This is a genomic window from Nocardioides cavernae, assembly GCF_016907475.1.
Lineage (GTDB): Bacteria > Actinomycetota > Actinomycetes > Propionibacteriales > Nocardioidaceae > Nocardioides > Nocardioides cavernae.
The window spans coordinates 55,886-110,357 of sequence record NZ_JAFBCA010000001.1 but is presented as its reverse complement, the minus strand read 5'-3'; the positions used below and the strand labels follow the sequence as shown (position 1 = coordinate 110,357).

The following is a 54,472-nucleotide window of genomic DNA, read 5'->3' as shown; positions in this document are numbered from 1 at the left end:
GCTCGGCGGCAACAGCGCCAGCCCCACCCAGCAGAACCAGGCGCTCTTCACCCTCAACAGCATCTTCGCCGCGGGCGTGAACCAGGCGATCATCCACGGCTTCCCCTACGCCGACGCGCCCGGCGTGACGTGGCCCGGCTTCGCCGCGTTCTCGCCCTACTACAACGGCGCGATCGGCTTCGGCGAGGCGTGGGGGCCGCGCACCCCGCAGTGGCAGCACATGCCCGACATCGCGGCGTACCTCTCCCGCACCCAGCTCGTCCTGCAGACCGGCACGCCGAAGTACGACGTCGTCTTCCTGCGGCAGAAGGGCTGGACGTCCACGGGCATCGGCGCCTTCTGGGCGACGAACGACGGCATCCCGCTCGGGTGGACCCACTCCTTCGCGACCCCGGCCCTGCTCGAGCTGCCGCTGGCCATGGTCCGCGGTGGCCGACTGGCTCCCGACGGTCCCGCCTACAAGGCGATGATCATCGGCACCGACCAGTTCCGCGGCCAGGTCGCCACGATGGCCGTCGCAACCGCGCGACGAGTGCTCGAGCTCGGCCGCGCCGGGCTGCCGATCGTCTTCGTCCGCGACTGGTCGGACCCGCGCCCCGTGGGCCTGCCCGAGGGAGCGCCCGACGCCGAGGTCGCCGAGCTCCGCGACCTCATCGCGCAGGTCAAGGCGCTGCCCACGACCCGCGTGGCGGCAGCCGACGCCGACATCCCGGGTGTGCTCGCCGCCCTCGGCATCACGCCCGACGTCGAGCACGAGCGCTCGACCGTGATGACCCTGCGGCGGGTCGTCGGCGACGTCGACCTCTACTACGTCGCCAACGCGCGGCACGCCGAGAACCGCAGGCTCAACCGCGTCACCCAGGACGTCTGGCTGACCACCACCTCGCCGCGTGCGGTGCCGGTGGTGCTCGACGCCTGGACGGGCGAGACCCGCCCGGTCGGCCTCTGGGAGCGCCAGGCCGACCGGGTGCGGGTCCGCGTCGACCTCGCCCCCGGCCAGTCCGCCGTGATCGCCTTCGCGACCCCCCAGTCGGCCGACCCCGCCCAGCTGCACGCGATCGCCACCACGGCCCTCGACGTGATGCGCGAGCCGGGCAAGCTCGTGGCCAGGGCCGGCACCGCCGGCAGCCACACCGTCACCCTCGGCGACGGCCGCACGGTCGCCGCGAAGGTGGACCGCGTCCGCGACCCCGTCGTCCCGTCGTCCTGGCGGCTGGAGGTCGAGGACTGGCAGCCCGGCGCGACGGCCACCGAGACGATCAAGCCGCTGCGGACGGCCGAGCTCACCACGCTGGTGCCGTGGAGCCAGATCCCCGGGCTCGAGGACGTCTCGGGTGTCGGCCGCTACACGACCCAGGTCGACCTCGGCTCCGACTGGAACGACCTCGACGGCGCGTGGCTCGAGCTCGGAGAGGTCACCGACACCTTCCGGGTCCGCGTCAACGGCGTGGCCGTCGGCGGGTGCGACCCGCTGCACCCGCGCGTCGACCTCGCCGGTCTGCTGCGTCGCGGCACCAACGTCATCGAGGTCGAGGTCGCCTCCACCCTCCTCAACCGGCTGCGCACCGTGACGCCGGCGGTCTACGGCGTGGCCCAGCGCCAGGCGTACGGCCTCCTCGGACCGGTCCGGCTGGTGCCGTACGTCGACCAGCCGGTCCGCCGCTGAGGATGGACGGGAGTCCGGTGCCCCTCGGTGACGACGAGCTCGTCGTGCTGCGGCTCATGGCCGAGGGGCAGACGGTCGAGGCGGTCGCGCGTCGCCTCGACGTCTCCGAGCGCACCGTGCGGCGCAAGGCCCGCGCGGCGTGCGAGGCCGCCGGCGTCGACACGACCGTCGAAGCGATCGTGTGGGCCGTGCGGCGCCGACTCATCTGATGCCCTACCCGCCCCAGCAACCCGCAGTCCAGCACCGTGGAAGGATGCCAACCGTGAGGGTCGCCCTCCAGGTCACCTGCGTCAACGACGCCATGTTCCCCGACACCGGGAAGGCCGTCGTGCGTCTGCTGCGCCGTCTCGGGGTCGACGTCGACTTCCCGCAGGCGCAGACCTGCTGCGGGCAGCCGATGGTCAACACCGGCTACCTCGACGAGGCGGTGCCGGTCGTGCGGACCTTCGTCGACGCGTTCGCGGGGTACGACGCCATCGTCACGCCGTCGGGCTCGTGCGCCGGGTCGGCACGGCACCAGCACTCGATCGTCGCCGACCGCTCCGGCGACCCCGCCCTGGTGGCGGCCGTCGCGCAGACTGGACCGCGGACGTACGAGCTGAGCGAGTTCCTCGTCGACGTGCTCGACGTGACCGACGTCGGCGCCTACTTCCCGCACCGGGTGACCTACCACCCGACCTGCCACAGCCTGCGGATGCTCGGCGTCGGCGACCGCCCGCAACGGCTGCTCGAGGCCGTCCACGGCATCCAGCTGGTCGACCTGCCCAACGCCACCGAGTGCTGCGGCTTCGGCGGCACCTTCGCCCTCAAGAACGCCGACACCTCGGTCGCGATGGGCGCCGACAAGGCGCGGCACGTGCGCGACACCGGTGCGGAGGTGCTGGTCGCCGGCGACAACTCCTGTCTGATGCACGTCGGCGGGATGCTCTCGCGCCAGCGTGCCGGCGTACGCGTGATGCACCTCGCCGAGATCCTGGCAGCGACCGAGGAGACAGCATGAGTGGCACCTTCGTCGGCATGCCGGCGTTCCCGACGGCGGCCCGCGAGGCGCTGGCCGACACCCAGCTGCGCCGCAACCTCGCCCACGCCACCCGCACGATCCGCGACAAGCGCGCCGCGGTTGTCGCCGAGGTCGAGGGCTGGGAGGAGCTGCGCGTCGCGGGCGCCGCGGTGAAGGAGGCCGCGCTGCGCGACCTCGCCACCCACCTCGAGACCCTCGAAGCGTCACTGGTCCGCGCCGGTGCGACCGTCCACTGGGCCCGCGACGCCGAGGAGGCGTGCGCGATCGTCGCGGGGGTCGCCCGCGACCACGGCGCCGACGAGGTGGTGAAGGTCAAGTCGATGGCCACCGCGGAGATCGGCCTCAACGAGGCCCTCGAGGCCGAGGGCATCGCAGCCTGGGAGACCGACCTCGCCGAGCTGATCGTCCAGCTGGGCGACGACCTGCCCTCCCACATCCTGGTGCCGGCGATCCACCGCAACCGCGCCGAGGTGCGCGAGATCTTCCGACGCCGGATGGGCGATGTCGGACGGCCCGCGCCCGACGACCTGACCGACGAGCCGTCCATGCTGGCCGGGGCTGCGCGCGAGCACCTGCGCGACAAGTTCCTGCGCGCGAAGGTCGCCGTCAGCGGCGCCAACTTCGCCGTCGCTGACACGGGCACGCTGGTCGTCGTGGAGTCCGAGGGCAACGGCCGGATGTGCCTGACCCTGCCCGACGTCCTGGTCAGCGTCGTCGGCATCGAGAAGGTCGTCGCCACCTGGTCCGACCTCGACCCGATGCTGCGGCTGCTGCCGCGATCGTCGACGGGGGAGCGGATGAACCCCTATACCTCGACGTGGTCGGGCGTGACGCCCGGCGACGGCCCGCAGGAGGTGCACGTCGTCCTGCTCGACAACGGCCGCACCCGCGCGCTCGCCGACGATGTCGGCCGGCAGGCGCTGCGTTGCATCCGCTGCTCGGCGTGCCTCAACGTCTGCCCGGTCTACGAGCGGGTCGGCGGCCACGCCTACGGCTCGGTCTACCCCGGTCCGATCGGCGCGATCCTCAACCCGCTCCTCAACGGCGTCTCCGACGAGCAGACCGCGTCCCTGCCGTACGCCTCGTCGCTCTGCGGTGCGTGCTTCGAGGTCTGCCCGGTCCGCATCGACATCCCGTCGGTGCTGGTCGACCAGCGCGCCGCCGTCGTCGACTCGCACCGCGGTGACCGGGTGCCGAAGCCGGAGGCGGTCGTGATGAAGGCCGCCGCATGGACGTTCTCCGACGCCCGCCGGCTGCGCTGGGCCGAGCGCGCCTCCGGTGTCGCCGGCCGTGTCCTCGGCCGCTTCTCCCGTACGACGCTGCCCGGCGGCCGCACCGCCGCGGGCCGCCTGCCCGGGCCCGCCGCCGGCTGGACCGGAGCCCGCGACCTGCCCGCGCCGCCGCCGGAGTCCTTCCGCGAGTGGTGGGACCGCACCGACGGTGGACACCGTCCCGATGACGATCAGGAGGGCCGCTCGTGAACACCCCACGACGTTCTTCGCCTCCCCCGCTCCGCTCCTCCGTCGAACAACGCCGCGGGGACCCCGAAACCAGCGCGCGCGACGAGATCCTCGGACGTGTCCGCTCGGCCCTGTCCGGCGTGTCGCCCGCGGTGGACCTTCCTCCGGCCCCTCGCGCCCCCGACCGCGGCGACCTGATCGCGTTGTTCGTCGAGCGCGTCGAGGACTACCGGGCGTTGGTCACTCGGTGCGCTCCCGACGAAGTCGGATCGGTGGTCGCCGAGGTGCTCGGATCGGCGTCCAGCGTCGTACCTCCCGGACTCGGTCTCGAGGTTCCCGGCTCCGTCGTCGATGACGGATGGACCGCCGCCGAGCTCGACGCGATCGACGCCGTCGTCACGCGCGCCAGGGTGGGGATCGCCGAGACCGGCACGATCGTGCTCGACCACGCGCCCGACCAGGGCCGTCGGGCGATCAGCCTCGTGCCGGACCTCCACGTCTGCATCGTCGATGCGACGCAGGTCGTGGCCGACGTACCCGACGCGATCGCCCTGCTCGACCCCGCCCGCCCCACGACGTGGATCAGCGGGCCCTCGGCCACGAGCGACATCGAGCTCGACCGGGTCGAGGGCGTGCACGGCCCTCGCACGCTGCACGTGGTGCTCTTGGGGTGACGGGGCCGGCGTCACTGCCGCCCGGCCGAGCCGCTCAGCCCGTGCCCGGGAGTCCCATGCTCACCACGACCTTGCCTGCCGTGGGGCGCCGCTGCTCGACGTACGCCATCGCCTCCGGCGTCTGGTCGAAGGCGAAGGTGCGGTCGAGGACCGGGCGCAGGGCGCCGGAGTCGTAGAGCGCAGCCAGCTCGCGAAGCTGGGCGCCGCTGGCGCGCATGAAGAAGAATTCGTAGGTCACGCCGAGCCGCTCGGCCCGGCGGCGCACCCGACGGCTGAGGAGGTGCATCACCAGGGCGAGCGGGCGGGGGGCGCCGACCTGGTGGGCGAACGCGGCGTCGGGTGGGCCGGCGACACCGATCGCCAGGCCGCCCTTGCGCAGCACGGTGAGGGACCTCTGCAGGTTGTCGCCGCCGACGGAGTCGATGACCAGGTCGTAGTCGGAGATCACCTCGGCGAAGTTCTCGGCGCGGTGGTCGATGACGATGTCGGAGCCCAGTGTGCGTACGAGGTCGGCCGTGCCCGCGTTGCAGGTCGTGGCGACGGTGGCGCCCAAGTGCTTCGCGAGCTGGATGAGTGTCGATCCCAGTCCACCGGCCCCTGCGTGGACCAGGACCTTCTGACCGGGCTGCACCTGCGCTCGTTCGACCAGGATCTGCCACGCGGCCAGGGAGACGAGCGGGACCGCGGACGCCTCTTCGAAGGTCAGCGACCGGGGCTTGAGGGCCACGTCCTCCCGGTCCACCGCAAGGTACTCGGCGAACGTGCCGATGTTCGAGTCGCGCGGACGCGAGTAGACCTCGTCGCCGACGGCGATGTCGCGCACCTCGGCGCCGACCTCGGTGACCACGCCGGCCAGGTCGTGGCCCAGGACGAACGGTGGCCTGCGCTTGATGAGGCGCTTGAACTCGCCGGCGCGCGTCATCGTGTCGAGCGGGTTGATGCTGGCGGCGTGGACACGGACAAGGACGTCCGCCCCGCCGATCGTCGGATCCGCGATCACGGTCGGCACGACCCGGTCCGTGCCGTACCTGTCGACGACGAATGCCCTCATGAAGACTCTTCCCTGCTCTGGTCGTGAGGTGTGCGCCCACTGAGGAGCTGTTCAGCCCGGCGCAGGACGTCGTGCCTTCCCCGGGTCAGCAGCTCGTCGGCGAGGTCGTCCGGCAGGGCGCGGGCCAGCTGGAGGATGCCGACCATCGAGGCGAAGAGGCTCATCGCAGCGAGGCGGCGCCCTCCAGGATCTTTCGCGTCGAGGAGAGCCGCCATGGCGTCGACCATCACGACGACCTCCTCACCGTAGGCGCGGCGGGTCGACGCCGAACCTCGCGACACGTCGAGGAGCAAGGCCGCCGAGGGGCATCCGCTGCTGATGCTGTCCCGGTGATCGCGCGACAGGTAGTCGTCGATGAAGGCGAGAAGGCCGTCGGGGGCGCTCAGGTCGATTCCTGCTCGCTCGCTCTGGTGGCGCACCTGATCCGTGACGACGTGGGTGACGAGCTCGTCCTTGGAGTCGAAGTGCGCGTAGAAGGCACCGTTGGTCAGACCGGCGTCCGCCATCACTGCCGCGATGCCCGACGCGTCGACGCCGTCGCGCTTGAACCGCCGACCGGCAGCGTCGAGGATGCGCCGTCTCGTCGCGTCCTTGTGGCCATCGGCGTACCTGGTCATCCGGCATCCTCCGGGGTCTGGTCCTCGGGACCTCTGAGTCGTAGTCTGACGATCGTAATACTACGATAGGCAGACAGGCGAGTTCACGATGAGCAACCACGCGTCAGACCACACCGTCACGGCCTACAAGGACGCGCCCACGCGTGAGATCACGGCAGGTGGCGTCACCTTCGCCTATCGGGAGCTCGGCCCGACGGGTGGTGTCCCGGTCGTCTTCTTCGTGCACCTGGCCGCAACCCTGGACAACTGGGATCCTCGGATCGTGGACGCCATCGCCGCCCACCGGCACGTGATCACCTTCGACAACCGGGGCGTCGGGGCCTCGTCCGGCACGGTGCCCGACACGATCGAGGCGATGGCCGACGATGCCCTCACCTTCGTCCGGGCGCTGGGCCACCACACGATCGACGTCTTCTCCTTCTCGATGGGCGGCATGGTCGCCCAGGCGCTCATCGTCAAGGACCCCGGCCTCGTGCGCAGGCTCGTCCTGACCGGCACCGGTCCCAAGGGCGGCAAGGACATGGACAAGGTCGCGCGCACGACCTACTACGACATCCTTCGAGCCGCCCTGACGCGCTCGGACCCGAAGGAATTCCTCTTCTTCAACCGTGACGCGTCGGGCAAGGCGGCGGCCAAGGCGTTCGTGAAGCGCCTCGAGGAACGCGCCGCCGACCGGGACTCGCCGATGAAGCCGCGGGGGTTCCAGACGCAGCTCGCGGCGATCAAGAGGTGGGGGCGGGGTTCACCCGACGACCTCTCGGTGATCACCCAGCCGACCCTGATCGCCAACGGCGACAACGATCGGATGGTGCCGTCGATCCTGTCCGAGGACCTGCACCGCCGGATCAAGGGCTCGCAGCTGATCATCTACCCGAACTCCGGGCATGGAGGGATCCTCCAGCACCACGACGAGTTCGCGCCCATCGCAGCAGCGTTCCTCGCCCCGGGGGCAACCACGGCAGACGGCACAGGATCATCTTGAGCACCGGGTGTCCGCCCAACTGCTGGTGCCCGCCGGCCTCACGTCGTCAGGACGGTCCTACGGGATCGCGTTGATCTGCTCCCAGTCCCGGATCCGCCCGTTCCACCGCTCCAGGACCCACGGCCACTGCTCGCGGAGCTCCGGGGGTCGCTGCTGGTTGCGGCTGGTGGCCCACTCGCGTGCGGCCTTCTCGGCCTCACGGCCGGTCACGGCTGTGAAGTCTCGGAGCGTGCGGTCGCGCTCGGGCGGATCCTCCGGCCCGGGCGCATAGGCGACGCGGTACATCACGTACATGAGCCCTCCTGAGTCTTTACCTCCACTCAGACAGGAGGGCGCAAGGATGACTTTGATACGTCGGGCAGGAGGTGCTCGAGCACGCCGACCTCCTCGACGTTGTGCCTCACCCATGCCTCGGCCATGGCGGGCGGGAAGACGCGTGAGGTGAGGTGGCGGTTGACCGGCGCGGCCGCCCGGAGGCGCGACCCGAGGTCCATCACGCTGACGTAGTGCGTCCCGTCGGGTCCCCACGACCAGGTGTGCTCGAGCTGGAAGATCCGCACCCCGGCGATCCGTCGTACGAGCCGGATGCCGGTCTCGTCGAGCTTCTCGACCCGTTCGACGGAGTCCACGCGGAAGCGCTCGTCGCGCCCGAACGCCTCGACGATCCGATAGCTCGCGCCCTCGTCCGCGCCGCCGCTCGGTGCCGGGCGGGCCAGCTCCCAGGTGATGTGGTCGAGCGGGTGCCACGCGAGGTAGCCCGACATCCGCTCGCCGGCGTAGTCGATCTCGTCGCCGATGTGGCGGAACCACCACAGCAGCATCGGCGGCGTGACGCCGGCCAGCGGCTGGTGGTCGATGGTGACCCGCATCCGGTGGTGGGACAGCCGGCGGATCGTGCTGCGCGCCGAGTCCGTGGTGCGCAGCGGGTGGAGGACGGGCCGCGGCGCGGGGAGGGGCAGCGGTCGGGCCACGGTCGTCACCTCCGGTCGGCGGGGCTCCCACGGTAGGGGCGAAGGTGCGCTGCGGGCCAGAGGTCACCCCGCTGTGGGAGGCCGCGGCTTGCCGGGACTGTGAGACTCGCTCCCATGGAGCACCGCACCCTCGGAAGGACCGGCCGCGAGGTCTCGGTCGTCGGTCTCGGCACGTGGCAGCTCGGCGCTGACTGGGGCGACGTCAGCGAGGCCGACGCGATGGCCGTGCTGGAGGCGTCGGCCGAGGCCGGCGTGACGTTCTTCGACACCGCCGACGTGTACGGCGACGGCCGCAGCGAACAGCTGGTGGGCCGCTTCGTCGCGGCGCACCCGGATGCCGGCTTCACCGTCGCGACCAAGATGGGCCGCCGCGCCGAGCAGGTGCCGGCGAGCTACGTCGAGCCGAGCTTCCGCCAGTGGCTGGACCGCTCACGCAGCAACCTCGGGGTGGACACGGTCGACCTGGTGCAGCTGCACTGCCCGCCGAGCGAGGTCATCGACGACGACCAGACGTACGACGTCCTCGACCAGCTCGTCGACGATGGCGTGATCGCGGCGTACGGCGTCAGCGTCGAGACCGCCGCCCAGGCGCTCAGCGCGATCGCCCGGCCCCACGTCGCCAGCGTGCAGATCATCCTCAACGCCTTCCGGATGAAGCCGCTCGACGAGGTCCTCCCCGCGGCGGCCTCCGCAGGTGTGGGCATCATCGCCCGGGTGCCGCTGGCCTCGGGGCTGCTGTCCGGGAAGTACGACCTCGACACCACGTTCGCCGCGGACGACCACCGCACCTACAACCGGGACGGCAGCGCCTTCGACGTCGGCGAGACCTTCTCCGGCGTCGACTACGCGACCGGCGTCGAGGCGGCGCGGGAGTTCTCCGCGCTCGTCTCCGACTCGGGCATCGACGTCACCCCGGCGCAGGCCGCCGTCGCCTGGATCTGGCAGCAGCCCGGGGTCTCGACCGTCATCCCGGGCGCGCGCAACGTCGACCAGGCCCGGGCGAACGCCGCCGCCGGGCTCGTCGGCGAGCTGCCGGTCGCCTTCCTCGAGGGCGTGGCCGACCTCTACGACCGGCACATCCGGGGGCAGGTGCACGCTCGCTGGTAGGTCGGCTCCCTGCCACAATCCGTGCATGACGGGACGGGCACATCCGGGAGTCGACGCCTACATCGCGAAGCTGCCCGAGTGGCAGCAGTCGATCTGCGAGCAGCTGCGCGAGATCGTCTGGGCCACCGATCCCGAGATCGAGGAGACGATCAAGCGGACGGTCCAGCCCTACTTCGTCCTCGAGGGCAACGTGTGCGCCATCCTGGCGACGAAGGACCACGTCAACCTCTTCCTCTACGACCCGACCGTCAGCGATCCCGCCGGCGTCATCAACCAAGGGCACGACAACCTGACCGCCCGGTCGATCCAGATCTACGCGGACGACGCGATCGACCGCGACGCGATCACCGGCATCCTGGCCGAGATCGTCGAGCACAACCGCCAGGGCGGGTGGCGTCGGCTGAGCCGCCCCTGACTGCGCGACCTCGTTCGGAGACAGTCAGGCCTGTGCAGGCTCAATGTGCCTGCGCCGGACGACCAGCAGGACGCCCACCACCAGGTAGGCCAGGATCGCGGCCACCGATCCGAGGTAGGCGCCCTGGTCGACGAGGATCGCGCTGCCGGTGAGGATCGAGAAGTCGAAGAGTCCGTGGATGACCGAGTTGACGGCGTTGCCACCGCTGGCCCGGCGGATCAGGTAGAAGAAGTAGCCGGCGAAGCTGACCGCGACGGCCTGGGGGAGCGCGCTCCTCAGCTCACCGGTCAGCGCGTTGCTGATGTGGACAGCACCGAACACCACGCTCGACCAGAGCGCGACCTTGCCCTCGGTCAGGCCGTGCGAGCGGAGCGTCACCACGCCGATGCCGCGGAACATGCCCTCCTCGCCCCAGCCGACGAGCTGGGTGGCGACGAGCAGGGCGAGGACGAAGCCGAGCGTCTTGTCGGCCAGGTCGGCGTAGTCGATCGCCATCGCGATGCACACCACGAAGATGACGGGGACGGCCCACACCCACCGCTGCACGGGCTTGTCGTCGTGCAGGACCGGCCGCAGCCACCCGAGCCAGGCGGCGATCGCGTAGGTGTAGACCAGCGCGGCGCCCAGCGGCAGCCACATGCCGAGGATGACGTCCTCGGTCGTGTACAGGCCGTCGTCGAGGTCCCACGCCGACCCCGCGACGAAGCCGACGCCCTTGATCACGGCGAGGTAGCCGATCACCACCAGCGCGAAACCGACGTACGACAGCCGCCGTCCCGGCGCGTTCACACCCGTGTCCGTCACCCACCGCAGCCTAGGGCTTGCGCGCCGGGGCATCACGGAACGCAGTCCGGCCGCGCGAGGCGGACGTCGAGGCCGCGGGTGAGGTCGTTGTTGCCACGAATCACCACAAGCGCCGCGCCGCCATCCGTGTTTCAGCTCGGATCAGGGTGAGCCGATGTCGCGGTCACCTCGTCCGCAGGGGGTGATCCGGGGCCGTGCTGGCGCACCTAGCGTCGCCGGTGGAGGGAGAGTGATCACGTGATCCGGGTTCTCAATGACATGCCTGTCGGTGTCGTCGGGCTCGAGGCGATCGATGACGTCGAGGAGGAGGACTACCGCGACGTCCTGGTTCCCGCCGTTGAGTCTGCGATCGCCGAGCACGGCCGGGTGCGCCTCGTCTACGTCCTCGGCCCGGACTTCGACGAGTACGAACGAGAGGCGGTGTGGGAGGACCTCAAGCTCGGTGCACGCCACGCGTCATCTTTCGAACGCATTGCGGTCGTCACCGACGCACCGTGGGTAGGACCGGCCATGCGGGTCTTCAGCATCCTGCTTCCAGGGCAGGCGCGGGCCTTCCCGCTCGCAGAGCGGGTGGCTGCGACGCAATGGGCGGCGACCGGCGACCTGCCGGGACCGGGCGACGTCGGTCAGTCCAGGCGATAGGGACTGGGCCCGGGCACCCAGGTGACTGACTGCGCGGTCGCGTAGGCGTCGACCGCGGTGCGGATGGTCGGGTAGAAGCGGTCGTCGCTCAGGGTCGGAACTCCGTATCTTTCGACCTTGGTCTGCACGGCATCCTTCAGCTCCGCGAAGACCAGCCGCGTCCCGGCCCCGTCGAGGTCGGCGTCGAGGTCGGCGAGCATGTCTGCCGCGGTGGTGTCGACGTCGGTGATCGGTTCCGCCGCGACGATGATCCACGCGGGCCGCGGCTCGATGGCAGCGAGACGGCGTACCTGGTTGCGGAACGTGCGCGCGTTCGCGAACAGCAGCGGTGCGTCGAACCGGTAGATCGCGAGACCGGGCAGGTGCTCGGTGGTCTGGCGGTAGGCGGTGTCGTGGTAGCCGCGGACGTCACCTGCGCGGCCGAGGATCGCCTGGTGGGGCCACCAGACGCGGCGGAACACGTTGAGGATGGACATGCCGACGGCCGCAGCGATGCCGTACAGCACCCCCAGGAGGGCGACGCTGAGGAAGGCGATGAGGGCGAGGACGAAGTCGGAGCGGCGTTGGCGCCGGAGCCGACGCAGTCCGGCGAGGTCCGCGAGGGACAGCGATGCGGCGATGACGACTGCTGCGAGCGCTGGCTGCGGAAGGTTGCGGAGCAGCCCGGGCGCGACGACGAGCAACGCCACGATCGCTGCCGCTCCGACCAGGCCGGTGACCTGGGTTCGCGCGCCGCTCTGGAACGCGACGGCGGTCCGCGACCCACTGGTGCTGACCGGGAACCCCTGGAAGCATCCCGCGGCGATGCTGGCCGCGCCGACGCCGATCATCTCGCGGTCCCCGTCGATCTCGTCCCCGGTCTTGTCGGCGAACACGGACGCGGTCGAGATGGTGTCGGTGAGCGAGACCAGTGAGATGCCGAGGGCGCCGGCGAGCAGGAGTCCCAGGTCGCCGATCGGCACCGTCGGAAACGTGAGCGGTGGGAAACCCGAGGGGAGCTCTCCGACCAGGTCGACGCCTCGGTCCGCGAGGTCGAACGCGGCGACGGCGGCGATCGCGAGGACGACGGCGGCGAGCACGGCCGGGAAGATCGGCCACAGGCGCTGAAGTCCCACGATCAGGACCAGGCATGCTGCCCCGACCGCCAACGAGGCGCCAACGGTCTCCCCGTCACCGACCGCCTCGACGAACGCGACCGCCTCACCGATCAGGCCGTCCGCGTCGACGGAGAACCCGAACAGCTTGGGCAGCTGGCTGACGAGGATCGTGAGCGCGAGGCCGTTCATGTAGCCGATCTGGGTCGGCTTCGACAGGAGGTCGGCGATGAAGCCGAGGTTGAACACCCCGGCGAGCACGGTGATCGCACCCACCAGGAGGGCAAGCACGGAGGCGTACGCGACGGCCGTCGCCGGGTCTCCGTCGGCTGCGACGAACGGAACGACGATCGCGGCGATCATCGGGCCGAGCGATGAGTCCGGACCGAGGACGAGCACCCGGGACGGACCGAACAGTGCGTAGCCGAGCAACGCGAGGATGGTCGTGTACAGACCGGTGATGGCCGGCAGGCCCGCCAGCTCGGCGTACGCCATCCCCTGCGGGACCAGCAGCGTGGTGAGCACGAGTCCGGCAACCAGGTCCTTGCCGAACAGGGCCGGTCGGTAGGACCGCAGCATCACCAGCCCCGGGATCGTGCGTGAGAGGGCACCGAGGCGAGAGGTCGCTGCCACTGCCGCTCCTCTCGGTCGGCCTTCCCGTCCGGCGCGGGCCTGTCCAGTACGCCCGAGGACATCACCTCGGATGGTGGGTCCGCACCGCCCGGACTGGGTGACCTCCTCGCCACGGTCCCCGCAGCGCCCGCGCTACCGTGGGGCGCCAGCCGAGATCCTGCCGCAGGGGAGCCAGCGTGAGTGAGGAAGACCCGACCCAGGGTGAGTACCCGGACGCTGACCGGGCGGCGGTCGAGGACGAACCGGCCCCGTCGGCGCGGGTCCCTCTGAGCAGGGACCGGATCGTGTCGGCAGCCCTCGACTTCATCGACGACAACGGTCTTCCCGGCCTCACCATGCGACGGCTGGGCGAACAGCTGGGCGTGGAGGCGATGGCGCTGTACCGCTACGTGCCCAGCAAGGAGGAGCTCCTCGACGCGGTCGTGGAGTCGCTGGTCTCCGACGTGCAGTCGGACGAGGTCGTCCTCGATGCGCCGGAGGACGGGTGGCAGGACTTCCTGCAACGGCTTGCCCATGGTGTCCGTCGGATGGCGCTCGCTCATCCCAAGGCGTTCCCGCTGGTGGCATCGCGCCCGGCGGAGGCGCCGTGGTTGCGGCCCCCGCTTCGCAGCCTGGAGTGGGTCGAGACCTTCCTCTCGGGGCTCGTCGCGGAAGGATTCAGCGACGAGGCCGCCGTCGAGGGTTACCGCGCCTACACGAGCTTTCTGCTCGGTCACTTGTTGCTCGAGGTCGCGGTGCACGGTGCGGACGTCGGCCCGTTGGACGTCCTCGATGACCAGACCGGTGAACCCGGAACGTCCCAGTACCTCACAGTCGCACGACTCCGGGACCGGCTGTCGGAGGACAGGTCGGCGGTCGAGTTCGAGGAGGCCCTCGAGGCGCTGCTCGATCGGATGACCATCACCCGCAACGAGCACGTGAGCGACTCCACCTGACAGTCATCTCACGGGTGGACGACGTCCCGGACAGCGCAGCCAGGCGTGACGGGCGTCCCTCTGTAGGGGTGAAGTCGCCCGTCGGAGTCGCATGAGCCTTCACGCGGTGGGTACGACTTACGTTGTAAACCACTAAGAGCGGTGGCTCGCGCTGACGTCCCTCATCCCCGTGATGGGACGACGGTGGCACCCGCCGCGGACGGAGGACACATGAGAGACGCACTACGTGACGGCTTGAGCACGATCGCCGAGTTCGTGCCCAAGCTGGCACTGTTCCTGGTCATCCTGGTCGTCGGCATCATCATCGCCAAGGTCATCGCCAAGGCCCTGAACGCGCTGCTCGAGCGGGCCGGCTTCGACCGGGCCGTCGAGCGCGGCGGGATCAAGCGGGCTCTGTCGAACTCGAAGATGGATGCGAGCGACATCGTCGCCAAGCTCATCTACTACACACTGCTGCTGTTCGTGCTCCAGCTCTCCTTCGGCGTCTTCGGTGCGAACCCGATCAGCCGTCTGATCGAGGACGTCATCCGGTTCCTGCCGAGCCTCGTCGTCGCGATCATCATCCTCGTCGTCGCGGCGTCCATCGCGGCCGCGGTCAAGGGACTGTTGGAGAACATGATCGGCGGCCTGTCCTACGGCCGCGTGCTGGCCAATGTCGCTTCGGCGTTCATCATCTTCCTCGGCGTCGTCGCGGCGCTCAACCAGGTGGGTGTCGCCACCACCGTCACCATGCCGGTGCTGGTCGCCATCCTGGCCACCGTTGCGGGCGTCATCATCGTCGGAGTCGGCGGCGGACTCATCCGCCCGATGCAGCAGCGGTGGGAGGGCTACCTGACCACCGCGGAGCGTGAGGCTCCGCGGATGAAGGCGCACGCCGAGAACGCCCCGTCCGTGCGCGACCAGGCGAAGTCCGCTGCCCAGGACCTCGCTCCCTCCGGCACCGCCGGGAGCCACGCCACCAGCGCCACCAACGGAAGCACCGCGGTCTACGACCAGAGTGCCGACCAGGACATCGACGGCACGGGCTACGGCTCCACGCCGCGCCAGTACTGAGCACGAGACCGGCACCGCCATCCTCGGCGGTCTCACCGGATGCGTTTCCACCGCAAGGTTGATCGCACCGGACTGGTCGTCTGATCCGTCCACCCACGGGCCGCCCGTCGCTCCTCCTGAGGAGGGACGGGCGGTCCTTCTCGTGCGCCGGAAGCGGCGTACGCCTCGGCCCGAGGGCGCAGGGTCGGAGGAAGGTCCACGGCGCACCCGCAGGATGACCGAAGATTGACCCCGTGACCCACGACCCGACCCACGACCGCGTGTTCGGCCAGGTGCCCGACGGACGTGACGTCCGCCTGCTGACGATCGGTGCCGATCCCGGGCCGGTGGTCGAGGTGCTGACGCTGGGCGCGACGGTCCACCGGCTGGTGGTGACGTGCGGTGACGGGGAGCGGCGCAACGTCGTGCTCGGGCACCCGGACGCCGAGGAGCGGCTCACGAGCGGCGACTACATCGGCGGGACCATCGGGCGGTACGCCAACCGCATCGCCGGCGGCCACTTCACCCTCGACGGCCGGGACGTCGAGGTCCGCACCCACGACCGGGGCAACAGCCTGCACGGCGGCCCCGAGGGGTTCGACGTACGCCTGTGGGACGTCGCGTCGCACGACGCCGACGAGCTGGTGCTGTCGTTGGTGAGCCCGGACGGGGACCAGGGGTTCCCGGGGACCGTCTCTGCGCGGGTCCGCTACCGGGTGGAGAAGGACACCGTCCGCGTCACGATGGAGGCGACGACTGACGCCCCCACGGTGGTCAACCTGACTAACCACGCCTACTTCGACCTCGACGGTGAGGGCGCAGGCACGATCGACGGCCACGAGCTGCTCGTCGAGGCCGACGAGCTCACCCCGGTCGACGCGACCGGCATCCCGCTCGGCGGCCATGTCCCCGTCGACGGCACGCCCTTCGACTTCCGCAGCCCGAAGCCCATCGGATCGGCGTTGCGCACGGAGCACCCGCAGGTCGTCGAGGCCCGCGGCATCGACCACAACTACGTCGTGCGCGGAACCGGCCTGCGTCGCGCCGCAAAGCTCGCCTCGCCGAGGACGCGCACCACCGTCGAGCTGTGGAGCGACCAGCCGGGCCTGCAGGTCTACACCGGCAACTTCCTCGACGGCACCCGCCGCTCGACCAGCGGCGGCCGCTACCGCCAGGGCGACGGCGTCGCGCTCGAGCCGCAGCTGTTCCCCGACTCGCCGAACCGGCCCGAGTGGCCGTCGGCGACGCTGCGGCCGGGGGAGACGTACGCCGCCCACCTCGAGTGGCGCTTCGGGACGACTGCCTGACCGGGGCGGCATAGTCGGCGGGGTGCGTGCGTTGAGGCACACCACACGTCCCCGACGAAGGAGAAGCGCGATGCGTGCCGTGGTCTACACCGAGACAGGCGACAGCTCGGTCCTCGAGGTGGTCGAGCGCGAGGCGACCGAGCCGGGACCGGGCGAGGTCCGGGTGCGGATCGTCCGCGCCGGCGTCAACCCGACCGACTGGAAGTTCCGCGCCGGCGGCATGGGCGAGCTCGCCTTCCCCGAGGTCGTGCCCGGCCAGGACGGCTCCGGTGTCGTCGACGCGGTCGGCCCCGACGTCGACGGCCTCGCGGTGGGCGACCGGGTCTGGACGATGCTCGCGCAGCACCGGCGCCCCGGCGGCACCGCGCAGGAGCTGGTCGTGCTCCCCGTCGGCCACCTGACCACGCTGCCCGAGGGGGCGTCGTACGACGTGGGCGCCTCGCTCGGCGTCCCGGCGATCACCGCCCACCGCGCCCTGACCACCTCCGAGGACGGGCCCGACCGGCTCGCCCCGGGCGCCCTGTCCGGGCGGACCGTGCTCGTCGCCGGCGGCGCAGGCGCGGTCGGCAACGCAGCGATCCAGCTCGCGCGGTGGGCCGGAGCGACCGTCATCGCCACGGTCAGCAGCGACGACAAGGCGCGGCTCGCGACCGCCGCCGGTGCGCACCACACGGTGAACTACCGCGGGGGCGACACCGCCGACGCCGTCCGCGCCCTGGCGCCCGACGGCGTGGACATCGTCGTCGAGGTGGCACCCGCGCAGAACCTCAAGCTCGACCTGCGTGTCATCAAGCCGCGCGGCACCATCGCGATCTACGCCAACAACGGCGGCGACGAGGTGAGCATCAGCGTCCGCGAGACGTTCTCGACCAACGCCCGCTTCCAGTGGGTGCTGCTCTACACGGTCGGGGAGGCGGCGCTGCGCGCGGCGGCCGACGACATCACGGCCGCGGTCGCCGACGGCGCCTACGGGGCCGGCGAGGACCACGGGCTGCCGCTGCACCACTACCCGCTCGAGCAGACCGCCGAGGCCCACGCGGCCGTCGAGGACGGTGCGGTCGGCAAGGTGCTGATCGACCTCAGCGACGCCTGACCGACGACGCTCCTGCGAGACAGAGGAGGGCGGCGGTCAGGCAGGCGGTGACGGCGCCGGCGACGTCGAGCCACAGGTCGAAGCCGACCGCTCCGACCGCCTGGCCGACCGCCAGCGCGACGAAGAGCACCGACGTCCCGCGACCGGCCGCCTCGGGCCACGCGTCCCGCGCCCACAGGATCAACACGCCCGACAGGCACATGTAGCCGGCGCCGAAGCACGCCATGGCGACGTACGCCGGCCACGCGAGGCCGAGGCCGACCGCGCCGGCCAGGGCGACGGAGGCGACGGCCACCGCGCCGACGGACCAGGCCCAGGCCCGCGCCAGCCCGCGGCGCTCGACGAGCCGACCGGTCAGCGGACCAAGGAGCCCGCCCAGCCCGAGCGCGATCCACAGGAACCCGACGCTGCCGTCGTCGACCGGCCCCGGCCCGGTCGCGATGAGCGGGCCGTAGGACCACAGGAGCGCCGAGCCCGCCCCGACGACCACCGCCGCGGCCGCCGGCGTCGCGAGGGGGTGCCAGTCGTACGACGTCTCGCTGGCCGCCGCGGCCGGTTCGCCGAGACCGGCGCGGCCGCGCACGAGCAGGAGCACGCCGGCGGCGGCGAGGGCGTTGAGCGCAGCCATGGTCCACCAGGCGCCGGCGGTGGACGGGACCGCGAAGGCAAGGGCGCCGGCGACGACGACACCGACCGCCGTCCCGGTGTTGACCAGGGACTGGGCGGTCGCGGCCGCGTGGGGCGGGGTGACGGCGTCGACGAGGCGCACCAGGGCAGGCGACGCGAGGCCCGCGCCGGTCCCGCCCAGGAAGACGAGGGCGACGAACCAGCCCGGTGACGCGGTCGTCGCGACGCCGATGCAGCCCAGCGCGGCGGTGGTCCCTGCGACCAGCACGGCGGCGCCGGGCCGGCGGTCCGAGACCCGGGCCGCGACCGACGCAGCGACCGAGTACGACACGAACTGGGCCGCGGCCGCCCAGCCGACGACCGGTGCCAGTGCCGGACGCTCGGCGACGAGACGCGGTGCGAAGAGCCCGACGCCGAACCGCGCCATGCCGTACGTCGAGGCGATCAGCAGGGTGCCCGCCAGCGCGACAGCGACGCTCCTCGCGGCGGAGCGCTGCTCGACGTGCGCCTCGGTGACCATAACGACCGTTCTACCATAACGAGCGTTATGCTGCAGGTGTGGCCAGGACCGACACCCGCGAGCGCATCCTCGACACCGCCGAGCGGCTCTTCTTCGTCGACGGCATCGGGGTGACCGGCGTCGACCGCGTCGCGTCCGAGGCGGGCGTCGCCATCGCCACGCTCTACCAGCACGTCGGCAGCAAGGACCGGCTCCTGTCAGCGGTGCTGGAGCGCCGGCTCGCGGCCTGGACCTCCCAGTGGGAAGCCTCGATCGCGGCGGCCGGCTCGCCGCGGGACCGTGTGCTCGCCCTCTTCGACGCGCTGGTCGAGTTCCGCCGCACGTCGGGCACGACCCAGTGGTGCTGCTTCCTCGCGACCGCGTCCGAGCGCCCGCGAGACGGAACGGACGACCCCGTCCTGCGCCTCGTCGAGGCCGACACCACCGCCCTGGTGGAGCGGTTGCGCGAGCTCGTCGACGACGCGGGCCTCGCCGATCCGGAGGCGACGGTCGCCCGGCTCGTCGTGGTCTACAACGGCGCCCTGGCCAGCCTGCTGCGCGGCGCGCCGGCCGATCCGCTGACCGAGGCGCGAGCCATCGCCGAACTGGTCCTGCCGGCAGCGTCCTGATTGCCGCACGTGCGGCGGATGTCACCCCCGCGTGCCGGGATCGAGGGCAACAACTGCCGCACGTGCGCGACAGCCTGCATAACGTAGGCAGTTCGGGCGTACGTCTGGTGCGCCGAGCGCGAGGTGAGCGGGCTGCCGGTTGAACTGCCTACGTTGGTCGCGTCCAGGTCTCGTGACGGGCGCGGGGCGCCCTCCTCGACCAGCGACCGAAGCGGCGTGCGCCTCAGAACACCTGGGGCACGAAGGTCTGCTCGTGCAGCGGCGGCCGGACGTAGGGGATGTCGCGGACCTCGGGCAGCTCGACGCGCGGCGGCGCCACGTCCTCGTAGGCGAACTGCGAGAGCAGGTGGCTGATGCAGTTGAGCCTCGCCGCGCGCTTGTCGTCGGACGGGACGACGTACCAGGGCGCCTGCTTGATGTCGGTGTACTGGAAGGTGGTGTCCTTCGCCATCGAGTAGCGGACGTAGAGCTCGCGCTCGGCGAGGTCCATGTCGGACAGCTTCCACCGCTTGAGCGGCTCGTCGTTGCGGGCCTCGAAGCGGCGTCGCTGCTCCTCGGCACTCACGGAGAACCAGTACTTCAGGACCACGATCCCCGAGCGCACCAGCATCCGCTCGAACTCCGGGCAGCTGCGCAGGAACTCCTGGTGCTCCTCCTCGGTGCAGAAGCCCATCACCCACTCGACGTTCGAGCGGTTGTACCAGCTGCGGTCGAGCAGGACCATCTCCCCGCCGGCCGGAAGGTGCTCGACGTAGCGCTGGAAGTACCACTGGGTGCGCTCGCGGTCGGTCGGCCTCGGCAGCGCCGCGATCCGCACCGTGCGCGGGCTGGTGCGCTCGGTGATCCGCTTGATCACGCCGCCCTTGCCGGCCGAGCCACGGCCCTCGAAGACCACCAGGACCTTGAGCCCCTGGGACTGGATCCAGTACTGCAGCAGCACCAGCTGCTCCTGCAGCCGCTCCATCTCGGTGTCGTACGCCGACCTCCGCAGGCGTCCCGCGGAGTTGTAGCGCTCGTCGTCCCCGGCCATCGCCCCTCCGCTCGTCGTACGGCGTGGTGGCACCGAGACTACGGCGCGCGGAGGTCAGGCGGCGAGACGGTTGAGGACGGTCGTCATGTCGTCCTCGGTGTCGCTGCCGATCTTCTCGAAGACGATCTTCATGACCGGGTCGGCGACCTTGGCCGCCCCCTTGAGCTCGATGACCGCCTCGTAGGTGATGCGGCTGCCCGGACCGTCGGGGCTCGGCACGACCGTGATCGTGTCCACGGAGCGCGCGGTGTCGTTGTGCCCGACCAGCGTGATCGTGTCGTCGGTCAGCTCCTGGAGCGTGTAGGTCAGCTCGGTCGTCACGCCGGCGATCTTCGAGACGTTGTGCCACGACGAGCCCACCTGGACGGGGCCGGAGTCGTGCCGCGTGCACGACTCGGTGCCGGGGTCCCACTGCTCGGCGTTGCCGAAGTCCTTGAGGTAGTCGATGACGACAGCGGGCTGAGGGTGGACGTCGAAGGTGCGGCTGACGGTGGTCATGGCTTCGACACTAGGCAGACGCCTCGGCAGCACAGACCGCCCGAAGGGGTGCGCTCTGCACCCTTGTCCGCGCAGGCTCGGATCGGGTCAGATGGAGCCCATGTCACCCGACCTGCCGGACCTGCCCGGAGCGGCCGACCACCTCGAGCTGTGCCTGCGCCTCGCCGAGGAGGCGCTCGGGGACGGGGACGGCGCCTTCGGCTCGGTGCTGGTGGACGCCTCGGGTGCCGTCCTGCGCAGCGGGCGCAACCGCGAGGTCTCCGGCTCTGACCCGACGGCCCACCCCGAGCTCGAGCTCGCGCAGTGGGCCGCCGCCCACGTGCCCGAGGAGGAGCGCGCGGGCTGCGTCGTCTACACCTCGGGCGAGCACTGCCCGATGTGCGCCGCCGGCCACGCGTGGGTCGGGCTCGGGTCGATCGTGTACGCCGCCTCGTCCGCGCAGCTCTCGCAGTGGCGGGCCGGGTGGGGGCTGCCCGCCTCGCCGGTCGCCGCGCTGCCGATCACCGACGTCGCCCCGGGCGTGAGCGTCCACGGACCCGTGTCGCCGTACGACGACCGCGTCCGTGAGCTGCACCGGCGCGGGCTCGACGGCAGCTGAGGCCCGCCCTCAGGGCAGGATCGCGTCGACGTACCCGCCGTCCACCCGCAGCGCACCGCCCGTGGTCGCGGAGGCGAGCGGGGAGCTGAGGTAGGTCACCATCGCGGCGATCTCGTGGGGCTCGATGAGTCGCTGGAGCAGCGACTGCGGACGGTGCTTCGTCATGAACTCGCGCTGCGCCTCGTCCCACGGGAGGTCGTCACCGACCAGGCTGCGCACGAAGTCCTCGACGCCGCCGGTGTGGGTCGGCCCGGCGATGACGGAGTTCACGGTCACGCCCGTCCCGGCGGCCTCCTTCGCGAAGCCGCGCGAGACCGCCAGCAGTGCCGTCTTGGACATGCCGTAGTGGATCATCTCGACCGGTGTCACGACGGCCGAGTCGCTGGCGATGTAGAGGATCCGGCCCCAGCCGCGCCGCGCCATCTCCGGCAGGTGGTGTCGGGTCAGCCGGACGCTCGCGAGGACGTTGACCTCGAAGACCCGCCGCCACTCCTCGTCGGTGATCTCCAGCGCCGGCCGGCTCTCGAAGATGCCGAGGTTGTTGACCAGCGCGTCGACCTCCGGCATCGCCTCGACCGCCGCGGCGAAGCCGTCGTCGGTGGCGACGTCGGCCACGACGGGTACGACGTCCGCGCCGTGGACCGCGGCCCGGAGCTCGTCGACCGCCCGGCCGACCGACTCCTCGGACCGCCCGTTGACGCCCACCCGGGCGCCCGCGGAGGCGAGGCCTTGGGCGATCGCCAGGCCGATGCCCTGGGTGGATCCGGTGACGAGGGCGCTCTTGCCGGTGAGGTCGATCTGCATGCGATCGACCGTAGCGCGGGCCGGCGGCCTGCCACGATGGGCGCCATGCCGGACACCGTCTTCACCGACGCACGCGTCTTCAACGGCTTCCGCCACCTCGGGGACGTCGGCGACGTGCTCGTGCGCGACGGCCGCGTCGCATCCGTCGGGGGCTCGCTGCGCACTCCCAGCGCCGAGGTCGTCGACTGCGGCGGGGCGCTGCTCCTGCCGGGCTTCACCGACGCACACGTCCACCCGGTGCAGGGCGGGCTCGAACGGCTGACCTGCGACCTCAGCGGCCTGCCGATCGACCGCGCCGCCTACCTCGCCCACGTGGCGTCGTACTCCGACTCCCGTCGTGACCTCGACTGGGTGCAGGGCGGCGGCTGGGCGATGGCGGCCTTCCCGGACGGGCTCCCGACCGCGGCCGAGCTCGACTCCGTCGTCGCCGACCGCCCCGCCGCGCTGGTCAACCGCGACCACCACGGCATATGGGTCAACAGCCGCGCGCTCGAGGTCGCCGGCATCACCCGCGACACCCCCGACCCGGCCGACGGCCGCGTCGAGCGGGACGCCTCGGGCGAACCGACCGGCGTGCTGCACGAGGGTGCGATGGGCCTCGTGCTAGCGGTGCTCCCGACGGCGACGGCCGACGAGCTCCACGCCGGGCTGCTCGAGGGCCAGCGCCACCTGCTCTCACTCGGGATCACCGGCTGGCAGGACGCCATCGTGGGGGCCTACGCCGGCATGCAGGACACCGGACCGACCTACCTGCGCGCTGCCCGTTCGGGCGACCTCGTGGCCTCGGTGGTCGGGGCGCTGTGGTGGGAGCGCGACCGCGGGCTGGAGCAGGTCGCCGAGCTGGTGGAGAAGCGGACGGCGTACTCCCACGGGCGGTTCGCCGCGACCTCGGTGAAGATCATGCAGGACGGTGTCGCGGAGAATGGGACCGCGGCCCTGGTCGAGCCCTACCTCGACCGGTGCGGGCACACGACGACCAACACGGGCCTCTCCTTCGTCGACCCGGTCGCGCTGCGTGGCATCGTCGGTGCTCTCGACGAGGCCGGTTTCCAGGTGCACGTCCACGGGCTCGGCGACCGCGGCGTCCGCGAGGCCCTCGACGCGCTCGAGGGCACCGAACCGCTGCACCGCCACCAGATCGCGCACCTGCAGCTGGTGCACCCGGCCGACGTGCCCCGGTTCGCGGAGCTCCAGGTCGCGGCCAACATCCAGGCGCTCTGGGCCTGCTTCGACGACCAGATGGTCGACCTCACCATCCCGTTCCTCGGCGAGGACCGGGCGGCGCGGCAGTACCCCTTCGGCGACCTCCACCGCGCCGGCGCCCGCCTCGTCGCCGGCAGCGACTGGCCGGTGAGCACGCCCAACCCGCTCGAGGCGATCCACGTCGCGGTCCACCGGATGGCGTACGGGGAACCCGGGCGTACCGGGAGCGAGCCGTTCCTCCCCGATCAGTCCCTCTCCCTCGAGGTCGCCCTCGCGGCCTACACCTCCGGGTCGGCGTGGGTGTGCCACCGCGACGACGCCGGGATGGTCAAGCCCGGCGCGGTCGCCGACCTCGTCCTCCTCGACCGCGACCCCTTCGACGCCCCCGACGAGATCGGCGCCGCCCGGGTCGAGCGGGTGTGGATCGGGGGAGAGGTGGTCACTCCGTGACCTCTCGCCTCGCCGCAGTCCTGTGGGACATGGACGGCACCCTCATCGACAGCGAGCCGATCTGGATCGCCCAACAGTTCGTGCTGGCCGAGAAGCACGGCGGGACCTGGTCGCAGGAGCAGGGACTCGCGCTCGTCGGCGCGGACATGCAGGACACCGCGGTCGCGATGCAGACGGCGGGCGTGGACATGGAGGCGGCCGTGCTCGTCGCGACGCTCGAGCGCGCGGTGATCGACTCGCTGCGCCAGAGCGTGCCGTGGCGGCCCGGAGCGCGGGAGCTCCTCACCGAGCTGAGGCTCGAAGGCATCGCGTGTGCCATCGCCACCACCTCCTCCAACGAGATGGCGTCGCTCGTCGCCGCAGCCGCGCCCGAGGGCGCGATCACCGTGGTCGTCGGGTCCGAGGACGTCACGCGGACCAAGCCATCGCCCGAGCCGTACCTCCGCGCGGCCGAGCTGCTCGGCGTACGTGCCTCCGACTGCGTCGCGATCGAGGACTCGGCCAACGGGCTCGCGTCGGCGATCGCGTCGGGCGCGACCAGCATCGCGGTGCCGAACGACGCGGTCCTGCCGGAGCGCGGTGACTTCGTCGTGTGGCCGACGCTCGCGGGCAGGACCGTCGCCGACCTCCGGGCACTCGTGCGCTGAGGCGGTCGCTAACCTCGAAGCCATGGCTCCGAACATCGCGACGAACACCGAGGTCGGGCTCGACGAGCTGCTGGAGTTCGTACGCCCGCGCCACCGCATGCTGCTGATCACTGAGCGGTCCGACGGCAGTCCGCAGGCCTCGCCGGTCAGCGGCGGCGTCGACGACGGCGGCCGCATCGTCGTCGCCACCTACCCGCAGCGCGCGAAGACGAAGAACGCGCGGCACCGGCCGGGCGTCTCCGTCGTCGTCCTCTCCGACGAGTGGGACGACGCGTGGGTGCAGGTGGACGGCACGTGCGAGGTGCTCGACGCGAGCGAGGGGGAGGAGGCGCTCGACGCGTTCGTCGACTACTTCCGCTGCATCGCCGGCGAGCACTCCGACTGGGAGGAGTACCGGCAGGCGATGGTCGACCAGGGCAAGTCGCTGCTCCGGATCACCCCGACCCGCTGGGGCACCGTCTCCACCGGCGGCTTCCCGCCCGAGGTGGCCGCGCGACGCTAGACATCTGAGCTTCGCGCCGGATGTCACGATGAGGGGCATGCAGACCACCGCTCGCGAGCCCGCCTGGAAGGGGGCCGCGCTCGTCACCGCCGGGTTCGTCGTGCTGCTGTGGCTGCTCGAGCTCTTCGACGCCGCGACGGGCAACCCGCTCGACGCGTACGGCATCCAGCCCCGCAGCGAGGACGGGCTGGTCGGGGTGGCGCTCGCGCCGACCCTGCACTTCGGCTTCGACCACCTGGTCAGCAACACCGTCCCGGTGCTCGTGCTCGGCTTCCTCACCCTCGCGACCGGCCTGGCCCGCGGGCTCGCCGCGACCGCGATCATCTGGGTCGTCGGCGGGCTCGGCGTCTGGCTCTTCGCGCAGCCGGGCAGCACCCACGCCGGGGCGTCGGTGCTGATCTTCGGGTGGATCGTCTACCTGATCGTCCGCGGCATCCTCAACCGTCGCACCGTCGAGATCTTCATCGGGGTCGCGGTCTTCCTGCTCTACAGCGGCGCGCTGCTCGGCGTCCTCCCCGGCCAGCCGGGCGTCTCGTGGCAGGGCCACCTCTTCGGGGCGATCGGCGGCTTCATCGCCGCTCGAGTGCTGACCACCCGGCGGCGCAGTGAGTCGAGCATCACGTACTGATCGGTAACAAACGCCGGACGGGTCCGTCTCCGGCTCCTAGCCTGCCCGTCATGCGCGCCCTCGCCCTCCGCCCCCTCGTCCCCGCCGCACTCCTCGCCGTCCTGCTCGTCCCCGCCCTCGCCGCCTGTGGTGGTGCCGACGCCACCACCGAGGCGTCCGAGTCGGCCTCGCGGGCCGAGGACGAGGCGCTCGCCGACTGGGAGTCGGCGCTCGAGGACGAGCTCGGCACCGGCACCTTCGACTTCGCCGCCCTGCGGCAGACCGCGGCCGCCGACTGCGTACGCACCGACGCCGGCGACTGGACCGTCGAGCTGGCGCTCAGTGGCGACCTCTCCACCTCGACCCTCACCCGCATCGGCCTCGAGCACGCCTGCGCCGAGGTGGTCCCGGCCTTCGACGAGGCCGTGGCCACCGTCGAGCAGGCGGACGACCCGCTCGACCTGGTCTGCGGCCCCGACGTCGAGCTCTCGGCCGAGGCGGCCCTCTCCGCCGACCTGGTCTGCGCCAACCGCTAGGCGGCCATCACGCTGCCCGGTCAGTCGGGGGGCGTATGCACTCCACCCCTGAGGGGTACACCTCAGTCACGCCGGGGGTCGTCCCGCCACGACCTCGGCGAACCAGCGCGGGACCCGCCGGTCCTGACCTTCCGTACGCCGTGGAGGTGACTCCGGCGGGTTTCGTACGCATGCCCATACGTCACCGCCCGCGCGGGTGTGGTGTGGCCTGTGCCGTCGGAGGAGCATCGAGGGCTCAGGCAACACCGATGTGCCGAGGGGATCGTCATGGAGCTGCTGCCGCAGAGTCGGGAGGCGCTGGACGAGTACGTGACGTCGTCCATCGACGACATGGAAGGCCTGCTGCGCGTGATCGAGGGCTGGGCCGTGCGCTCGGTGCCGGACTGTGTCGCGCTCAGCGTCACGCTGCTCGACGAGGACCTGACCTTCACCCTGGTCGACAGCGACGCCACCGGCGCGCCCGTGCAGGACGGGGTCGCCGCGCAGGAGACTCGCGAGGCAGGGCCCGGCCCGCCACCGGGTGAGGCCCACCCCCTCGACGAGCTGGACTGGGCCGACATGGCCCGCGAGCGGGCGTTCGGCTCCATCGCCAGCACCGTGTGCCTGCCGGTGGTGGAGGAAGGACGCGCGGTGCTCAACATCGACCTCTACGCCTCCACGGCCCACGCGTTCAGCGACCGGATCGACGGCCTCGTCGAGGCGCTGGGAGCCTGGCAGGCGGGCGCGGTCACCAACGCGGACCTCGGGTTCGAGACCCTCCGCCGTGCGCAGCACGCACCCGCGAGGCTCCGCGAGCAGCGGCTCATCGACGTGGCCGTGGGCCTCGTCGCGGCGCGGATGGCGGTGACCACGGACATGGCGGCACTGATGCTGAGCGAGGCCGCCGAGCGTGCCGGCGTCTCCGAGTCGGACGCGGCCTGCGTGGCCCGGGTCCTGCTGGCCTAGGGCTTCACCTTCCGGGGCGCATGCGACCCGCCCATCGGGGTACTGCGGGCCATGCAACAGCGACCTATTGCCCCCGTCACCCGCCACGTCAAGGTGGCGATCATGGAGGAGAGCGAGCTCGTCGTCCACGGCCTCCGCGCCATGCTCGAGCCCCACTCCGCGCTGATCACCGTGGTGGCACACCGGGCCGACGGTCCGGCGCCCCTGTGCGACCTCACGCTCTACGAACCCCACCGCCGCACCGCCGGCGTACGCCCCGCTCCGCAGCGCTTCCCGACCCGCATGGTCGCCTTCGGCTGGGACTGCAGCCCCGAGGCGGTCTCCACCGAGATGTCGCGCGGTGCCGCCGGCTTCGTCAGCAAGTGGCTACCGGCCCGGCGCCTCGTGTGGAACCTGCTGCAGGTGGCTGACGGCCGCGTCGTCGTCGATGCGTGGACCGGCCAGGCCGAGGTGGAGAAGGCGGCGGCCGAGAAGTGGCCGCTGACCCAGCGGGAGACCGAGGTGCTCTCGATGATCGCGGCCGGCAAGGCCAACCGCGACATCGCCGAGGAGACCAACCTGAGCATCAACTCCGTGAAGTCCTACATCCGTGGCGCCTACTCCAAGATCGAGGTGACCTCGCGCTCGCAGGCCGTGCTCTGGGCCATCCAGCACGGGCTGCTGATGTCCCACGAACCTGAGCAGGCCCGCCCCCGCGTGAGCGCCCACGCCGCACGCTGACGACCCGGTTCGGCCAGGTCCTCGCGGCCCTCAGTCGTCGTACTCGGGGTCGCCTTCGACGTCCGCCGGCCTGGCCTCGTGGCCCTCTCGTCCGCGCGTGCGTCGCAGCTCCTTCATCTCCGCCTCGAAGACGTGGCGTTGCCCCTCCATGAGCTCGTCGAGGACCCGCTGGTGCAGGCCCTTGGCGCGGGCGTAGAAGCCGTCGTCGAAGGCCTCGACCATCTGGAAGGACCACATCCCCGGCAGCGGGTTCTGGCCGAGCACGTCGCGGTCCATCGCGTCGGCGATGTCGTCGTGTCCCGCCTCGCGCACCAGGTCCTCGGCCTCCTCGAGCGTCGACTCGGCGCTGCCCATGAGGCGGTGGAAGGCGTAGAGGTGGCCGCGCGCGTCCTCGACGTGGTCGAGGGCCGCCGACAGCTTGCCGACCGCCTCGACGGTCGCGTCGGTGACGTCGTCGGGCCGCCGGTGCTCGGGGGAGGGCTGGTCGTCCATGCCTCCGAGGTTCACAGACGGCGAGGGGCTGCCACCACCTGCCAACGGGCGGGTCAGTGGGGCGCGATGGGGCCGGAGATCGTGCGGGCGACGACCCGGGCGGCCAGGTCACGCAGCTTGGTGTTCTCCTGGGACGACAGCCGCCGCAGCACGTCGAAGGCGCGGTCCTCGTCGATGCCGTAGCGCTCCATCAGCATGCCGAGCGCCTGACCGATGACGGTGCGCGACTCGAGGGCCGTGGCGAGCTGCTCGTCGTTGACCGAGCGCGCCAGCGCGACCGCCGCCATCGCCGCGATGATCTGGCCCTGCTGGACGTCCTCCTCGGTGAAGGCGCGCGGCTTCGTGGAGTAGACGTTGAGGGCCCCCCACGTGCGGTCGGGACGGGTGAACAGCCGGAAGCTGAGGCTCGATCGGATCCCGAGCGCGTTCACCATGGCGCGTCCCCACGCCGGCCAGCGTGGGTCGGTGGCGAGGTCGTGGACGACGACGGTCGCGTGGTCGCGGATCGACGCGCGGCACGGACCCCCGCCCAGCTCGTACTGCGCCTCGTCGAGCAGTCGCAGCCGCTCGTTGGTCGCGACCGGGGTGCGGATCCGGTCGCGCTCGACGATCGAGATGCCGACGTAGTCGCAGGACTCGAAGAATTCCGGGGCCATGTCCACCAGGCACCGCAGGGTGTGGGGCGGGTCGGACTGGGCGTCCAGCTCTCGCACGGCGTCGGCGAGCTGGCGCTCGAAGACGTCGTTCATCGCGGCCCTCCCAGGGGGTGGAATCGGTGACTTCCACGGTGCCACCGGGCGACCGGCTCCGGCAAGACACACGTCAGGTGCTCATCCCCCGTGCACGCCGGGGTCTCTCGCGCGCGGGCGCATGGAAGGGGCCGTCCGGGGCACTGGCAGGCACAACCACACGCACGAGCGAACGCACGCACGACGGACCGAGGAGGTCTTCGCTTCCATGAAGGCAGTCACGTGGCAGGGCAAGCAGGACATGCAGGTCAAGGAGGTCCCGGACCCGGTCATCCAGGAACGCACGGACGTCGTCATCGAGGTGACGTCGACCGGGCTGTGCGGATCGGACCTTCACCTCTACGACCCGCTGGCGCCGTTCATGACGACGGGCGACATCGTCGGCCACGAGCCGATGGGCATCGTGCGCGAGGTCGGGTCTGCGGTCACGACCTTGGCGCCCGGCGACCGCGTGGTGGTGCCGTTCAACATCAGCTGCGGCACCTGCTGGATGTGCTCGCGCGGCCTCCACAGCCAGTGCGAGACCACCCAGAACAGGGACACCGGCACCGGCGCGAGCCTGTTCGGCTACAGCAAGCTCTACGGGCAGGTGCCCGGCGGCCAGGCGGAGCTGTTGCGGGTGCCCTTCGGTGACACGCTGCCGATCAAGGTGCCGCACGGCCCGACGGACGACCGCTTCCTGTTCCTCTCCGACGTGCTGCCCACCGCGTGGCAGGCCGTCGAGTACGCCGACGTCGAGGACGGCGGCACGCTCCTGGTCGTCGGCTCCGGCCCGATCGGCGACATGGCGGCCCGGATCGCCCTGCACCGGGGCCTGCGGGTCATCGTCGTCGACTCCGTGCGGGAGCGGCTCGCACGCGTGCACGGCCGCGGCGCCGAGACGATCGACTTCACCGAGGTCGACGGGGTGGGCGACGCCGTCCGCCAGCTCACCGACGGCCGTGGCGCCGACGGCGTGATCGACGCCGTCGGGATGGAGGCGCACGGGTCGCCGGTCGCCGAGACCGCCCAGAAGGCGCTCGGCCTGCTGCCCAAGAAGGTGCAGGAGAAGGTGATGCTCAACTTCGGCGTCGACCGCCTCGCCGCCCTCATGAGCTGCATCGACAGCGTCCGTCGCGGCGGCACCATCAGCATCTCGGGCGTCTACGGCGCCCCCACCGACCCGCTGCCCATGTTCCAGCTGTTCGACAAGCAGGTGCAGGTGCGGATGGGCCAGGCCAACGTCCGCCGCTGGAGCGACGACATCCTCGCGCTGCTCGAGCAGGAGGAGGACGTGCTGGGCGTCGAGTCGTTCGCCACCCACCACCTGCCGCTCGACGACGCCCCCGAGGCCTACCGGAAGTTCCGCGACAAGGAGGACGGCATGGTCAAGGTGGTGTTCACGCCGTGAGGCTGCCCAAGCCGCGCGGCGGGCTGAGCGAGTGGCTCGTCGCCCGGCTCGCCGAGCCGGGGCTCACCGGCTCGGCACCCGGGGCGGACTCGTGGGACGACGAGTCGATCGCGCTCTGGACGCTGCACGAGCTGTCGTTCCGCGGCTTCGAGGACGCCGACGACCGCGCGGAGTGGGACCCCGACTTGCTCGGCGTACGCCGTGACCTCGAGACCGCACTTGAGGACCGGCTGCGCGAGCGATGGGTGGAGGCCCGCGTCGAGGCGACGCCCGCGGCCGCCGACGTACCCACCGTCCTCGAGGACCTCGTCGCCGCCGACGACGGACCCTCGCTGGCCGACTTCGTGCGCCGGCGCGCCGACCGCGACCAGGTGCTCGAGCTGCTGCGGCAGCGCTCGGTCTACCACCTCAAGGAGTCCGACCCGTCGGCCTTCGTCGTGCCGCGGCTGCCCGTGCGGGCCAAGGCCGCGCTGATGGCGCTGCAGTTCGACGAGTACGGCGACGGCGACCCCAACCGGCTTCACTCCCACCTCTTCGCGCGCGGCCTCGAGGCCGTCGGCCTCCGGGCGGAGTACGGCGCCTACGTCGACGACGCCGTCGCGGAGAACCTCGAGATGAACAACGCCGGTTCCCTCTTCGGCCTGCACCGCCGTCTGCGCGGCGCGGCGATGGGGCACCTCGCGGCGTTCGAGATGACCAGCTCGCTGCCCTCGCGCAAGATGGTGCAGGGGCTCGACCGGCTGGGGCTCGAGGGTCCGATGTCGGCCTACTACGACGAGCACGTCGAGGCCGACGCGATCCACGAGCACCTCGCCGCCCGCGACATCTGCGGCACCCTCGCCGACGACGAGCCCGAGCAGGCGGCCGAGATCCTCTTCGGCGCCTTCACCTGCCTCGACGTCGAGGCACGCTTCGCGACCGCGATGCTCGGGGCGTGGGAGGCCCAGCGGTGAGCGAGCGCGACTTCGACCACCCCGACGTGGTGCTCGTGCCGCACGGCCCGATGCTGCTCCGCGGCGCCGAGTCCGTGCAGGACCTCGAGGGCACGGTCCACGCCGTCGACCGCCCCGTCGTCGCCCTCTGCCGCTGCGAGAAGTCGAGCCGCCTGCCCTGGTGCGACGGGACCCACAAGGTCATCCCGCGCTGACGAACTCCGCGCCCCGAGCGGTGCGTGAGCCACATTCCTGCCCCGGCGAATGTGGTTGGGACACCGCCCACCGCAACGTCGGCGGTACGCCGTCAGGCGCGGTCGATGCGCGCGAGCACCCCGCGCACCTGCTGCCGCACCTCCACCATCGCGAGCCGGCCGTCGGCGAAGCAGGGTTCCCGGCGCAGGGCGTCGGTCTGGGCGCGGGTGCCGACCTGGAGCACGGCCGAGCCGCCGGGGGAGAGGTGGTCGTCGATGACCGCGAGGCAGGCGCGGGCGACGTCGAGGCCGTCGTCGCCGCCGTCGATGGCGGTGAGCGGGTCCTCGGGGTAGCGGGAGGTCTGCTCGCGCGGCACCCAGGGCGGGTCGGCGATGATCACCGGGAACGTCTCATCGGGCGCGAGCGCACCCTCAAGCCGCCCCTCGCGCACCTCGACCCGCTCGGCCATCCCGGCGGCGGCGGCGTTGGCCCGGGCGAAGTCGCACGCCACGGGGTTGGCGTCGACGCAGAGCAACCGGCGGCCGGAGGCGGCGACCGCGAGCAGACCGATGTGGCCGGCGCCCGCGCAGAGCTCGAGCACCGTCCCGCCGGGAGCGGTGGCCATCAGGTCGGCCGCCCACTCCGACTGCGCGGCCGTCCACTCCCGTGGCCGCAGCACGCGGTCGTCGTACGCGATCGTCAGGGTGCCGAAGGCGAGGTGGTCGGTCATCTGCGGATCCTTCGGTGCCAGAGGGCGGCGCGGGCGGCGTTCGCACCGGCCGCCCCGTGGACGCCGCCGCCGGGGTGCGCGGAGGCGGAGGCGAGGTAGAGCCCCGGCAGGCCGGTCGACGCGCGGCCGCGCATCGCCGGGACGGGCCGGAAGACCAGCTCCTGGTGCAGCTGCGACGTGCCGCCGTTGACGGCACCACCGACCAGGTTGGCGTTGCGGGCCTCGAGCTCGTGCGGCCCGAGCACCCGGCGCTCGAGGACCAGGTCGCCGAACCCGGGCGCGCGCGCCTCGATCCGCGCCTGCATCCGGTCGGCGAAGCGCTGCGCGTCGTCGTGGCCCCACGCGCCGGTGATCTCGTCCGCAGCGTCGCGGCGGGTCTCCCCCGGCTGCGGGACGTGAGTGTAGGCCCAGAACGACTCGGTGCCGGCGGGGGACCGGGTGGGGTCGCTCGACGTCATCTGGCCGGTCAGCAGGAACGGCCGGTGCGGCACCACGCCCGACGAGACCTGGGCCAGGGTCTCGGTCATCTCCTCAACGGAGTCGGCGATGTGCACCGTGCCCGGCGCGCGGTCCGGCCGGTTGGTCCACGGCACGGGTCCGGAGAGCGCCCAGTCCACCTTCACGGTGCCGGGGTCGAGCTCGAAGTGGCGCATGCCGCGCACGACTCGCGCGGGCAGGTGCTCCTCGGCGACCAGCCGGCCGAAGAGGTGGGTGGCCGACACGTCGGCGAGCACGGCGCGGGTGGCGTACGACTGCCCGTCGCGGGTGCGTACGCCGGCCACGCGGCCGTCGCGGACCTCGACGGCCGTCACCTCGGCGTCGGTGACCAGCTCCGCGCCGAGGGAGGTGCAGCGCGCGACGAGGGCCTCGGTCAGCTGCTGGGCGCCGCCCCGAGGGACGGGGAAGCCGACGGTCTGGCCGAGCATCGTCATCAGCACGCCGAAGACCCCCGAGCCGGGTGAGGCGAGGGGGAAGTCGGCGTGGCCGGCGTTGCCGTTGAGCAGCAGCTGGGCGGCGGGGCCGGAGAAGAGCTCGCGGCCGAGCGAGGCGACCGGGGTCGCCAGTCGCCGCACGGTGTCGAGCCCGCCGGTCCGGGCCAGCGCCGGCACCAGCCGGGCTCCCGCGCGCACCGGAGGGAAGGGGGAGGTGAGCCCGTCGACCAGCGCCGGGCCGATGCGGTCCCAGGTGCGGCACAGCTCCAGCCAGGTGTCGCCGTCGCCCGCGTGGAGCGCGTCGAGGCCGGCCGCCGTGTCGTGGCGGTCGCGGTGCAGGACCGCCCACTGCCCGTCGCCGAAGGGGTGGCCGAGCACGGCCGGGGCGTGCTCCCACGTCAGCCCGTGCTCCTCCAAGCGCAGGTCGGTGATCGCGCGCGACGCCACGGCCAGCGGGTAGAACGCGCTGAACGTGTCGTGGACGAAGTCGGGGTACACCTCCCGGTCGCTGCGGACCGCACCGCCCGGCGTGGCCTGCGCCTCGAGCACCAGCACGCGCCAGCCGGCGTCGACCAGCAGGTTGGCGGCGACCAGCCCGTTGGGGCCGGCACCGACCACGACGGCGTCGTACGCGCCTGTCGAGCCGGCGCTCACTGCGTCCGGCCCTCCACCACGAAGGCCAGTCGTCGCAGGGTCTCGATGTTGCGCCAGTGCAGCTGGACGTCGCGCAGCGGCTTGGGCACGAGGAGACCGGGCCCGGCCGTCGCGTCCTCGGTGATGGTGACGACCGTGGTGTCTCCGGTGGACTGCAGGGAGATGTCGACGTGCGCCTGGCCGGCGGGCCAACCGCGGGCGAGCAGCAGGAGCCGCTCGCCCTCCTCGACCTCGACGACCTCCGTGGTGTCGTCGATCAGCAGCGGCCAGGTGCCGACGCTGTGGTGCAGCTTCGCGCCGACGGCGGGCCACGACGCGTCGACGTCGCGCATCCGGGACGCTCCGACGACGAAGAGGGGGTAGAGCCAGCCGTCGGCCAGCACCTCCCACACCTGCTCGGGCGTGGCGGACACGGATCGGGTCGTCGTGCTCATGGGGTCGTCTCCTTCGTGCTGCTCACAGCTGTCTCCCGGGTCCAGTTCCCATCCTCGCGGCGCACCAGTCCCCGACGCTCGAACTCCTCCAGCCATCCCGTCATCGGCCACTCGCCCCACCGCTCGTGGAAGAGCCGGCCGTTGCGCAGGATGTCGTCGAGGTGCTCGACCGGGGGGTTGCTGACCGGGTGGTGCTGGTGGTAGGCGCGGGCGCCGCCGACCCAGCCGAGGCCGATGCCGCGGGCGATCGCCGTACGACCCAGGTCGGTGTCCTCCCCGCCGTAGCCGGTGTAGCCCTCGCAGAAGCCGCCGAGGCGCTCCCACGTGCGCGGGTGCACGGCGAAGGACAACGACCAGAAGAGGTCGGGATCGTCGGACTCCAGCAGCTCGCCGGGCGCGGGGCTCGGTCGCGCCGGGTGCGGGTCGTCCCAGGCCGTGAGGTCGGCCGGGTCCTCGGGGTAGCCGCCCGGCGGGCGGGGAGGAAGGTAGGTCACCGGTCCCGACCAGATGCGCTCCGGCTGCGCCGTGACCACGTCGGCGTACGACGCCACGAGGCCGGCCGCGGCCAGGCAGTCGACGTCGAGGAGCACGACCACGTCGGCACCGGCGTCGATCGCGGTGCGGACGCCGAGGTTGCGGGCGGCGGCCAGTGGCAGGCCGCCCGCGGGTCCGCGACCGACGGCGACGACCTCGCGGACGAGCCCGTCGACCTGCTCCTCGACGATGGCTGGGTCGTCCATCGCGACCGTGAGGTAGTGGTCGGGCCGGACGGTGCCGCGGGCGAGCGAGCGGTGCTGGGCGGCGAGGTGCTCGTGGCGGCCGTGGGCGATCGTGACGACGGCGACGCGGGTCATCGGGCCGTCCTGTCTACGAGGCGCGCGCGGGTCTGCAGGACCACGTCGGCGAACCGGTCGGCGGCCCGGCCGTCGCACCACTCCGCCCAGCCGCGCGGGTCGAGGTCGGCTGCCCGGTCGAGCACGCCGGCCCACTCGTCGGCGGCGGGCCAGGCGGGTCGGACGACGGCCGGCCAGCCGTCGGCGAGCACGGTGCCGGTGGTCTGCTGCTCGTCGTGGGGTCGGTGCTGCGGCAGGAGGACCGCCGGCCGCCGGGCCGCCGCCGTCTCGGCGAGCGCGTTCTGTCCGGCGTGGGTGACCACCACGTCCGCGCCGGCGAGCACCGCCGACGGGTCGGCGACCCAGGTGCTCCGGTCGGCGCCGAGCACGTGCCAGCGCCAGTCGGGGGTGGCCGCCTGCGCGAGGCGTACGTCGTCGGCGGTGACGTCGTGGCCACCCGACCCGAGCAGCAGGGCGACCGTACGACCGGCTGCCGCGGCCGCGTGGACCGGCTCCGTGCGCACCGGGTGGCGCGACAGCGCCCCCACCGGCACCAGCCGCTCGCGCAGGTCGTCGGGCAGTCCGGGCGTCATGTCGCGCGCCGCGCGCGGCCAGAACCCGACCAGCGCTTCGGCGACGCCGAACCCCAGCAGGTGGGCGCGGTCGTCGCGGCGTCCGGGGAGGACCACGCCGACGGCGGGGATCCCGTGGAGGCGGGCGAGGAGCAGCACCTCGACGGACACGTCGACGACGAGCAGGTCGGGACGGGCGGTCTCCAGCCACGTGCTGAGGGCGGCGGCCCGGGAGCGGGTGCCGTCGTGCAGGACGGGAGCCCAGTGCAGGTGACCGTGGGCCGAGACGTCGCGGGGGTCGCCGTCGTCGTCGCGGGGCAGCCGCACCCAGTCGCCCTCCCAGCCGTCGGGCCGGGGCAGGGACGACAGTCCGGTCACGCCGATGCCGTCGCGCCGCAGCCGGGCGGCGAGCACCTCGGCACGGTGGCGGTGCCCGCTGCCGACGTGGTGGACGTAGTAGCCGACGACCCCCGTGGCGTCGTCGCGGGTCACGCCGCGTCGTCCTGGCGGGTGAGCTCGGCATAGATGTCGAGATAGCTCTCGACCATCGCGTCGGCGCTGCAGGTGGACTCGGCGTAGGCGCGCACGCCGTCCCGGTCGAGCCCGGCCGCGGCCACGACGGCCTCGGCGAGGGCCGCTGCGTCTCCGGGTGCCGCGAGCACGCCGCCCTGCGGCGACACGACCTGGCTGAGCCCACCGCGGGCGAAGGTCGCGACGGGGGTGCCGCTGGCCATGGCCTCGGCGGCGACGAGACCGTAGGGCTCGTCCCACATGGGCGTCACCACCGCCACCGACGCCCGGCGCAGCAGGGCGGAGAGGTCGCGCTGCGCGAGGTGCCCGGCGTAGTGGGCGTCGTCGCCCAGCAGCGGCGCGACCTCCCGGTCGAAGTAGGCCCGGTCCTGCACGGGCCCGGCCAGCACGAGCGGCACGCCCGCGATCCGGCAGGCCTCGATCGCGAGGTGGGGCGCCTTCTCCGGCACGATCCGCCCCGACCACACCGCCGGGCCGCCGCCGGGTCCGGCCGGCCAGTCGCGCAGGTCGAGCCCGTTGAGCACGACGTCGCTGTCGACCGCGTGGCGCCACGACTGCGCCGTCCACTCGCTCACCGCCACGAAGCGCGGCGGGCGCGGGCACAGGGCCAGCGCCGACTCGATCATCGGCAGGGGCGGGGTGTGGAGGGTGGTCACCATCGGGACGTCGACGGCCGCAGCCATCGCGATCGGCAGGTGGTGGAGGCTGTTGTTGTGCACGACGTCGTACTCCTCGGCGCCGGTGCGCGCGAGGGAGAGCATCAGGGCGAGGTAGGCGTGGTGCTCGGCGAGCCATCCCGGTCCGGGCGCGAACTTGTCGGCCATCGCGACGGTGCTGACCTGCACCGTCGACAGCGGCAGGAGGCGCACCGGCAGCGACGTGTCGGACCCGGGTCCGGCGAAGAGCGTGACGTCGTGCCCCCGCTCGGCCAGGCCGCGCGCGGTCGTCCAGGTCATCGACTCAAGACCGCCGGCGAAGGGCTCTCGGATGGGGAAGCGGCTGGAGGCGATGAGGCAGATCCTCACCGTCGACCACCCGCCACGGAGTCGTACACCCGGGCGTGGGCGGTGGCGACCTGCGCCCGCTGTCGCCGTCGCGCGTCGACGTCGATCGGGACGGCTGCGTGGTTCGCGTGGACCTCGCGCACGGCTGCCACCAGGCTGGCCGCGTCGAGGTGGTCCTCGTCGTGCTCGTAGGTCAGCACCGGTCCCTGGTCGGCGTAGTAGCCGCACGAGGGGGCGATGACGGCGGTCCCGAGGTCGCGACAGGCCTCGAGCCAGCCGCTGTGGGTGCCGAAGCGGTAGGGCAGGACCGACACGTCGAGGTCTGCCAGGTAGGCCCACAGCGCGTCGTCGTCGAGGAAGTCGTGGATGCGCAGGTCGACCTCACCGCGGGCCGCGTGGTGCTGGAGTGCAGCAGCGAGCTCGGCGTCGTACCTCGAGCCGTCGGGGAGGAGCACGTCACGGTGCCCGTTGACCTGCAGCACCGCGCCCGGCAGGTCGCGGACGGCATCGACGAGCACGGGGAGCAGCGGGTGGGGGTGCATGCCGGCGCGCAGGCTCTTCACGTGCAGGCCAATGCGGAGCTCGCGGTGGCGCGGCTCACGTCCCAGCACCCCGCGCACGGCGGCGGCGCGGCGCATCACGTCGAGGGGTACGACGTGGGGGTGCGGCACCACGACCGCCTCGCGGCCCCAACGCGCCCGGATCTCGGCGGCGGCGCCCTTCGTCAACGTGATCAGCGCGTCGGCGGCCGGCACGAGGACGTCGAGGTGGCGGTCGTGCGCCTCGCGGTCGAGGTGGTGGGGGTTGCGCAGGTCGTGGACGGTGAAGACCAGCGGCTTGCCGCGTCGGCGGAGCGCGGCGACCAGCTCCTCGAGGTCCGCGGGGCTGCGGGCGTCGAAGCCGAAGTGGAGGTGGAAGACGTCGAAGTCGTGGTCCTCGACCCAGGCGGCGTCGAGCATGACCGGGGGCCACCACTGCTGCGTGGTGGCCGCGCCCGGAGGCGTGGGGTCGGGCAGGCGCACCGGACCCGAGCCGTCCTCGGGCGCGAGGTGACGGACGTACGCGTGGTTGGCGGGCACCGAGGCGATGACGAGGCGCCCGGTCCGCGGACGCGACACGGACGGCGCCGTGCGCGCCCCCGTGGTCATGTCGGAGGTGGTCACGCGCAGATGTACCCGCCCAGGTGGTGCCCATGCGGGAAGAAGGGCTCCGGAGGGCCGAAAATCCGCAAAATCCATCCCAGGGGAGGTGCGACGTCCGGTGAGGCCGGGTGCCGTCAGGCCGGTAGCGACCCGGTCTCGAGGACGTGCTCGGACACGACCCCGATCTTGGTACGACGGCTGCGCGCGGCGTTGCGCAGCGCGTTGAACGCACTGACGGCGTCCAGTGACTGCTTGGCCATGAGGTAGCCCACGGCTCGCTCGATGACCACGCGGTAGTCGAGGGCGTACTGCAGCTGCCGGGCCAGCTCACCCGCAGTGTGCGCCTGCAGGGCGGCGCCCAGGGTCGTCGAGATGATCTCGGCGTACCTCCCGATCGCTGCCTGCTCGCTGTCGTCCCAGTCGTGGGCCCGGCTCTTGTAGACGTCGAGGGTGCCGACCGGCACGCCTCCGAGCAGCACCGGCGTGCCGAGCACGGCCCGCACCGGCTGATCGGCCATGGCGCTGGCCAGCGTGGGCCAGCGATCGGCCTCGGCCGTCACGTCGCGGCTGGTGACCACGCGGCCCTGGACGAACGCCTCGGTGCACGGCCCCTCGCCCGCCTCTGCCTCGGTCTGCTCGAGCAGCCGTCCAGGCCCGTCGCTCGCGGCGGCGTAGACGAGGAGGTCCTGCTCGTCGGCGATGAGCACGCCCGCGCCGTCCACACCGAACAGGTCGGCGCAGGCGGTGACCACGACGTGGAGCGCGGAGACGAGGCTGCCGTCGTCGTCACGGGGCTGGGACAACCGGCGCAGGCTCTCGGCCAGTGCGGCGTCGTCGATGTTCATGCGCTGGATTATCCACCGGACGCAGGGCCTGCCGGCCATCCCGACGCGGGCAGGTGCACGACGAACCTCGCGAGGATCTCGCGATCCTCGGGTCCCGCGCTGCCGTCGTGGGTGGCCACGAGCACCCGCGCGACGGTGCGGACCTTGGTGTTGCTGTCCTGCGAGACGCGCAGGATGGTGCGCCAGGCCTGCTCGGTGCTGAGGCCGAACCGGGCCGACAGCAGCCCGATGGCCATGCCGATGTCGCGCTGCGACTTCACGGCCTCGTGCAGGTGCGCGACCTCGTCGCGCAGGGCGTCGGCGTGGGGGGCTGGCTCGCCCGGAGATAGGGGTGTCCCAGACATCGTCACCTCTTGCATGACGTAGGTCCGCGGACACAGGGCGGAGTATCGAGTGTTCGGTGGTCCACCCTACAGGCTGATCCTGACACCTCCGGATGGGCGGGACGGCCGTTCCCGGGTTAGAGTCGGATCGACTCAAACCGTCGGGTCTCCCACCTCTCCAGCAGGAGGTGTTGCATTGCCGCACACGCGTTCACGGCGTGGCCTGCCCGAAGCCTTCGAGTTCGAGGGGTCCGGCGACGCCGCGCGCGACTGGCTCGAGCAGGCTTTCGGGGCGCGGCTCCGGCTCGCGGGGGAGCTCGGCGACGTACGCCACCACCGCACCGACCACGGGACCGTGGCCTTCGACCATCTCAGCATCGGCGGCCGGGTCACCTTCGACGCCGACGCTCTGCCGACGCTGGTGGTCGTCGACGTCCTGGGCGGGAGCATCACCTACACCCGTGACGGCGCCACCGACACCGCCCACGACGGTGAGACGATCCTGGCGTCGGGGTGGCAGATGCCGTTCACCGGCAACGGCGAGTGCTACGACATCCGACTCACGAGCATCACGGGCGACCTCTTGGCGGCGGCCGTGGCGGAGATCGATCCCGCGCGGTCCGGTCCCGATGCGCGCTTCCGGTCCTACGTCCCCCACTCGCAGGCGGCCGCGGCCCGGTGGCGGGCCACGGTGGACGAGCTGGCCGCCAGCTTTCCCGACGTGTCGGCCGTGCTGGGCCACGCCGACGCGTCGTTGCTGCTCGGCCACACCCTCCTCGACACGTTCCCCAACGACGTCGTGGACGGTTTCACGCGCGCCGGCGCGCGCGGGGAGCTCTACGGGGACAGTCCGTCCGCCGTACGCCGGGCGCTCAACGTCATCGAGGACCGCGCTGACCAGGAGCTCACCCTGGAGCAGCTGGCGAGCACCGTTGCGGTGACGCCTCGCGCGCTGCAGTACGCCTTCCGCAAGGAGCTCGGTTGCACCCCGCAGGACTACCTGCGCCGCGTACGGCTCGACCTCGCCCGCCAGTCCCTGCGGGACGGCTCCTCGGACTCGGTGGGCGACGCTGCCGCCCGGTTCGGCTTCTTCAACCCGGGCAGGTTCGCCTCGGACTACCGCCAGGTCTTCGACGAGAACCCTGGACAGACCATGCAACGCAACCCGTCCTGACGGGGGTGTTCGTTTTGCGGCTGTCCTGGCGGTCCAGACCATGCGAGCGTGGTGGCCGATCGTCTTGCTGGAGACCACGGCAAGCACCATCACACCACCAGGAAGCGAGCCGTGGTCACCATGACTATCGCCCCTGTACGTCCTTCTGGACCCACCCCCGTCCAGTCCCGCCCCATCCAGTCCCGCCCCGTCCAGCCCCTCGAGGGCAAGGCGCGGGCCCGTCGCACCGACGCCATCGTCAGCGACCTTCGTGACGTCAGCCATCAGGCCGACACTGACGAGCTGACCCGTCAGCTCATCGAGACCAACGCGGCAGTGGCCCGCAGCATGGCCTCCCGCTACCGCAACCGGGGCATCGACCTCGACGACCTCGAGCAGGTGGCGCTGCTCGGGCTGACCAAGGCTGCGCAGCGCTTCGATCCCAACGCCGGTCACGACTTCCTGTCGTTCGCCGTGCCCACCGTCCGCGGTGAGCTGCGCCGGCACTTCCGTGACTCCGGCTGGATGGTGCGCCCGCCCCGTCGGGTGCAGGACCTGCAGACCCGCATCGCGTCTGCGCAGGAGGAGCTCGAGTCGCGGCTGGGGCGTTCGCCGCGACCCAGCGAGGTGGCCGCCCACCTCGACGAGAGCACGTCCGACATCGTCGAAGCGCTCGCCGCGGACGGGTGCTTCACGCCCACCTCGCTGGACGCCCGGGTCGCCGACGGCTCGTCGTCGCTCGGCGACCTGCTGGGCGAGGAGGACCGCTCGCTCGCCCAGGCCGAGGCCAAGGTCATGCTCGACCCCCTCATGCGTGGCCTCACGGCGCGCGACCGGCGCATCGTCCGGCTGCGCTACTACCAGGAGCAGACGCAGCAGGAGATCGCCACCTCCGTGGGCCTGACCCAGGCACAGGTGTCACGGGTCCTCACGCGGATCCTGACCGACCTCAAGGCCGGCCTGGTCGAGCGGCCGCCAGCCGCCTGAGGCCCAGCGGCGTCGTTGCGGGTCGCTGTGCCACCATGGCGCGGTGACCCCCTCCCTCGCTGTCGGTTACAAGGCCTCGGCCGAGCAGTTCGGCCCGCGCGAGCTCGTCGAGCTCGGGGTGCGCGCCGAGGAGGCAGGCCTGGACAGCGTCTGGGTCAGCGACCACCTCCAGCCGTGGCGCCACGAGGGCGGCCACGCCCCCAGCGCCCTCGCCGCGCTGGCGGCCCTCGGCGAGCGCACCCAGCGCGTCGTGCTCGGGACGAGCGTGCTGACGCCGACGTTCCGCTACAACCCGGCCGTGCTCGCCCAGCAGCTCGCCACGATCGCCCTGCTCAACCCGGGCCGCGTGGTGCTCGGCGTCGGCACGGGCGAGGCGCTCAACGAGATCTCCGTCGGGCTCCCGGAGTGGCCCGACTTCAAGGAGCGCTGGGCCCGCCTGCGCGAGGCCGTACGCCTCATGCGCGAGCTGTGGGCCGGCGAGCGGGTCACCTTCGACGGCGACTACTACCGCACCGTCGACGCCACCATCTACGACCGGCCCGACGGCGGCGTCCCGATCTGGGTGGCGGCTGGCGGGCCGCAGATGGCGAAGTACGCCGGGCGCGTGGGCGACGGCTTCATCTGCACCAGCGGCAAGGGCATGGACCTCTACGCCGACAAGCTGCTGCCCGCCGTGGACGAGGGGCTCGCCGCGTCGGGCCGGTCCGCGCGTGACTTCGCCAGGATGATCGAGATCAAGCTGTCGTACGCCGCGACCCGCGAGGAGGCACTCGAGAACACCCGCTTCTGGGCGCCGCTGTCACTCAGTGCTGAGGACAAGCACCGGCTCCACGACCCGGTCGAGATGGCCGCGGCCGCCGACCGCCTGCCGATCGAGCAGGTCGCCTCCCGCTGGATCATCGCCACGACGCCGTCCGAGGTGGTCGAGGCGGTTCGGCCCTACGTCGACGCGGGCTTCGACCACCTCGTCCTCCACGGCCCCGGACACGACCAGGGGCAGTTCCTCGCGGACCTCGGCGAGCACCTGGTGCCCGCGATCCGCGCGCTCCGCGGCTGACGTCCGTCAGGAGGTCGACCCCTCGCCCCTCCGCGCGTCGCGCTCGAGGGTGTCGGGGTCGACCTCGAGCCGCTTGGTCTGCGTGCGCTCGGCGCGTTCCATCGCTCGCTCGATCTTGGCGCCCATGTCCGAGACGCCGACCACGACGAGTCCGGCCTGACCCTCGTCTGTACGTGTCGATGGGCATGCCGTCTGCTCGGGTGGACGAGCTGCGGCTACGGCGCCGGCCGGGTGAACTCGGGCTCCACCTCGACCACGGCGAGGGCCCAGATGACCGCGACGTTCAAACCGATGAGGGTGAGCGCCCAGAGGGGGTAGTAGGGCAGCCACATGAAGTTGGCCACCATGGCCAGGACGGCGATCACGATCCCCGCCCAGCGGGCCCACGCGGCACCCGTGAACAGGAAGGCACCCACCGCCATCAGGACCACCCCGATGAGCAGGTGCACCCATCCCCAGGTCGTGAGGTCGAAGTGGTAGGTGTACTCGGGTCCCCTGACCACGATGTCATCGTTGGCCAGGGCGGCGATCGCCTGCAGGATCTGGAACAGTCCGACGGTCAGCAGCATGGCGGCCGCGAAGAGCATCAGCCCGGAGGCCCAGGCGTTGCGGGTGGAGTAGGTCGTCGACATGTGCACCTTCCAGGTCGTAGCCCCCGGCGGGGGCGAGGGGACGAGACGAGCGGCGGGTCAGCCCGCAGCGGTGTAGCCGGCCGGGTCGCGGGTCGGGACCGGCGCTCGCATGCCGAAGCCGATCAGTGCCAGCACGATGCCGACCCCGATGGCCATGAACGCGACGCCGAACGCGACCACCGAGGTGAACAGCGAGGCCTGCAGGAACGCAGAGTCCATCGCGGTGGCCCGGTTGGGGTCCTCGCGGTCGAGCTCGGCGTAGGTGAGGCCGCCGGTGATGGCCTTGGTGTGCTTGTCGATGACGTCGGCCTGGCAGTAGGCGGAGAAGGGTCCGTCGACCTCGTCACCCGCAAGGCAGTTGGCGTCGTCCGCCACGACGATCTTCTGCTCCGACAGGGTGCTGCTGACGACCACCCAGGTGGCGACTCCTGCAACGGCCATCACGATCCCCACCACGATGGCGACCAACGAAGCTGTCTTGCGCATGTGTCATCCCCTCCTCGTCGTTCTCGTGCCACACCTCCCTCCCCCGTCGCGGGAGGTGTGGAGTCCACCCACCGTGGCCGTCGCAGCCCGGACGCGGCATCACCCGGACAGGGTGACCCTGACGCCACGAGGTGGCGCGTCGTTCCGACGAGCGCTTCTCACGCATGTTCGAAAACCGTCCTCCAACATGGGATTCCAGCCCGGTGAGGCAGGTGAGTGTCGGCGTGGGCTCGCGTGCTGGCTGTAACCGAGGCCAAGAGACGATCCTGGAAGCGCCCGCAGGCGTCGACATCTACCCCTGCTAGATGCCCCCGCGTGCGATGGTTCGAAACACACCAATCGCGGCGCAATGACCTGCAGCAGAACTCGTCCTCCCGGGACGAAGGGTTTGGCCCTACATTGCTGTCATGGCTGACATCATCCTGGGCGTCCTCGCCATCGTCGCCGGGGGCGCCATGCTCGTCGCCGGCCAGTTCGTGCTGCGTCTCGTGATCCCCGTCTGGGGCTTCTTCGCCGGTTTCGCCTTCGGCGCCGGCATCGTCGCCGGGTTCGCCGACGAGCGCTTCCTCGGCACCGTGCTCGGGTGGGTGCTCGGCCTGGTCTTCGCGGTGATCTTCGCGGTCCTGGCCTACCTGTACTACTACGTCGCGGTCGTCCTTGCGATGGGCGCGGCCGGGTTCGCGATCGGCTCGGGCATCGTCGTCGCCCTCGGTATCTCCTGGAACTGGGTTGCCGTCCTGGTGGGCCTGGTCGTCGGCGTCGTCCTCGGCCTCCTGTCGGTGTTCACCAACGTGCCGATGATGGTGCTCGTCATCGTCGGGTCAATCGCCGGTGCCGTCGGCGTGACGAGTGGCCTCATGCTGCTGGTGGGCTCACTGAACTCCGCCGACTTCACCAGGGGCGACTTCACCGACCGCGTCTCCAGCAGCTTCGGGTGGTCCCTGCTCCTGCTGGTGCTCGCCCTCGGCGGCATCGCCATCCAAGCCATGGGGCGGGCCCTCAGGCGCCAGACCATCCGCGAAGCCTGGTACGTCGAGGTCCCCTGACTCGGGACGGACGCAGCGGGCAACCCTCGTGACCGGTGGAACAGAGGCTCAGGCCGGGATCAAGGTGGCGCCCATGGCGGCGATGTGCGCCGGCGTCGAGCCGCAACAGCCGCCGACCAGGTCGATCCCGAGCTCGGCCAGCCGGGTGGCGTGCGAAGCCATGTCGCCGGCGGTCGCGTCGTACTCGAAGTGGTCGCCCACGACCTGCGGAAGGCCGGCGTTGGACTGGGCGACCAGGAGGATGTCGTCGGTGCGGGCCTGCGCCATCTCCGCGGCGATGATCTCCATCTCCGCGGGACCGCGACCGCAGTTGGCCCCCGCAGCGTCGGCACCTGCCGCGGCAAGGTGCGCCACAGCGTCGCCCGGGCGGACGCCCATCATGGTGCGCAAGTTGGTGTCGAAGCTCATCGTCACGGCGACCGGAAGACCGGGCGCGACCTCCCGCGCCGCGGCGAGGGCCGCATCAGCCTCACCGAGGTCGCTCAGCGTCTCGACCAGCACCAGGTCGATCCCACCCTCGACCAGCGCGGTGAGCTGTTCGGCGAACAGCGCCTGGGCCTCTTCGCCGGTCAGGGTTCCGAGCGGCGCCAGCAGCTCGCCGGTCGGGCCGAGGTCGCCGGCGACGAGCAGCCCGTGCTCGTCCGCGACCGACCGTGCAAGCCGCGCGGCCGCCCGGTTCACGTCGCCGACACGGTCGCCGAGCCCGTGCAGGTCCAGGCGCGGCCGGGTGCCCCCGAAGCTGTTGGTCGTCAACAGCCGGGCCCCCGCCGTGGCGTAGGCGGCGTGCGCCGCGCGCACCGCGTCGGGGTTCTCGAGGTTCCAGAGCTCTCCGGGTACGCCGTCCTCGAGGCCGCTGTCCTGGAGCAGCGTGCCCATGCCGCCGTCGAGCAGGACCGGACGGTCCGTGCGCAGCAGCGCCCTGAGCCGATTCACCTGCCCAGCTCGTCGAGGTAGTCGGCGATCCTGGCGGCCGGCCACTCCGCGTGGAGCTCGGCGATGACTCGGTCGAGCACCTCGCCCGGCGCACCGTCGGCCTCGGTCCAAGGAGATCGCTGCCAGCCCGCCAGGTAGTCATCGGCCCCGGTGTCACCAAGCCGCATCGCAGCCTCGTCGATCGCCTCCTGGAACCGCGGTGCGAGCTCCGACTTCACCGTCTTCTCGTCCGCCCGTGCCGCAACCATCGACGGAAGGTCGCGCCACCGGGTCACCTGGTACTCCGCCATGTGTCGCAGCCTAGTTCCGGGGCCGCGTCTCTAAGGGGGATGTCCGGAGAGTGACGCCACCAGACCTGCCCACGGCAGATTCGGACGTCCCCCGAAGGCGGCGGAATGGGCCAGGTCACGCAGACACCAGTTCGTGCAGCAGTTCCGTGGTTGGTGGGTTCTGTCGCAGGTGGGTCATGTGGTCACGACGACAGGCCAAGCAGAGACGGTGGCTCCCATTGGAAGCCACCGCCTGCTCGAATCAGAACGTGTCGTTGATGGTGATCTTGTCGAAGGACTTGGGGAGCTTGTCCGTGCTGAGGCAAGACAGCGAGACGGTGGTGCCGACGCCGATGGGCTCGGTGGTGCAGTCTGCGAGTGCCTTGACTTCAGTGCCCTGCCAGAGCTTGATCTCGACGAGGGCCGAGTCCTTGTCGTCCCGGTTGTTGGTGACCTTGAGGCCCTTGACGTCGAGGTCGCCCAGAGCGTCCTTGCCGATTGACCAGCCAGCGGCGTACTTGAATCCGTCGACCTCGAAGGGCTTGCCCTCGTTGATCGGCATCGGATTGTCGGTGCCGCCAGGCTTGTTGGCGTCCTCCTCGATGGACTTGCTGATCTCGTTGGCGGCGCCGCCGACGAGGGCCGTGCAGCCAGCAATACCCAGCCCGGTGATGACCACGAAGGCCAGCAAGAGGTTGCGCACTGTGTGCTTCTTCTTGGGCGGCTTGGTCGGAAGCCAGCCCGTCTCGGTGAAGACGTGACCCTTCTTGGTGTCGCCGACCTGAGGTGCAGCAGGGGTGCTCATTGATTGTTCTCCAGAGCGTTTTGGCCCTAGGCCCTGTGTTGCCGCTCGGCTGGGAGCCGCGTGGCGCCGGCTTCCTCATCCGGTATGGACACCCTATGACGCGCCTATAAGGTTGCTATAGGGCCAAAGGTCCTCGATAGTTCCGGGACTTTCGGTAAGGTTGCACGCATGGCACGCCCCTATTCCGACCCCATCGAGGTCGTGACCGCTCCTATCCCCGCGCAGTCGCCGTTCATCCCCCCGGATTCCAAGATCGTCGTGGGAGCGGTCGCGCCGGCATCGCCCGAGCCGATCCCGATCGTGCTGCTGCCCGGGTTCGAGTACCGGTTACGAGAATGGCGGCATCCAGAGACCCACGAGCTGCATTGGCTGCTCGAGAGAAGGAAGTCTGCCCAGTCCGGCGGAGACGACGAATAGTTGGTGGCGTTCCGCTGACCGGTCATCGGTACCAGTGGACATACCCCGGGTCGGCACGCGGCGAAGTGACGCGAGTCGATGCGCAGCACTTTCAACGGATCGCCGCGACGGCCTCCAAGGCTGCACGGTGCCGCTCCGCGGTGTGACCTATCGGGCGGAGGTTGGTGGGCGGCCGGCGGCGCGCAAGAATCCACGCGCCCGACCGGCGCCGTCCCAGGTGCTGTTGAGCTCGATGACCGCGAGAGCCGAGGTCGGCATGGGTACTCGGCCGGCTGTGAGGGCCCCGGCGAGCTCCTCGATGCCGGGATTGTGACCGACGAGCACGACTGTGTTCAGTGCCTCGTCGAGACTGCGGACCATGTCCAGGAGGTCGTCGGCGGAGGCACCGTAAGCGTCGTCGTCGAGCCGAGTCCTAGGTGGCTCGTCGAGTTCGTCCGAAGCCAGATCCCAGGTGCTCCGAGCACGGTTGGCAGTGGAGACGACCGCCAGGTCGATCGAGTCGACGTTGGCAGCCAGCCACCGACCCGCTTCGGGCGCTTGGCGCCGGCCGCGCTTCGCGAGCGGGCGATCGTGGTCACCCTCTTGGCCCGACCAGTCCGACTTGGCATGTCTCAAGAGGATCAGCGTGTGCTCGGCCACCTACCAAGTGCGCGCCCACGCGGTCATGCCGGGGACGCGACCCGACATGCGGTGACTGAGCTTCCCTGTCCGAGGAGGCAACGCGGCGCGGAGACGCACAATTCGCGGCAGTGTGGTGGAGACGTACACGAACACCCACCAGAACCGGAGGCGCCTGGATTTTCGCCGACCCCACGCATGCGGACTGGCACGGTGCAGTTGCAGCCAAGGCCACCGAACTTCGGCTCGCGCCGGGTCCGCACGATGTCTCGACAGAGGTCCTACGCAACCAGCGAGGTCGACCGTGATTGGCTCGACGCTCTCCTCGTCGTAGCCGCTTGCAAGTACACACTGGTCCGCGTCACGCGCAAGAAGGCCATGGGGAGAAGTCCCTTGACCGTCGACGGCATGAGAGTCAGCCTTGCGGCATGGCCGTCGAGGGGTCAACTGTCACCGGGGTAGGAAGCCACGGCACGCGCCTGACTCCAGACCTTGTCTGCCGCCAGGCCGCTGCGGCTGGTTGTGCTGCGGTCATCGCAGGAACGCTTGTTGGCGGCGTCTTGGGCAGGCTGGCGATGAGCCTTCTGGCGTCCCGTAACCCGGAGGATGCTGGAGTCCTCACAGACGACGGGTTCATCATCGGAGAAGTCACGGTCAGAGGCACCGTCCAGCTGTTCGGGGCTTCCACGTCCATGGCGATGGTCGGCGCGGCCGCCTACATGATGGTGCGGCCACTGCTGTTCGGCACCCGAGCGGAGCGCGTCCTTGTGGCTTCGTATGGATTCGGAGTGACGGCCGCCGCGCTCCTCATCCACCCGGGCGGCCCGGACTTCTCGCTTCTCGAACCCCTGTGGCTGTCGGTCGTGCTATTCGTAGCCCTCCCCGTGGCGCTGGTAGCGGTGTTCGCGACGCTCGTCGAGCATTGGCTAGAACGTGACTCTTGGTTCCTCACCGCTCCCCGGCGCAGGGTCCTGCCGTTGTTGGCAATTGGGTTGGCCGGGGGAGTTGCCCTGGTGATCGTGGTGCCCGTCTTCTTGGCGGCGCTCGTCTGGGCGGCCGTCCAAGTCAGCGAGGACGACGCTCCCCGGTCCGCAGCAACCAGGCGGGTCGGCCAGGTCCTCCTGGCGGCGATCGCCGGGGCCGGCACCTTGGGCCTCATCTCGGATGTCACCGCGATCTTCGCCTGACCGCGCAACCGCACGAACAGTTGGAGCAGGTTGCCGCGAAGGACCTCGTGGCTTGTCGTCATGTTCCCGGTCCCTTTCCCGACGCGGAACTTGGCGCGAAGTCCAAGCTGGCCACAACCTTGACGGTGGTCCAAGCGCGACGGTGGTCGTTGCTGGCGGGAGTCGGCAACACGGTTCCGTGACGCGTGCCTCAGAGGGTCCTCGAGGAGTTGGTAGACGGGCAGTCCGGTCTAGAGGTCGTTGACAGATTCCGTACCCGGATCAATCGTTCAAAGGAGAAGCGAACGCCTGGGCCAGCCAATCCTGGGCGGCGACCGAGTCCAGAGCTCTCGGCACCGACGCGGGTTCGGCCCGTCCGGGACACCAGATGCAGAGTCCATGGATGAGGTGAGCAAGGTGATCGGCAGGAGCAAGGTACGCAGGTTGATGTTGGCGGGCGCGTCCGCTGTGATCGTGGTGGCGAGTGTGGTCGCGACGAACGCCACTGCGGGGACGGATCGCAAGCACCCCGGTTCCTCGGCCGTGAGGGTCGAGCTGATCGGTGTCGACGGCGCCGCGGTGGGCTGGATGATGCTGCACCAGATACGGGACAAGGTGGTGGTGAGCGGCCTCGCGCAGGGACTGACACCGGGCTTTCACGGATTCCACATCCACGCGGTCGGAGTGTGTGACCCAGCGGCGCCGACCGGGCCCTTCATGTCTGCCGGCAGCCACTACAACCCGACGCTGCTGAACCACGGGGACCACCCAGGCGACATGCCGCCGCTGCTGGTGACCGCCGACGGTCGCGCGTACACCAGCTTCGCCACTGACCGGTTCAGCCTGGACAGCCTGCGCGACGTGGACGGGTCCGCGGTGATGGTCCACGCTGGCCGCGACAACCTTGCCAACATCCCGAGCCGGTACACGGTTGGCGGTGTGGCAGGCCCGGACGGCACGACGCTTGGCACCGGCGACGCGGGCGGCCGCGTGGCGTGCGGTGTGATCGACCCACTCGTTCACTAACCGCCGTTCCCGGGCGGCGATCAGTGCGGAAGGAGCTCGTCAGCGGCCTCGCGCAGGGCTGCGGCACATTGTCGGTGGACGATCACGGTGACGGGAGTGGGCTCCCAGTAGTGCACGCGGGTCGCCTCCCGGCTGGCAGCGTCGTCTTCGCGCTGGGCCAGACGCAGCAGCTCCTGACGTAGCGCGTCGTGGAGGGGGTCGGTCTGGGTGGCGGTCTGGGTGGACATGGTCGGCTCCGTCCGGTCAGCCGTAGGCGTGCGAGAGGTGAACGAGCTTCCAGAGGCGGGAGTGCCGGTTGGCGGACGCGGTCGTGGCGCTGGTGTTGCTGCGGCGCTCGGACTGCTTGACCTCGCGGACGAGGCGCTCGTGGTCTGCCTCTCGGATGCGGTCGGCGATGACGGCTCGGCAGATGGCTTCGCATTCGTTGGGATACATCTCGGGCTCCTTCGCTGGGATCTGTGGGGTGACCCCGATCCTGAGCCGCCGCGATGGAAAGTTCTGTTCGCCCGGAGACACTCCGTCAGATCACTCAAGGACTGCGTCGGCGCAGCTCCGCCGGGTCCAGCACCTCGATCCGCGAGCGGCTCAGCCGGACCACGTTGCGGTCCGCGAGCCGCTGCAGGACCTGGTTGACCGGCGGCCGCGTCGCTCCCACCAGGTCCGCGAGCTGGGCCTGGCTGAGTGGGATGACGACGGCGCCGTCGCCCCCGCCGTAGGCATCTGCGAGGTCCAGGAGACGGCGGTGGACCCGGCGGTCCAGGCTCTCGTACATGGTCTCCAGGAGTCGCCGGCTGAGGAGGTCGATCCGGTCGGCCAGGACTGTGGACACGACCCGCTCGATGCCCGGGTTGTGCTCGCAGAGCCGGTTGAAGGCCGTACCCGCGACCGCGAGGGTCCGGCTCGGTTCCAACGCCGTCACCGTCGCCGTACGACGTCTGTCGGCGCGCAGCAGCGCGAGCTCGCCGAAGTAGTCCCCAGGTGAGAGGACCGTGAAGGTCGCCGCGGCGCCCGACGCCAACGTGCCGTGCACCGCAAGGTGGCCGCGTTCGACCAGGTGCAGCGAGTCCGCCGGGTCGCCCTCGTGGCACAGGACCTCGTTGCGCGCGAACGTGCGGCGGTGGGCGAGGGCGAGGAACGCCTCCCGATCCTCGGCTCGCAGCGGTTCGAGCAGCCGCCACACAGCGTCAGTGCCGGTCGTCGGGGGTCATCCCACGTCTCCGAGGCCGAGGAAGTCCTCCACCTGGTGGGGCAGGGCGCGCACGCTGATCGGCTTCTCGACGTAACCGTCGAATCCCGAGGCGAGCGCCCGCTCGCGGTCGTCGTCCATGGCGAAGGCCGTGACCGCCACGACCGGCACCGAGCGGGTGCTCTCGGCCGCCCGGAGCCGCCGCAGCGCCTCCGTGCCGTCGATCCCGGGCAGCTGCAGGTCCATCAGGACGAGGTCGGGGGCGACCTGTGCGGCGAGGCGCACGCCCTCCTCGCCCGTGGTCGCCTCGACGACCTCGAACCCGTGGTAGGTCAGCACGTCCCGGACGAGCTTGAGGTTCTTGGGATTGTCCTCGACGACGAGGACCCGCCTGCGGCTCGTCACGTCCTCACTCCTCTCCATCGACGCGGGGGCCTGTCTGGACGGAAGGCACGACCCGCGCCAAGGCGTCGAGCAGTGTGTCGCGTCCGACCGGCTTCACGAGATAGGCCGCGGCCCCCAGCGCGGCGCCGCGTTGCTGTTCGTCCACGATCGACACCACGATCACCGGGATGTCGCGGGTGTCGGGGTCCTGCTTGAGGGCGGTCAGCACCGCCCAGCCGTCCATGCCGGGCAGCCTGATGTCGAGCAGGACCGCGCTCGGCCGATTCTGACGCACGGCCTCCAGCCCGGCTGGCCCGTCGCGTGCGGTGGTGACCCGCACGGAGGCGCCGTCGAGGAACGCGGTGAAGAGATCGAGCGAGGGCCGGTCGTCCTCGATGACCACGACCTCGTGGGTGCCCGAGGGCGGGACGGGAGACACCGCGGCGTCGGTGGTGCGTGACGGGAGCGTGAAGCCGAAGGTGCTGCCAACGCCCACCTCGCTCTCCAGCCACATCCGACCGCCGAGCAGCTCGACGATGCGGCGCGACAGGGTCAGCCCGAGTCCGGTGCCTTCCTCGCGTGAGGCGCCCCGCCCACCCTGCTGGAAGGACTCGAAGATGCGTTCACGCTCCGCCTCCGGGACGCCGACCCCGGTGTCGGTCACCGTGACCTCGATGTCGACCGGCGTCCGCCGGGCCCGGACCGCCACCGAGCCGCCGTCCCCGGTGAACTTCACGGCGTTCGTCACGAGGTTGAGCACGACCTGCTTGAGCCGCAGGCGGTCGGAGTACGCATGGCCCAGGCCCGGTTCGACGTCGACACTGAGGTCGATGCCGTGCGCGGTCGCCCGCTCGCGCAGCATGGCCACCGCCTCCTCGAGGAGCACGCGCAGGTCGAACGCCGAGTAGTCGATCTCCATCCGCCCGGCTTCGACCTTCGAGAGGTCGAGGATCTCGTTCAGCAGCTCGAGCAGGTGCTTCCCGGAGCCGTGGATGTCGCGCAGGTACTCCTCCTGTCGCTCGTTGATGTCGCCGAACATGCGCTCGAGCAGCACCTCCGAAAAGCCGAGCACCGCGTTGAGCGGGGTGCGCAGCTCGTGCGACATGCTCGCCAGGAACTCCGACTTGTGCCGGCTCGCCAGCTCCAGGGCCAGGCTCTGCTCCTTCAGCTCCCGGAAGAGCTGCGCGTTCAGGAGCGCCAGCGCCGACTGGCTGGCGAACGTCTCCAAGAGGTCGACGACCTCCGGGGAGAAGTCACCAGTGCGCTTGCGCCGCACGATCAGCGAGCCGACGATCGTGTCCTCGCGAAGCAGGGGGACGGCGACGAGGGAGGCCCATCCGGCGCCGTGCAGGATCTCCAGGTGCGGGTCGAGCTCGACGTCCGCGAGGTCGGGGACGACGATCGGGCGGCGCTCCAGCGCGGCCCTCCCGACGAGCGTCTTGTCGAGGTCGATCCTCACGGAGCGCAGCTGCTCAACGACCTCGGGAGCCGTGCGGTAGACGCTGCGAACGACGAACCGGCGGTCTCGCTCGGCGAACTCCATGATCGAGCCGCCGTCGGTGCCGGACAGTGCGACCGCGTGCTTGGCGATCGTGTCGAGAACGTCCTCCAGGTCGAGGGTGGAGCTGACCGCCTCGCCGACCGCGCGGAGCGCCTCCAGCTCGTCGACCTTGCGGGCCAGCTCCGCTCCCCGCGTCTCGAGCTTCTGGACCAGCCCGACACCGTTGACGGCGATGGCTGCCTGGACGGCAAACGCGCTGACGATGCCCATCTCACGGTCGTCGAACGGGCGGACCTCGTTGCGCCACACGTTGAGGGCGCCGACGACCGCGTCGTCGACGATCATGGGAGCGGCGATCACGGTGCGGAAGCCCGCCGATCTCTGCAGGTCGTGGCGGCCGTAGTCCGGGTCGGCCAGAACGTCGGGGATCTGGAGCGTCCTCCGCTCCAGGCCCACGCGTCCGGTGAGTGTCTCCCGGTCCATCGAGATCGGGTGCTCGGTCAGCAGCTGCCGGGACTTCTCGGACAGCCCGACCGTCCCCATGAGGCGGAACGTGCCGCCTTCCAACAGGTACAGGTGCGCGGCCTCCGACCGGCACAGACGGCATGCGTTCTCGACGATGGTGGTGAGCACCGCGTCTGGGTCGGCGGTCGACCGGCCCATGGCCTCGAGCACCTCTGACGTGGCGCCGAACTGGTCAGCCAGGGCGTCGTAGTCCCGGCGGAGCCGCTCGTGCTCCGCTGCGCTGACGGCTCCCGGGTTCGGGAACGGTGCGGGTTCGACCACGGGCGGTCCTCCTTGCGGTCGGGCGCCCCTCGACCGCACCGACCAGTTTCCACCCGCGTCAGCAAGGTCGGCAACCACCGGCGTTCAGGAGTCGAACCCCAGCCCCGCCCGGTCGAGGACGCGCAGGAAGCCGTTGCGCCGCCCCTGGCGGTGGTCGGCGCGGTCGAGCGACCAGCGGGTGAGGTTGATGCCGGCCGAGGCGAGGGGTTCCGGCGGGAACGGCACCGGACGCTCGCGCACCATCCGCAGCTCGGTGCGCTCGGTCGGCCGACCGGAGAGGAGGTCGAGCAGCACCTCGGCCGCCCAGCGGGTGGCGCCGACGCCGAGACCGGTGAAGCCGGCGGCATGCGCGACCCGGCCGCCGTGGGTCGTTCCGTAGAACGCCGCGAACTGTGTGGACGTGTCGATGGCGCCGGCCCAGCGGTGCGTGAAGCGGACACCCTCGAGCTGCGGGAAGGTCGCG

At 71.4% G+C, this 54,472-nt stretch carries 65 protein-coding genes (2 of these 65 cut by a window edge); 32 read left to right on the top strand and 33 right to left on the bottom strand.

All coding sequences use genetic code 11. The annotated features are described in order from the left end of the window. The 5 genes from JOD65_RS00585 to JOD65_RS00565 all read left to right on the top strand — a co-directional run. Positions 1-1,666, top strand: the 3' portion of a protein-coding gene (locus JOD65_RS00585) for a glycosyl hydrolase (protein WP_191194249.1). 1,415 nt of this gene lie to the left of the window's left edge; 1,666 of the gene's 3,081 nt are visible here — the last part of the coding sequence; the start codon falls outside the window, past its left edge; it ends in the stop codon at positions 1,664-1,666. A gap of 17 nt (positions 1,667-1,683) precedes the next feature. Further along, on the top strand, positions 1,684-1,875 hold the full coding sequence (locus tag JOD65_RS00580) for a helix-turn-helix domain-containing protein (protein ID WP_204810885.1): 192 nt from the start codon (positions 1,684-1,686) through the stop codon (positions 1,873-1,875). Positions 1,876-1,928: 53 nt separating this feature from the next. Beyond that, entirely contained in the window at positions 1,929-2,666 is a 738-nt protein-coding gene (locus tag JOD65_RS00575; RefSeq protein ID WP_307820859.1) for a (Fe-S)-binding protein, read from the top strand. Then, complete coding sequence (locus JOD65_RS00570; protein ID WP_191194252.1) at positions 2,663-4,168, top strand: lactate utilization protein B; 1,506 nt, start codon at positions 2,663-2,665, stop codon at positions 4,166-4,168. The genes JOD65_RS00575 and JOD65_RS00570 overlap by 4 nt, the downstream gene beginning before the upstream one ends. Before the next feature lie 119 nt (positions 4,169-4,287). Beyond that, on the top strand, positions 4,288-4,821 hold the full coding sequence (locus tag JOD65_RS00565) for a LutC/YkgG family protein (protein WP_307820858.1): 534 nt from the start codon (positions 4,288-4,290) through the stop codon (positions 4,819-4,821). 34 nt (positions 4,822-4,855) lie between these two features. Here the strand turns inward: JOD65_RS00565 and JOD65_RS00560 are convergent, their stop codons facing one another. Together JOD65_RS00560 and JOD65_RS00555 are read right to left on the bottom strand one after the other, a co-directional pair. Then, positions 4,856-5,872 (bottom strand): NADP-dependent oxidoreductase, encoded by a 1,017-nt coding sequence (locus JOD65_RS00560; RefSeq protein WP_191194254.1) that lies wholly within the window; start codon positions 5,870-5,872, stop codon positions 4,856-4,858. Then, on the bottom strand, positions 5,869-6,489 hold the full coding sequence (locus tag JOD65_RS00555; protein WP_191194255.1) for a TetR/AcrR family transcriptional regulator: 621 nt from the start codon (positions 6,487-6,489) through the stop codon (positions 5,869-5,871). The genes JOD65_RS00560 and JOD65_RS00555 overlap by 4 nt, the downstream gene beginning before the upstream one ends. An 88-nt stretch (positions 6,490-6,577) precedes the next feature. Between JOD65_RS00555 and JOD65_RS00550 the strand changes: the two genes are divergently transcribed. Further along, a complete protein-coding gene (locus JOD65_RS00550) occupies positions 6,578-7,471 on the top strand; it encodes an alpha/beta fold hydrolase (RefSeq protein WP_191194256.1) in 894 nt (297 codons plus the stop codon). 57 nt (positions 7,472-7,528) lie between these two features. On the opposite strand, the gene JOD65_RS00545 is transcribed toward JOD65_RS00550, so the two are convergent. Both JOD65_RS00545 and JOD65_RS00540 read right to left on the bottom strand, forming a co-directional pair. Further along, entirely contained in the window at positions 7,529-7,765 is a 237-nt protein-coding gene (locus JOD65_RS00545; RefSeq protein ID WP_191194257.1) for a hypothetical protein, read from the bottom strand. Positions 7,766-7,791: 26 nt separating this feature from the next. Next, complete coding sequence (locus JOD65_RS00540; RefSeq protein ID WP_204810882.1) at positions 7,792-8,442, bottom strand: hypothetical protein; 651 nt, start codon at positions 8,440-8,442, stop codon at positions 7,792-7,794. 114 nt (positions 8,443-8,556) lie between these two features. Here JOD65_RS00540 and JOD65_RS00535 point away from each other — a divergent pair, with 114 nt between their 5' ends. Together JOD65_RS00535 and JOD65_RS00530 are read left to right on the top strand one after the other, a co-directional pair. After that, positions 8,557-9,549, top strand: a complete 993-nt coding sequence (locus JOD65_RS00535) for an aldo/keto reductase (RefSeq protein WP_191194258.1) — start codon at positions 8,557-8,559, stop codon at positions 9,547-9,549. Between the two features lie 25 nt (positions 9,550-9,574). Next, on the top strand, positions 9,575-9,964 hold the full coding sequence (locus JOD65_RS00530) for a DUF1801 domain-containing protein (protein ID WP_191194259.1): 390 nt from the start codon (positions 9,575-9,577) through the stop codon (positions 9,962-9,964). A 24-nt stretch (positions 9,965-9,988) separates the two neighbouring features. On the opposite strand, the gene JOD65_RS00525 is transcribed toward JOD65_RS00530, so the two are convergent. Next, positions 9,989-10,768, bottom strand: a complete 780-nt coding sequence (locus JOD65_RS00525) for a CPBP family glutamic-type intramembrane protease (RefSeq protein WP_307820856.1) — start codon at positions 10,766-10,768, stop codon at positions 9,989-9,991. 237 nt (positions 10,769-11,005) lie between these two features. Between JOD65_RS00525 and JOD65_RS00520 the strand changes: the two genes are divergently transcribed. After that, a complete protein-coding gene (locus JOD65_RS00520) occupies positions 11,006-11,410 on the top strand; it encodes a SpoIIAA family protein (protein ID WP_191194261.1) in 405 nt (134 codons plus the stop codon). Here the strand turns inward: JOD65_RS00520 and JOD65_RS00515 are convergent. Beyond that, positions 11,395-13,137, bottom strand: a complete 1,743-nt coding sequence (locus tag JOD65_RS00515) for a SulP family inorganic anion transporter (RefSeq protein WP_307820855.1) — start codon at positions 13,135-13,137, stop codon at positions 11,395-11,397. The two genes, JOD65_RS00520 and JOD65_RS00515, sit on opposite strands and share 16 nt — an antisense overlap. Positions 13,138-13,313: 176 nt before the next feature. On the opposite strand from JOD65_RS00515, the gene JOD65_RS00510 reads away from it, so the two are divergent. The 4 genes from JOD65_RS00510 (at position 13,314) to JOD65_RS00495 (ending at position 17,504) form a co-directional block, all read left to right on the top strand. Next, the gene (locus JOD65_RS00510) at positions 13,314-14,072 is read left to right on the top strand and encodes a TetR/AcrR family transcriptional regulator C-terminal domain-containing protein (RefSeq protein ID WP_191194262.1); all 759 of its coding nucleotides are present in this window, start codon (positions 13,314-13,316) and stop codon (positions 14,070-14,072) included. A gap of 234 nt (positions 14,073-14,306) precedes the next feature. Next, positions 14,307-15,125 (top strand): mechanosensitive ion channel family protein, encoded by an 819-nt coding sequence (locus JOD65_RS00505; protein ID WP_204810880.1) that lies wholly within the window; start codon positions 14,307-14,309, stop codon positions 15,123-15,125. 233 nt (positions 15,126-15,358) lie between these two features. Then, entirely contained in the window at positions 15,359-16,411 is a 1,053-nt protein-coding gene (locus JOD65_RS00500; protein WP_191194264.1) for an aldose epimerase family protein, read from the top strand. Positions 16,412-16,481: 70 nt separating this feature from the next. Further along, complete coding sequence (locus JOD65_RS00495; RefSeq protein ID WP_191194265.1) at positions 16,482-17,504, top strand: NADPH:quinone reductase; 1,023 nt, start codon at positions 16,482-16,484, stop codon at positions 17,502-17,504. On the opposite strand, the gene JOD65_RS00490 is transcribed toward JOD65_RS00495, so the two are convergent. Next, positions 17,491-18,651, bottom strand: coding sequence for an MFS transporter (locus tag JOD65_RS00490; protein ID WP_191194266.1), 1,161 nt, complete (start codon positions 18,649-18,651; stop codon positions 17,491-17,493). The genes JOD65_RS00495 and JOD65_RS00490 overlap by 14 nt on opposite strands. 38 nt (positions 18,652-18,689) lie before the next feature. On the opposite strand from JOD65_RS00490, the gene JOD65_RS00485 reads away from it, so the two are divergent. Further along, the gene (locus JOD65_RS00485) at positions 18,690-19,259 is read left to right on the top strand and encodes a TetR/AcrR family transcriptional regulator (protein WP_191194267.1); all 570 of its coding nucleotides are present in this window, start codon (positions 18,690-18,692) and stop codon (positions 19,257-19,259) included. A 223-nt stretch (positions 19,260-19,482) separates the two neighbouring features. Here JOD65_RS00485 and ppk2 read toward each other — a convergent pair whose 3' ends face one another. Continuing rightward, complete coding sequence (ppk2, locus tag JOD65_RS00480) at positions 19,483-20,289, bottom strand: polyphosphate kinase 2 (RefSeq protein WP_191194268.1); 807 nt, start codon at positions 20,287-20,289, stop codon at positions 19,483-19,485. 54 nt (positions 20,290-20,343) lie between these two features. Further along, positions 20,344-20,787 carry an SRPBCC family protein gene (locus JOD65_RS00475; RefSeq protein ID WP_191194269.1) on the bottom strand — a complete coding sequence of 148 codons (444 nt, stop codon included), beginning with the start codon at positions 20,785-20,787 and terminating at the stop codon, positions 20,344-20,346. Between the two features lie 100 nt (positions 20,788-20,887). Between JOD65_RS00475 and JOD65_RS00470 the strand changes: the two genes are divergently transcribed. Next, complete coding sequence (locus tag JOD65_RS00470) at positions 20,888-21,385, top strand: nucleoside deaminase (protein WP_191194270.1); 498 nt, start codon at positions 20,888-20,890, stop codon at positions 21,383-21,385. Positions 21,386-21,394: 9 nt separating this feature from the next. On the opposite strand, the gene JOD65_RS00465 is transcribed toward JOD65_RS00470, so the two are convergent. Then, positions 21,395-22,189: an SDR family NAD(P)-dependent oxidoreductase gene (locus tag JOD65_RS00465; RefSeq protein ID WP_191194271.1), complete on the bottom strand. Its 795-nt coding sequence runs from the start codon at positions 22,187-22,189 to the stop codon at positions 21,395-21,397. 45 nt (positions 22,190-22,234) lie between these two features. Here JOD65_RS00465 and JOD65_RS00460 point away from each other — a divergent pair, with 45 nt between their 5' ends. The 7 genes from JOD65_RS00460 to JOD65_RS00430 all read left to right on the top strand — a co-directional run bounded on the left by JOD65_RS00460 (position 22,235) and on the right by JOD65_RS00430 (position 27,799). Continuing rightward, positions 22,235-23,842, top strand: a complete 1,608-nt coding sequence (locus tag JOD65_RS00460) for an amidohydrolase (RefSeq protein ID WP_191194272.1) — start codon at positions 22,235-22,237, stop codon at positions 23,840-23,842. Next, positions 23,839-24,489, top strand: a complete 651-nt coding sequence (locus tag JOD65_RS00455; RefSeq protein WP_204810878.1) for an HAD family hydrolase — start codon at positions 23,839-23,841, stop codon at positions 24,487-24,489. Before JOD65_RS00460 ends, JOD65_RS00455 begins: the two co-directional genes overlap by 4 nt. Positions 24,490-24,511: 22 nt before the next feature. Continuing rightward, positions 24,512-24,991, top strand: a complete 480-nt coding sequence (locus JOD65_RS00450) for a PPOX class F420-dependent oxidoreductase (RefSeq protein ID WP_191194273.1) — start codon at positions 24,512-24,514, stop codon at positions 24,989-24,991. 37 nt (positions 24,992-25,028) lie between these two features. Continuing rightward, a complete protein-coding gene (locus tag JOD65_RS00445; protein ID WP_204810876.1) occupies positions 25,029-25,619 on the top strand; it encodes a rhomboid family intramembrane serine protease in 591 nt (196 codons plus the stop codon). Positions 25,620-25,669: 50 nt separating this feature from the next. Further along, a complete protein-coding gene (locus JOD65_RS00440; protein ID WP_191194275.1) occupies positions 25,670-26,134 on the top strand; it encodes a hypothetical protein in 465 nt (154 codons plus the stop codon). A gap of 267 nt (positions 26,135-26,401) precedes the next feature. Beyond that, positions 26,402-27,079, top strand: a complete 678-nt coding sequence (locus JOD65_RS00435; protein ID WP_191194276.1) for a hypothetical protein — start codon at positions 26,402-26,404, stop codon at positions 27,077-27,079. 51 nt (positions 27,080-27,130) lie between these two features. Then, positions 27,131-27,799, top strand: coding sequence for a response regulator transcription factor (locus JOD65_RS00430; protein ID WP_191194277.1), 669 nt, complete (start codon positions 27,131-27,133; stop codon positions 27,797-27,799). A 30-nt stretch (positions 27,800-27,829) separates the two neighbouring features. On the opposite strand, the gene JOD65_RS00425 is transcribed toward JOD65_RS00430, so the two are convergent. Then, positions 27,830-28,291: a hypothetical protein gene (locus tag JOD65_RS00425; RefSeq protein ID WP_191194278.1), complete on the bottom strand. Its 462-nt coding sequence runs from the start codon at positions 28,289-28,291 to the stop codon at positions 27,830-27,832. Between the two features lie 53 nt (positions 28,292-28,344). Beyond that, a complete protein-coding gene (locus JOD65_RS00420; RefSeq protein WP_191194279.1) occupies positions 28,345-29,040 on the bottom strand; it encodes a GAF and ANTAR domain-containing protein in 696 nt (231 codons plus the stop codon). A gap of 208 nt (positions 29,041-29,248) precedes the next feature. On the opposite strand from JOD65_RS00420, the gene JOD65_RS00415 reads away from it, so the two are divergent. From JOD65_RS00415 to JOD65_RS00405, 3 genes are read left to right on the top strand one after another with little or no spacing between them, the layout of a single operon-like run. Continuing rightward, positions 29,249-30,430: a zinc-dependent alcohol dehydrogenase gene (locus tag JOD65_RS00415; protein ID WP_191194280.1), complete on the top strand. Its 1,182-nt coding sequence runs from the start codon at positions 29,249-29,251 to the stop codon at positions 30,428-30,430. Continuing rightward, on the top strand, positions 30,427-31,383 hold the full coding sequence (locus JOD65_RS00410) for an iron-containing redox enzyme family protein (RefSeq protein ID WP_191194281.1): 957 nt from the start codon (positions 30,427-30,429) through the stop codon (positions 31,381-31,383). Before JOD65_RS00415 ends, JOD65_RS00410 begins: the two co-directional genes overlap by 4 nt. Continuing rightward, positions 31,380-31,577, top strand: a complete 198-nt coding sequence (locus JOD65_RS00405) for a CDGSH iron-sulfur domain-containing protein (RefSeq protein WP_268109523.1) — start codon at positions 31,380-31,382, stop codon at positions 31,575-31,577. The genes JOD65_RS00410 and JOD65_RS00405 overlap by 4 nt, the downstream gene beginning before the upstream one ends. Positions 31,578-31,669: 92 nt before the next feature. Here JOD65_RS00405 and JOD65_RS00400 read toward each other — a convergent pair whose 3' ends face one another. From JOD65_RS00400 to JOD65_RS00360, 9 genes are all read right to left on the bottom strand, one after another. Then, positions 31,670-32,287 (bottom strand): methyltransferase, encoded by a 618-nt coding sequence (locus JOD65_RS00400; RefSeq protein WP_191194282.1) that lies wholly within the window; start codon positions 32,285-32,287, stop codon positions 31,670-31,672. Next, positions 32,284-33,873, bottom strand: a complete 1,590-nt coding sequence (locus JOD65_RS00395) for a phytoene desaturase family protein (protein WP_204810873.1) — start codon at positions 33,871-33,873, stop codon at positions 32,284-32,286. The genes JOD65_RS00400 and JOD65_RS00395 overlap by 4 nt, the downstream gene beginning before the upstream one ends. After that, the gene (locus JOD65_RS00390; protein WP_191194283.1) at positions 33,870-34,307 is read right to left on the bottom strand and encodes an SRPBCC family protein; all 438 of its coding nucleotides are present in this window, start codon (positions 34,305-34,307) and stop codon (positions 33,870-33,872) included. The genes JOD65_RS00395 and JOD65_RS00390 overlap by 4 nt, the downstream gene beginning before the upstream one ends. Then, complete coding sequence (locus JOD65_RS00385; protein ID WP_191194284.1) at positions 34,304-35,161, bottom strand: glycosyltransferase family 2 protein; 858 nt, start codon at positions 35,159-35,161, stop codon at positions 34,304-34,306. The genes JOD65_RS00390 and JOD65_RS00385 overlap by 4 nt, the downstream gene beginning before the upstream one ends. Beyond that, positions 35,158-36,204 (bottom strand): glycosyltransferase, encoded by a 1,047-nt coding sequence (locus JOD65_RS23870; protein WP_191194285.1) that lies wholly within the window; start codon positions 36,202-36,204, stop codon positions 35,158-35,160. The genes JOD65_RS00385 and JOD65_RS23870 overlap by 4 nt, the downstream gene beginning before the upstream one ends. Continuing rightward, entirely contained in the window at positions 36,201-37,268 is a 1,068-nt protein-coding gene (locus JOD65_RS23865; RefSeq protein WP_307820853.1) for a glycosyltransferase, read from the bottom strand. The genes JOD65_RS23870 and JOD65_RS23865 overlap by 4 nt, the downstream gene beginning before the upstream one ends. After that, positions 37,265-38,410, bottom strand: a complete 1,146-nt coding sequence (locus tag JOD65_RS00370; protein ID WP_307820851.1) for a glycosyltransferase — start codon at positions 38,408-38,410, stop codon at positions 37,265-37,267. Before JOD65_RS00370 ends, JOD65_RS23865 begins: the two co-directional genes overlap by 4 nt. 113 nt (positions 38,411-38,523) lie before the next feature. Next, entirely contained in the window at positions 38,524-39,234 is a 711-nt protein-coding gene (locus JOD65_RS00365) for a GAF and ANTAR domain-containing protein (protein WP_191194287.1), read from the bottom strand. 8 nt (positions 39,235-39,242) lie between these two features. Next, the gene (locus tag JOD65_RS00360; protein WP_191194288.1) at positions 39,243-39,578 is read right to left on the bottom strand and encodes an ANTAR domain-containing protein; all 336 of its coding nucleotides are present in this window, start codon (positions 39,576-39,578) and stop codon (positions 39,243-39,245) included. 175 nt (positions 39,579-39,753) lie between these two features. On the opposite strand from JOD65_RS00360, the gene JOD65_RS00355 reads away from it, so the two are divergent. From JOD65_RS00355 to fgd, 3 genes are all read left to right on the top strand, one after another. Continuing rightward, positions 39,754-40,731 carry an AraC family transcriptional regulator gene (locus JOD65_RS00355; RefSeq protein WP_191194289.1) on the top strand — a complete coding sequence of 326 codons (978 nt, stop codon included), beginning with the start codon at positions 39,754-39,756 and terminating at the stop codon, positions 40,729-40,731. Between the two features lie 120 nt (positions 40,732-40,851). Beyond that, entirely contained in the window at positions 40,852-41,697 is an 846-nt protein-coding gene (locus tag JOD65_RS00350; protein ID WP_224747502.1) for a sigma-70 family RNA polymerase sigma factor, read from the top strand. 43 nt (positions 41,698-41,740) lie between these two features. Then, positions 41,741-42,754 (top strand): glucose-6-phosphate dehydrogenase (coenzyme-F420), encoded by a 1,014-nt coding sequence (gene fgd, locus JOD65_RS00345; RefSeq protein ID WP_191194291.1) that lies wholly within the window; start codon positions 41,741-41,743, stop codon positions 42,752-42,754. Between the two features lie 215 nt (positions 42,755-42,969). Here the strand turns inward: fgd and JOD65_RS00340 are convergent, their stop codons facing one another. Both JOD65_RS00340 and JOD65_RS00335 read right to left on the bottom strand, forming a co-directional pair. Beyond that, on the bottom strand, positions 42,970-43,386 hold the full coding sequence (locus tag JOD65_RS00340) for a DUF7144 family membrane protein (RefSeq protein ID WP_191194292.1): 417 nt from the start codon (positions 43,384-43,386) through the stop codon (positions 42,970-42,972). A gap of 57 nt (positions 43,387-43,443) precedes the next feature. Next, positions 43,444-43,872, bottom strand: a complete 429-nt coding sequence (locus JOD65_RS00335; RefSeq protein ID WP_191194293.1) for an aromatic ring-opening dioxygenase LigA — start codon at positions 43,870-43,872, stop codon at positions 43,444-43,446. 407 nt (positions 43,873-44,279) lie between these two features. On the opposite strand from JOD65_RS00335, the gene JOD65_RS00330 reads away from it, so the two are divergent. Further along, entirely contained in the window at positions 44,280-44,918 is a 639-nt protein-coding gene (locus JOD65_RS00330; RefSeq protein WP_191194294.1) for a DUF4203 domain-containing protein, read from the top strand. A 48-nt stretch (positions 44,919-44,966) separates the two neighbouring features. Here JOD65_RS00330 and JOD65_RS00325 read toward each other — a convergent pair whose 3' ends face one another. From JOD65_RS00325 to JOD65_RS00315, 3 genes are all read right to left on the bottom strand, one after another. Then, positions 44,967-45,851 (bottom strand): homocysteine S-methyltransferase family protein, encoded by an 885-nt coding sequence (locus JOD65_RS00325; protein WP_204810871.1) that lies wholly within the window; start codon positions 45,849-45,851, stop codon positions 44,967-44,969. Further along, positions 45,848-46,141 (bottom strand): virulence factor, encoded by a 294-nt coding sequence (locus tag JOD65_RS00320; RefSeq protein ID WP_191194295.1) that lies wholly within the window; start codon positions 46,139-46,141, stop codon positions 45,848-45,850. The genes JOD65_RS00325 and JOD65_RS00320 overlap by 4 nt, the downstream gene beginning before the upstream one ends. Before the next feature lie 241 nt (positions 46,142-46,382). Next, entirely contained in the window at positions 46,383-46,925 is a 543-nt protein-coding gene (locus tag JOD65_RS00315; protein WP_191194296.1) for a hypothetical protein, read from the bottom strand. A gap of 168 nt (positions 46,926-47,093) precedes the next feature. Here JOD65_RS00315 and JOD65_RS00310 point away from each other — a divergent pair, with 168 nt between their 5' ends. Then, positions 47,094-47,342 carry a hypothetical protein gene (locus tag JOD65_RS00310; RefSeq protein ID WP_191194297.1) on the top strand — a complete coding sequence of 83 codons (249 nt, stop codon included), beginning with the start codon at positions 47,094-47,096 and terminating at the stop codon, positions 47,340-47,342. A gap of 147 nt (positions 47,343-47,489) precedes the next feature. Here JOD65_RS00310 and JOD65_RS00305 read toward each other — a convergent pair whose 3' ends face one another. Then, the gene (locus JOD65_RS00305) at positions 47,490-47,981 is read right to left on the bottom strand and encodes a SixA phosphatase family protein (RefSeq protein ID WP_191194298.1); all 492 of its coding nucleotides are present in this window, start codon (positions 47,979-47,981) and stop codon (positions 47,490-47,492) included. Positions 47,982-48,388: 407 nt separating this feature from the next. Between JOD65_RS00305 and JOD65_RS00300 the strand changes: the two genes are divergently transcribed. Together JOD65_RS00300 and JOD65_RS00295 are read left to right on the top strand one after the other, a co-directional pair. Continuing rightward, on the top strand, positions 48,389-49,147 hold the full coding sequence (locus JOD65_RS00300) for a hypothetical protein (protein WP_191194299.1): 759 nt from the start codon (positions 48,389-48,391) through the stop codon (positions 49,145-49,147). A 378-nt stretch (positions 49,148-49,525) separates the two neighbouring features. Continuing rightward, entirely contained in the window at positions 49,526-50,152 is a 627-nt protein-coding gene (locus JOD65_RS00295) for a superoxide dismutase family protein (protein WP_224747153.1), read from the top strand. A 20-nt stretch (positions 50,153-50,172) separates the two neighbouring features. Here JOD65_RS00295 and JOD65_RS00290 read toward each other — a convergent pair whose 3' ends face one another. The 6 genes from JOD65_RS00290 to JOD65_RS00265 all read right to left on the bottom strand — a co-directional run. Beyond that, positions 50,173-50,379 (bottom strand): hypothetical protein, encoded by a 207-nt coding sequence (locus JOD65_RS00290; protein WP_191194300.1) that lies wholly within the window; start codon positions 50,377-50,379, stop codon positions 50,173-50,175. A gap of 16 nt (positions 50,380-50,395) precedes the next feature. After that, positions 50,396-50,587: a hypothetical protein gene (locus JOD65_RS00285; protein ID WP_191194301.1), complete on the bottom strand. Its 192-nt coding sequence runs from the start codon at positions 50,585-50,587 to the stop codon at positions 50,396-50,398. 94 nt (positions 50,588-50,681) lie between these two features. After that, positions 50,682-51,332, bottom strand: a complete 651-nt coding sequence (locus tag JOD65_RS00280) for a Crp/Fnr family transcriptional regulator (protein WP_191194302.1) — start codon at positions 51,330-51,332, stop codon at positions 50,682-50,684. A 24-nt stretch (positions 51,333-51,356) separates the two neighbouring features. Next, positions 51,357-51,743, bottom strand: coding sequence for a response regulator (locus tag JOD65_RS00275; RefSeq protein ID WP_204810869.1), 387 nt, complete (start codon positions 51,741-51,743; stop codon positions 51,357-51,359). A 4-nt stretch (positions 51,744-51,747) separates the two neighbouring features. After that, positions 51,748-54,009 (bottom strand): hybrid sensor histidine kinase/response regulator, encoded by a 2,262-nt coding sequence (locus JOD65_RS00270; RefSeq protein ID WP_204810867.1) that lies wholly within the window; start codon positions 54,007-54,009, stop codon positions 51,748-51,750. 84 nt (positions 54,010-54,093) lie between these two features. Beyond that, positions 54,094-54,472: the final stretch of an NAD(P)/FAD-dependent oxidoreductase gene (locus JOD65_RS00265; protein ID WP_307820850.1), read on the bottom strand. Its footprint extends 1,109 nt past the window's final position; only the last 379 of its 1,488 coding nucleotides appear in the window; its start codon lies beyond the right edge, outside the window — the gene reads right to left on this strand; it ends in the stop codon at positions 54,094-54,096.

Coding starts and splice junctions, on each gene's coding strand:
- JOD65_RS00570 (WP_191194252.1), top strand. CDS start 2,663: ATGAGTGGCACCTTCGTCGGCATGCCGGCGTTCCCGACGGCGGCCCGC.
- JOD65_RS00560 (WP_191194254.1), bottom strand. CDS start 5,872: ATGAGGGCATTCGTCGTCGACAGGTACGGCACGGACCGGGTCGTGCCG.
- JOD65_RS00555 (WP_191194255.1), bottom strand. CDS start 6,489: ATGACCAGGTACGCCGATGGCCACAAGGACGCGACGAGACGGCGCATC.
- JOD65_RS00550 (WP_191194256.1), top strand. CDS start 6,578: ATGAGCAACCACGCGTCAGACCACACCGTCACGGCCTACAAGGACGCG.
- JOD65_RS00545 (WP_191194257.1), bottom strand. CDS start 7,765: ATGTACGTGATGTACCGCGTCGCCTATGCGCCCGGGCCGGAGGATCCG.
- JOD65_RS00535 (WP_191194258.1), top strand. CDS start 8,557: ATGGAGCACCGCACCCTCGGAAGGACCGGCCGCGAGGTCTCGGTCGTC.
- JOD65_RS00530 (WP_191194259.1), top strand. CDS start 9,575: ATGACGGGACGGGCACATCCGGGAGTCGACGCCTACATCGCGAAGCTG.
- JOD65_RS00495 (WP_191194265.1), top strand. CDS start 16,482: ATGCGTGCCGTGGTCTACACCGAGACAGGCGACAGCTCGGTCCTCGAG.
- JOD65_RS00490 (WP_191194266.1), bottom strand. CDS start 18,651: ATGGTCACCGAGGCGCACGTCGAGCAGCGCTCCGCCGCGAGGAGCGTC.
- ppk2 (WP_191194268.1), bottom strand. CDS start 20,289: ATGGCCGGGGACGACGAGCGCTACAACTCCGCGGGACGCCTGCGGAGG.
- JOD65_RS00475 (WP_191194269.1), bottom strand. CDS start 20,787: ATGACCACCGTCAGCCGCACCTTCGACGTCCACCCTCAGCCCGCTGTC.
- JOD65_RS00470 (WP_191194270.1), top strand. CDS start 20,888: ATGTCACCCGACCTGCCGGACCTGCCCGGAGCGGCCGACCACCTCGAG.
- JOD65_RS00465 (WP_191194271.1), bottom strand. CDS start 22,189: ATGCAGATCGACCTCACCGGCAAGAGCGCCCTCGTCACCGGATCCACC.
- JOD65_RS00460 (WP_191194272.1), top strand. CDS start 22,235: ATGCCGGACACCGTCTTCACCGACGCACGCGTCTTCAACGGCTTCCGC.
- JOD65_RS00450 (WP_191194273.1), top strand. CDS start 24,512: ATGGCTCCGAACATCGCGACGAACACCGAGGTCGGGCTCGACGAGCTG.
- JOD65_RS00445 (WP_204810876.1), top strand. CDS start 25,029: ATGCAGACCACCGCTCGCGAGCCCGCCTGGAAGGGGGCCGCGCTCGTC.
- JOD65_RS00440 (WP_191194275.1), top strand. CDS start 25,670: ATGCGCGCCCTCGCCCTCCGCCCCCTCGTCCCCGCCGCACTCCTCGCC.
- JOD65_RS00435 (WP_191194276.1), top strand. CDS start 26,402: ATGGAGCTGCTGCCGCAGAGTCGGGAGGCGCTGGACGAGTACGTGACG.
- JOD65_RS00430 (WP_191194277.1), top strand. CDS start 27,131: ATGCAACAGCGACCTATTGCCCCCGTCACCCGCCACGTCAAGGTGGCG.
- JOD65_RS00425 (WP_191194278.1), bottom strand. CDS start 28,291: ATGGACGACCAGCCCTCCCCCGAGCACCGGCGGCCCGACGACGTCACC.
- JOD65_RS00420 (WP_191194279.1), bottom strand. CDS start 29,040: ATGAACGACGTCTTCGAGCGCCAGCTCGCCGACGCCGTGCGAGAGCTG.
- JOD65_RS00415 (WP_191194280.1), top strand. CDS start 29,249: ATGAAGGCAGTCACGTGGCAGGGCAAGCAGGACATGCAGGTCAAGGAG.
- JOD65_RS00400 (WP_191194282.1), bottom strand. CDS start 32,287: ATGACCGACCACCTCGCCTTCGGCACCCTGACGATCGCGTACGACGAC.
- JOD65_RS00390 (WP_191194283.1), bottom strand. CDS start 34,307: ATGAGCACGACGACCCGATCCGTGTCCGCCACGCCCGAGCAGGTGTGG.
- JOD65_RS00385 (WP_191194284.1), bottom strand. CDS start 35,161: ATGACCCGCGTCGCCGTCGTCACGATCGCCCACGGCCGCCACGAGCAC.
- JOD65_RS00365 (WP_191194287.1), bottom strand. CDS start 39,234: ATGAACATCGACGACGCCGCACTGGCCGAGAGCCTGCGCCGGTTGTCC.
- JOD65_RS00360 (WP_191194288.1), bottom strand. CDS start 39,578: ATGTCTGGGACACCCCTATCTCCGGGCGAGCCAGCCCCCCACGCCGAC.
- JOD65_RS00350 (WP_224747502.1), top strand. CDS start 40,852: ATGACTATCGCCCCTGTACGTCCTTCTGGACCCACCCCCGTCCAGTCC.
- JOD65_RS00340 (WP_191194292.1), bottom strand. CDS start 43,386: ATGTCGACGACCTACTCCACCCGCAACGCCTGGGCCTCCGGGCTGATG.
- JOD65_RS00335 (WP_191194293.1), bottom strand. CDS start 43,872: ATGCGCAAGACAGCTTCGTTGGTCGCCATCGTGGTGGGGATCGTGATG.
- JOD65_RS00330 (WP_191194294.1), top strand. CDS start 44,280: ATGGCTGACATCATCCTGGGCGTCCTCGCCATCGTCGCCGGGGGCGCC.
- JOD65_RS00320 (WP_191194295.1), bottom strand. CDS start 46,141: ATGGCGGAGTACCAGGTGACCCGGTGGCGCGACCTTCCGTCGATGGTT.
- JOD65_RS00315 (WP_191194296.1), bottom strand. CDS start 46,925: ATGAGCACCCCTGCTGCACCTCAGGTCGGCGACACCAAGAAGGGTCAC.
- JOD65_RS00310 (WP_191194297.1), top strand. CDS start 47,094: ATGGCACGCCCCTATTCCGACCCCATCGAGGTCGTGACCGCTCCTATC.
- JOD65_RS00300 (WP_191194299.1), top strand. CDS start 48,389: ATGGCCGTCGAGGGGTCAACTGTCACCGGGGTAGGAAGCCACGGCACG.
- JOD65_RS00295 (WP_224747153.1), top strand. CDS start 49,526: ATGGATGAGGTGAGCAAGGTGATCGGCAGGAGCAAGGTACGCAGGTTG.
- JOD65_RS00290 (WP_191194300.1), bottom strand. CDS start 50,379: ATGTCCACCCAGACCGCCACCCAGACCGACCCCCTCCACGACGCGCTA.
- JOD65_RS00285 (WP_191194301.1), bottom strand. CDS start 50,587: ATGTATCCCAACGAATGCGAAGCCATCTGCCGAGCCGTCATCGCCGAC.